Origin of the sequence: Pantoea sp. Pa-EAmG (genome assembly GCF_030024295.1) — a bacterium.
Lineage (GTDB): Bacteria > Pseudomonadota > Gammaproteobacteria > Enterobacterales > Enterobacteriaceae > Pantoea > Pantoea dispersa.
Genome location: NZ_JASEWO010000004.1, coordinates 1 through 55,772, shown reverse-complemented (window position 1 = coordinate 55,772; position 55,772 = coordinate 1). Strand labels below are relative to the sequence as shown.

The 55,772-nt window shown below is 59.7% G+C and carries 57 protein-coding genes (1 of these 57 running past the window's edge); 35 read left to right on the top strand and 22 right to left on the bottom strand.

The annotated features are described in order from the left end of the window. From QMM04_RS01385 to QMM04_RS01360, 6 genes are all read left to right on the top strand, one after another. Positions 1–368: the 3' portion of a thiazole synthase gene (locus QMM04_RS01385; protein WP_125310229.1), read on the top strand. It extends 391 nt beyond the left edge of the window; the window shows 368 of its 759 coding nt (coding positions 392–759); the start codon falls outside the window, past its left edge; the stop codon is at positions 366–368. Positions 369–378: 10 nt separating this feature from the next. After that, complete coding sequence (locus QMM04_RS01380; protein ID WP_125310231.1) at positions 379–1,347, top strand: HesA/MoeB/ThiF family protein; 969 nt, start codon at positions 379–381, stop codon at positions 1,345–1,347. After that, on the top strand, positions 1,344–2,060 hold the full coding sequence (locus QMM04_RS01375; protein ID WP_104187553.1) for an ABC transporter ATP-binding protein: 717 nt from the start codon (positions 1,344–1,346) through the stop codon (positions 2,058–2,060). The genes QMM04_RS01380 and QMM04_RS01375 overlap by 4 nt, the downstream gene beginning before the upstream one ends. Next, a complete protein-coding gene (locus QMM04_RS01370) occupies positions 2,044–2,778 on the top strand; it encodes an ABC transporter permease (protein WP_125310233.1) in 735 nt (244 codons plus the stop codon). Before QMM04_RS01375 ends, QMM04_RS01370 begins: the two co-directional genes overlap by 17 nt. A 15-nt stretch (positions 2,779–2,793) precedes the next feature. Continuing rightward, entirely contained in the window at positions 2,794–3,717 is a 924-nt protein-coding gene (locus QMM04_RS01365; RefSeq protein WP_104187788.1) for an ABC transporter substrate-binding protein, read from the top strand. Positions 3,718–3,902: 185 nt separating this feature from the next. After that, a complete protein-coding gene (locus tag QMM04_RS01360; RefSeq protein WP_058759022.1) occupies positions 3,903–4,370 on the top strand; it encodes a hypothetical protein in 468 nt (155 codons plus the stop codon). Between the two features lie 77 nt (positions 4,371–4,447). Here QMM04_RS01360 and QMM04_RS01355 read toward each other — a convergent pair whose 3' ends face one another. From QMM04_RS01355 to QMM04_RS01345, 3 genes are all read right to left on the bottom strand, one after another. Beyond that, positions 4,448–4,747: a helix-turn-helix domain-containing protein gene (locus QMM04_RS01355; protein ID WP_021508926.1), complete on the bottom strand. Its 300-nt coding sequence runs from the start codon at positions 4,745–4,747 to the stop codon at positions 4,448–4,450. Continuing rightward, positions 4,731–5,102: a type II toxin-antitoxin system RelE/ParE family toxin gene (locus QMM04_RS01350; RefSeq protein WP_058781070.1), complete on the bottom strand. Its 372-nt coding sequence runs from the start codon at positions 5,100–5,102 to the stop codon at positions 4,731–4,733. The genes QMM04_RS01355 and QMM04_RS01350 overlap by 17 nt, the downstream gene beginning before the upstream one ends. Before the next feature lie 499 nt (positions 5,103–5,601). Then, positions 5,602–6,519, bottom strand: coding sequence for a LysR family transcriptional regulator (locus tag QMM04_RS01345; RefSeq protein WP_088517387.1), 918 nt, complete (start codon positions 6,517–6,519; stop codon positions 5,602–5,604). Between the two features lie 136 nt (positions 6,520–6,655). Between QMM04_RS01345 and QMM04_RS01340 the strand changes: the two genes are divergently transcribed. After that, positions 6,656–7,657, top strand: coding sequence for a zinc-binding alcohol dehydrogenase family protein (locus tag QMM04_RS01340; protein WP_021508931.1), 1,002 nt, complete (start codon positions 6,656–6,658; stop codon positions 7,655–7,657). 104 nt (positions 7,658–7,761) lie between these two features. Next, entirely contained in the window at positions 7,762–8,415 is a 654-nt protein-coding gene (gene nfsB, locus QMM04_RS01335) for an oxygen-insensitive NAD(P)H nitroreductase (RefSeq protein WP_058770319.1), read from the top strand. A gap of 37 nt (positions 8,416–8,452) precedes the next feature. Here nfsB and QMM04_RS01330 read toward each other — a convergent pair whose 3' ends face one another. Continuing rightward, the gene (locus QMM04_RS01330) at positions 8,453–9,832 is read right to left on the bottom strand and encodes a heavy metal sensor histidine kinase (RefSeq protein ID WP_282995505.1); all 1,380 of its coding nucleotides are present in this window, start codon (positions 9,830–9,832) and stop codon (positions 8,453–8,455) included. Continuing rightward, the gene (locus QMM04_RS01325) at positions 9,829–10,503 is read right to left on the bottom strand and encodes a heavy metal response regulator transcription factor (protein ID WP_282995504.1); all 675 of its coding nucleotides are present in this window, start codon (positions 10,501–10,503) and stop codon (positions 9,829–9,831) included. The genes QMM04_RS01330 and QMM04_RS01325 overlap by 4 nt, the downstream gene beginning before the upstream one ends. Before the next feature lie 267 nt (positions 10,504–10,770). Here QMM04_RS01325 and QMM04_RS01320 point away from each other — a divergent pair, with 267 nt between their 5' ends. Next, a complete protein-coding gene (locus QMM04_RS01320) occupies positions 10,771–11,541 on the top strand; it encodes a transporter substrate-binding domain-containing protein (RefSeq protein ID WP_238562145.1) in 771 nt (256 codons plus the stop codon). A 38-nt stretch (positions 11,542–11,579) separates the two neighbouring features. Continuing rightward, positions 11,580–12,662 (top strand): DUF2817 domain-containing protein, encoded by a 1,083-nt coding sequence (locus QMM04_RS01315; protein ID WP_282995502.1) that lies wholly within the window; start codon positions 11,580–11,582, stop codon positions 12,660–12,662. On the opposite strand, the gene QMM04_RS01310 is transcribed toward QMM04_RS01315, so the two are convergent. Beyond that, positions 12,647–13,417, bottom strand: a complete 771-nt coding sequence (locus QMM04_RS01310; RefSeq protein WP_088517383.1) for a 2OG-Fe(II) oxygenase — start codon at positions 13,415–13,417, stop codon at positions 12,647–12,649. The genes QMM04_RS01315 and QMM04_RS01310 overlap by 16 nt on opposite strands. 97 nt (positions 13,418–13,514) lie before the next feature. Between QMM04_RS01310 and QMM04_RS01305 the strand changes: the two genes are divergently transcribed. The 4 genes from QMM04_RS01305 to QMM04_RS01290 all read left to right on the top strand — a co-directional run bounded on the left by QMM04_RS01305 (position 13,515) and on the right by QMM04_RS01290 (position 17,130). Beyond that, entirely contained in the window at positions 13,515–14,414 is a 900-nt protein-coding gene (locus QMM04_RS01305; protein WP_282995501.1) for a LysR substrate-binding domain-containing protein, read from the top strand. A 92-nt stretch (positions 14,415–14,506) separates the two neighbouring features. Next, positions 14,507–15,802, top strand: coding sequence for an SLC13 family permease (locus QMM04_RS01300; RefSeq protein WP_282995500.1), 1,296 nt, complete (start codon positions 14,507–14,509; stop codon positions 15,800–15,802). A gap of 27 nt (positions 15,803–15,829) precedes the next feature. Then, entirely contained in the window at positions 15,830–16,687 is an 858-nt protein-coding gene (locus QMM04_RS01295; protein ID WP_282954449.1) for an AraC family transcriptional regulator, read from the top strand. A 35-nt stretch (positions 16,688–16,722) separates the two neighbouring features. Further along, positions 16,723–17,130 (top strand): DUF2000 family protein, encoded by a 408-nt coding sequence (locus tag QMM04_RS01290; protein ID WP_282995499.1) that lies wholly within the window; start codon positions 16,723–16,725, stop codon positions 17,128–17,130. Here the strand turns inward: QMM04_RS01290 and QMM04_RS01285 are convergent. Further along, on the bottom strand, positions 17,105–18,466 hold the full coding sequence (locus tag QMM04_RS01285; protein ID WP_282995498.1) for an amidase: 1,362 nt from the start codon (positions 18,464–18,466) through the stop codon (positions 17,105–17,107). The genes QMM04_RS01290 and QMM04_RS01285 overlap by 26 nt on opposite strands. A 3-nt stretch (positions 18,467–18,469) precedes the next feature. Beyond that, positions 18,470–19,291, bottom strand: a complete 822-nt coding sequence (locus QMM04_RS01280) for an MBL fold metallo-hydrolase (protein WP_282995497.1) — start codon at positions 19,289–19,291, stop codon at positions 18,470–18,472. Between the two features lie 79 nt (positions 19,292–19,370). Between QMM04_RS01280 and QMM04_RS01275 the strand changes: the two genes are divergently transcribed. After that, positions 19,371–20,300, top strand: coding sequence for a LysR family transcriptional regulator (locus QMM04_RS01275; RefSeq protein WP_282995496.1), 930 nt, complete (start codon positions 19,371–19,373; stop codon positions 20,298–20,300). Positions 20,301–20,305: 5 nt separating this feature from the next. On the opposite strand, the gene QMM04_RS01270 is transcribed toward QMM04_RS01275, so the two are convergent. Next, a complete protein-coding gene (locus QMM04_RS01270; RefSeq protein ID WP_150058909.1) occupies positions 20,306–20,998 on the bottom strand; it encodes an SDR family NAD(P)-dependent oxidoreductase in 693 nt (230 codons plus the stop codon). Between the two features lie 131 nt (positions 20,999–21,129). On the opposite strand from QMM04_RS01270, the gene QMM04_RS01265 reads away from it, so the two are divergent. Beyond that, the gene (locus QMM04_RS01265; RefSeq protein ID WP_166719419.1) at positions 21,130–22,032 is read left to right on the top strand and encodes a LysR family transcriptional regulator; all 903 of its coding nucleotides are present in this window, start codon (positions 21,130–21,132) and stop codon (positions 22,030–22,032) included. Between the two features lies 1 nt (position 22,033). Here QMM04_RS01265 and QMM04_RS01260 read toward each other — a convergent pair whose 3' ends face one another. Then, a complete protein-coding gene (locus QMM04_RS01260) occupies positions 22,034–23,068 on the bottom strand; it encodes a LacI family DNA-binding transcriptional regulator (RefSeq protein WP_141495873.1) in 1,035 nt (344 codons plus the stop codon). Between the two features lie 217 nt (positions 23,069–23,285). Here QMM04_RS01260 and QMM04_RS01255 point away from each other — a divergent pair, with 217 nt between their 5' ends. The 4 genes from QMM04_RS01255 (at position 23,286) to QMM04_RS01240 (ending at position 28,499) form a co-directional block, all read left to right on the top strand. Beyond that, the gene (locus QMM04_RS01255) at positions 23,286–24,314 is read left to right on the top strand and encodes an ABC transporter substrate-binding protein (protein ID WP_141495874.1); all 1,029 of its coding nucleotides are present in this window, start codon (positions 23,286–23,288) and stop codon (positions 24,312–24,314) included. A gap of 89 nt (positions 24,315–24,403) precedes the next feature. After that, on the top strand, positions 24,404–26,626 hold the full coding sequence (locus tag QMM04_RS01250; RefSeq protein WP_058770306.1) for an iron ABC transporter permease: 2,223 nt from the start codon (positions 24,404–24,406) through the stop codon (positions 26,624–26,626). Continuing rightward, a complete protein-coding gene (locus QMM04_RS01245; RefSeq protein ID WP_104187524.1) occupies positions 26,623–27,684 on the top strand; it encodes an ABC transporter ATP-binding protein in 1,062 nt (353 codons plus the stop codon). The genes QMM04_RS01250 and QMM04_RS01245 overlap by 4 nt, the downstream gene beginning before the upstream one ends. 14 nt (positions 27,685–27,698) lie before the next feature. Continuing rightward, complete coding sequence (locus QMM04_RS01240) at positions 27,699–28,499, top strand: inositol monophosphatase (protein ID WP_021508951.1); 801 nt, start codon at positions 27,699–27,701, stop codon at positions 28,497–28,499. A 113-nt stretch (positions 28,500–28,612) separates the two neighbouring features. Here the strand turns inward: QMM04_RS01240 and QMM04_RS01235 are convergent, their stop codons facing one another. Beyond that, complete coding sequence (locus tag QMM04_RS01235) at positions 28,613–29,251, bottom strand: LysE family transporter (protein ID WP_275029472.1); 639 nt, start codon at positions 29,249–29,251, stop codon at positions 28,613–28,615. Positions 29,252–29,624: 373 nt separating this feature from the next. On the opposite strand from QMM04_RS01235, the gene QMM04_RS01230 reads away from it, so the two are divergent. Then, complete coding sequence (locus QMM04_RS01230) at positions 29,625–30,734, top strand: lactonase family protein (RefSeq protein ID WP_031279983.1); 1,110 nt, start codon at positions 29,625–29,627, stop codon at positions 30,732–30,734. Between the two features lie 8 nt (positions 30,735–30,742). Here QMM04_RS01230 and QMM04_RS01225 read toward each other — a convergent pair whose 3' ends face one another. Beyond that, positions 30,743–31,630, bottom strand: coding sequence for an alpha/beta hydrolase-fold protein (locus QMM04_RS01225; protein ID WP_282995495.1), 888 nt, complete (start codon positions 31,628–31,630; stop codon positions 30,743–30,745). A 184-nt stretch (positions 31,631–31,814) separates the two neighbouring features. Here QMM04_RS01225 and QMM04_RS01220 point away from each other — a divergent pair, with 184 nt between their 5' ends. From QMM04_RS01220 to QMM04_RS01190, 7 genes are all read left to right on the top strand, one after another. Beyond that, a complete protein-coding gene (locus QMM04_RS01220) occupies positions 31,815–33,239 on the top strand; it encodes a hypothetical protein (protein ID WP_104093393.1) in 1,425 nt (474 codons plus the stop codon). A 340-nt stretch (positions 33,240–33,579) separates the two neighbouring features. Beyond that, the gene (locus QMM04_RS01215) at positions 33,580–34,785 is read left to right on the top strand and encodes an SfnB family sulfur acquisition oxidoreductase (protein WP_282995494.1); all 1,206 of its coding nucleotides are present in this window, start codon (positions 33,580–33,582) and stop codon (positions 34,783–34,785) included. Positions 34,786–34,794: 9 nt separating this feature from the next. Then, entirely contained in the window at positions 34,795–35,997 is a 1,203-nt protein-coding gene (locus QMM04_RS01210) for an SfnB family sulfur acquisition oxidoreductase (RefSeq protein ID WP_125310869.1), read from the top strand. After that, complete coding sequence (locus tag QMM04_RS01205; RefSeq protein WP_152390922.1) at positions 35,994–37,355, top strand: LLM class flavin-dependent oxidoreductase; 1,362 nt, start codon at positions 35,994–35,996, stop codon at positions 37,353–37,355. The genes QMM04_RS01210 and QMM04_RS01205 overlap by 4 nt, the downstream gene beginning before the upstream one ends. 20 nt (positions 37,356–37,375) lie before the next feature. Continuing rightward, complete coding sequence (locus QMM04_RS01200) at positions 37,376–38,176, top strand: MetQ/NlpA family ABC transporter substrate-binding protein (protein WP_168714982.1); 801 nt, start codon at positions 37,376–37,378, stop codon at positions 38,174–38,176. Positions 38,177–38,178: 2 nt separating this feature from the next. Continuing rightward, the gene (locus QMM04_RS01195) at positions 38,179–39,276 is read left to right on the top strand and encodes an ATP-binding cassette domain-containing protein (RefSeq protein ID WP_282995493.1); all 1,098 of its coding nucleotides are present in this window, start codon (positions 38,179–38,181) and stop codon (positions 39,274–39,276) included. Next, on the top strand, positions 39,260–39,910 hold the full coding sequence (locus tag QMM04_RS01190) for a methionine ABC transporter permease (RefSeq protein ID WP_021508962.1): 651 nt from the start codon (positions 39,260–39,262) through the stop codon (positions 39,908–39,910). The genes QMM04_RS01195 and QMM04_RS01190 overlap by 17 nt, the downstream gene beginning before the upstream one ends. Positions 39,911–39,917: 7 nt before the next feature. On the opposite strand, the gene QMM04_RS01185 is transcribed toward QMM04_RS01190, so the two are convergent. Next, positions 39,918–40,820: a LysR family transcriptional regulator gene (locus QMM04_RS01185; RefSeq protein WP_282995492.1), complete on the bottom strand. Its 903-nt coding sequence runs from the start codon at positions 40,818–40,820 to the stop codon at positions 39,918–39,920. A gap of 100 nt (positions 40,821–40,920) precedes the next feature. On the opposite strand from QMM04_RS01185, the gene QMM04_RS01180 reads away from it, so the two are divergent. Next, positions 40,921–41,985: an SDR family oxidoreductase gene (locus QMM04_RS01180; RefSeq protein ID WP_058759046.1), complete on the top strand. Its 1,065-nt coding sequence runs from the start codon at positions 40,921–40,923 to the stop codon at positions 41,983–41,985. A 21-nt stretch (positions 41,986–42,006) separates the two neighbouring features. On the opposite strand, the gene QMM04_RS01175 is transcribed toward QMM04_RS01180, so the two are convergent. From QMM04_RS01175 to QMM04_RS01160, 4 genes are read right to left on the bottom strand one after another with little or no spacing between them, the layout of a single operon-like run. Then, positions 42,007–42,636: an NrsF family protein gene (locus tag QMM04_RS01175; protein WP_282995491.1), complete on the bottom strand. Its 630-nt coding sequence runs from the start codon at positions 42,634–42,636 to the stop codon at positions 42,007–42,009. Beyond that, entirely contained in the window at positions 42,629–43,180 is a 552-nt protein-coding gene (locus tag QMM04_RS01170) for a sigma-70 family RNA polymerase sigma factor (protein WP_282995490.1), read from the bottom strand. Before QMM04_RS01170 ends, QMM04_RS01175 begins: the two co-directional genes overlap by 8 nt. Positions 43,181–43,197: 17 nt before the next feature. After that, complete coding sequence (locus QMM04_RS01165; RefSeq protein ID WP_282995489.1) at positions 43,198–44,427, bottom strand: thioredoxin family protein; 1,230 nt, start codon at positions 44,425–44,427, stop codon at positions 43,198–43,200. A gap of 14 nt (positions 44,428–44,441) precedes the next feature. Beyond that, positions 44,442–45,008 (bottom strand): peroxiredoxin, encoded by a 567-nt coding sequence (locus tag QMM04_RS01160; RefSeq protein ID WP_125310836.1) that lies wholly within the window; start codon positions 45,006–45,008, stop codon positions 44,442–44,444. Between the two features lie 183 nt (positions 45,009–45,191). On the opposite strand from QMM04_RS01160, the gene QMM04_RS01155 reads away from it, so the two are divergent. Continuing rightward, complete coding sequence (locus tag QMM04_RS01155; RefSeq protein WP_168926280.1) at positions 45,192–45,347, top strand: hypothetical protein; 156 nt, start codon at positions 45,192–45,194, stop codon at positions 45,345–45,347. A 1-nt stretch (position 45,348) separates the two neighbouring features. Here QMM04_RS01155 and QMM04_RS01150 read toward each other — a convergent pair whose 3' ends face one another. Beyond that, the gene (locus QMM04_RS01150; protein WP_058770292.1) at positions 45,349–46,011 is read right to left on the bottom strand and encodes a TetR/AcrR family transcriptional regulator; all 663 of its coding nucleotides are present in this window, start codon (positions 46,009–46,011) and stop codon (positions 45,349–45,351) included. A 78-nt stretch (positions 46,012–46,089) separates the two neighbouring features. On the opposite strand from QMM04_RS01150, the gene QMM04_RS01145 reads away from it, so the two are divergent. From QMM04_RS01145 to QMM04_RS01125, 5 genes are all read left to right on the top strand, one after another. Then, entirely contained in the window at positions 46,090–47,607 is a 1,518-nt protein-coding gene (locus QMM04_RS01145) for an MDR family MFS transporter (RefSeq protein WP_282995488.1), read from the top strand. 259 nt (positions 47,608–47,866) lie between these two features. After that, the gene (locus tag QMM04_RS01140) at positions 47,867–48,418 is read left to right on the top strand and encodes an NlpC/P60 family protein (RefSeq protein ID WP_021508972.1); all 552 of its coding nucleotides are present in this window, start codon (positions 47,867–47,869) and stop codon (positions 48,416–48,418) included. A gap of 320 nt (positions 48,419–48,738) precedes the next feature. Continuing rightward, positions 48,739–48,954, top strand: coding sequence for a YdgH/BhsA/McbA-like domain containing protein (locus QMM04_RS01135; RefSeq protein ID WP_059009207.1), 216 nt, complete (start codon positions 48,739–48,741; stop codon positions 48,952–48,954). 141 nt (positions 48,955–49,095) lie between these two features. Continuing rightward, entirely contained in the window at positions 49,096–49,254 is a 159-nt protein-coding gene (locus QMM04_RS01130) for a hypothetical protein (RefSeq protein ID WP_164861079.1), read from the top strand. Between the two features lie 114 nt (positions 49,255–49,368). Then, a complete protein-coding gene (locus QMM04_RS01125) occupies positions 49,369–49,584 on the top strand; it encodes a YdgH/BhsA/McbA-like domain containing protein (protein WP_021508975.1) in 216 nt (71 codons plus the stop codon). Between the two features lie 352 nt (positions 49,585–49,936). Here the strand turns inward: QMM04_RS01125 and QMM04_RS01120 are convergent, their stop codons facing one another. The 4 genes from QMM04_RS01120 to QMM04_RS01105 form a co-directional block, all read right to left on the bottom strand. Beyond that, positions 49,937–50,215, bottom strand: a complete 279-nt coding sequence (locus QMM04_RS01120) for a hypothetical protein (protein WP_021508976.1) — start codon at positions 50,213–50,215, stop codon at positions 49,937–49,939. A 176-nt stretch (positions 50,216–50,391) separates the two neighbouring features. Beyond that, positions 50,392–52,329, bottom strand: a complete 1,938-nt coding sequence (locus QMM04_RS01115; protein WP_132463173.1) for a MacB family efflux pump subunit — start codon at positions 52,327–52,329, stop codon at positions 50,392–50,394. Beyond that, positions 52,326–53,501 carry an efflux RND transporter periplasmic adaptor subunit gene (locus tag QMM04_RS01110; protein WP_238562357.1) on the bottom strand — a complete coding sequence of 392 codons (1,176 nt, stop codon included), beginning with the start codon at positions 53,499–53,501 and terminating at the stop codon, positions 52,326–52,328. The genes QMM04_RS01115 and QMM04_RS01110 overlap by 4 nt, the downstream gene beginning before the upstream one ends. 143 nt (positions 53,502–53,644) lie before the next feature. Beyond that, positions 53,645–55,357, bottom strand: coding sequence for an ATP-binding cassette domain-containing protein (locus QMM04_RS01105; RefSeq protein WP_238562125.1), 1,713 nt, complete (start codon positions 55,355–55,357; stop codon positions 53,645–53,647). Positions 55,358–55,772 lie beyond the last annotated feature (415 nt).

The window sequence follows — 55,772 nt, the reverse complement described above, 5'->3', positions numbered from 1 at the left end:
TTGTCGGTGAAAAACTGCTGGCCGCCGGCTGTGAACTGCTGATGCCGTGGGGCGCGCCCATCGGCTCCGGCCAGGGATTGCGAAATATTGACGGGCTACGGGCGATGCGAGCCTGGTTCAGCGATATTCCACTGATCATTGATGCCGGCATCGGCGCGCCCTCACAGGCAGCGCAGGCTATGGAGATGGGCTTCGATGCCATCCTGCTCAATACCGCCGTGGCGAAAGCGGGCGATCCGGTGGCGATGGCGCGCGCGTTCAGCCAGGCGATCGCCGCCGGGCAGGGCGCGCGCGAGGCCGGGCTGATGGAAAAGCGTGATATGGCCGTGGCCTCAACGCCGATCTTCGGCCTCGCTAACCTGAACTAAGGAGCATGCAATGGAACGCTATCAACGCCAGATGATGCTGCCGGAAATTGGCGTGGTCGGGCAGCAGAAACTAGCTCGCGCTCGCGTGCTGGTCGCCGGTGCCGGTGGCCTGGCTGCCACGCTGCTGCCTCAGCTGACGGGCGCGGGTATCGGTCAGCTGTGTGTATATGATGACGATCGGGTCGCGCTGCATAACCTGCATCGCCAGACGCTATTCACCCTGCAGGATGTGGGTCGCAGCAAAGCTGTGGCGGCGCAGCAGGCTTTGCAGCAGCGCAATCCTGAGGTGCAAATCGAAGCTATGCCCGAGGCGCTGAGCGCCAGCAATATCGCGCAGGCGCTGGCGGGGTGCGATCTGGTGATTGATGCCGCCGATAACTTCGCGGTGACTTACCAACTGTCGGATGCCTGTTTCCAGGCAGGCATACCGCTGATCAGCGCCTCGGTGCTGGGTCGTCAGGGCTATGCTGGCGGTTTTTGCGGCGGCGCGCCGAGTTATCGTGCGCTGTTTCCGCAGCTGCCCGCCTCCGCGGCTAACTGCAACACCGCCGGCGTGATGGGGCCAGCCGTGGCGGCGCTGGGGGCGATGCAGGCGCAGATGGCGCTCAGCGTACTGCTCGGCCTGCAACCCTCACCGCTCGGTTGCATGGTCAACTGTGACTTCGTCAGATGGCACTTTCGTTCGTTCCGCTTTGATGCGGCGCAGGAACCGGCCCAGCCCGGCGTGCCGTTTATTGATGCTCACCTGTTACAACCCGGAGACTGCATTGTGGAGCTGCGCAGCTGCGCAGAGGCGCCCGCCAGCGTGGCTGAACGGGTTGAGCGCGTGCTGCCGCACGAACTGGACGCCTGGCAGCCACCGGCGGATCGCCGCATCGTACTGGTCTGCGCCAGCGGCATCCGCGCGGCGCAGGCGGCCAGCGCGCTGGCGCAGCGCGGCTTTAATCAGCTGGCGATTCTGGCGGCGCGCCGGCCATGACGCAGGACATCCGCTTTGACCAGGTGAGCTTTGCCTGGGGCGAAAAACAGCTGTGCGATCGGCTCAATCTGCAACTGCGCGGCGGCAAAACCACGGTGTTGCTGGGCTGCAGCGGCATTGGTAAAAGCACGCTGCTGCGTCTGGTGGCCGGCTTAGTGCAGCCGCAGCAGGGCAGCCTGAGCGGTATTGCGCAGCACGTGGCATGGATGGGGCAGCAGGATCTGCTCTATCCGTGGCTGACGGTGCTGGAGAACGTGATGCTGACGGCGCGTCTGAGCGGTGCGAAGCCGGACCGCGTGCGGGCGCACCATTTGCTGGCGCAGGTGGGACTGGAAGACGAGGCGCAAGCCGCGCCCTCACAGCTCTCGGGTGGCATGCGGCAGCGGGTCGCGCTGGCGCGCACGCTGTATGCGCAGCGCGAGCTGGTGCTGATGGATGAGCCGTTCGCCACGCTGGATGTGATGACCAAACACCAGCTGCAAACGCTGACCGCGACGCTGCTGCGCGGCAAAACGGTGCTGCTGGTGACCCACGATCCGCTGGAAGCCTGCCGTATGGCCGATGACATTCTGCTGTTGCACGGCCAGCCGCTGCAGGTGACGCACTGGCCTGTGCCAGCAGGTACGGTGCCGCGGGCGCTCAATGATGCCGGACTGCTGCAGGCGCAGGCCGAGCTCTTTTCCCGACTGAATTCCTATGAAAAAACTGAGTAGTGCTGTCTACCTGATCGCGGTAGTGCTGGGCGTGTGGCTGCTGGCGCGGCACAACGGCGTTCCGGCATTTCTGCTGCCCGCGCCGCAATCGGTGCTGGAGGCTCTGTGGCAAAAGCGCCAACTGCTCGCGCATCACGCAATGTTCACGCTGGCAGAAATCGTGCTGGCGCTGCTGCTGGGCGTCGGCAGCGGTGTGGTACTGGCGGTGCTGATGGCCTCCAGCCCGCTACTGCGGCGGGTGTTGTTTCCGCTGGTGACGGCCAGCCAGACCATCCCGGTCTTTGCGCTGGCGCCGCTACTGGTGCTGTGGCTGGGGTTTGGCATCGCGTCAAAAGTGGTGGTGGCGGCGCTGATTTTGTTTTTCCCGCTGTGCCTGTCGCTGTTCGATGGCTTGTGTCGTACGCCTGCCGGCTGGCTGGAGCTGGCGCAAACGCTGTATCCCTCGCGCTGGCGCATTTTCTGGTGCGTGCGCTGGCCGGCCGCGCTGCCGCAGTTTTTCGCCGGCCTGCAGATGGCGGTGGTGCTGGCACCGATTGGGGTGGTGATCGGCGAGTGGGTCGGTGCCAGCGAAGGGCTGGGCTACCTGATGATGCAATCCAACGCGCGGCTGGAAACGGCAACCAGTTTTGCCGCGCTGCTGCTGTTAATGAGCCTGGCGCTGCTGCTCTCAGCGGCGGTGGCGCTGGTGCGTAAAAAATTTCTCTGGCAATCATATTAAGGATCTTGAGTGAAAATGTTGCGTCGTACTATTACCGTGCTCTTGCTGCTGGTCACCGTTAACGCACAGGCGGCAGAAAAAGTGCGTTTGCTGCTCGACTGGTTCATAAATCCTAACCACGCGGCGATCTTTGCCGCTCAGTACAGCGGGGCGTTTAAACAGCAGGGGCTGGATGTCGACATGATCGCACCGGCGGATTCCGCGTCGGTACCGCTGTTGCTGGCGGCAGGCAAAGCGGATCTGGCGATTAGCTATCAGCCTCAGCTCTATACGCTGGTGGACAAGCAGGTGCCGGTGATCCGGGTTGGTACGCTGATTAACCAGCCGCTGAACACCCTGACAGCGGTATCGGGCGATATTCACAGTATTAAAGACTTCGCCGGTAAATCGATTGGCTATGCGATTCCCGGCGCGGAAGATGTGGCTATCCGCAACATGCTGAAATCGCAGGGCGTCGACGTTAACAGCGTGAAACTGGTCAATCTGAATATGGACGCCGTCTCCGCGCTGCTGACGCATAAAATTGACGGCGCGCTGACCATTTTCCGTAACTACGAGCTGCTGGATTTGCAGGACAAAGGCGCAAAGCCGGTGTCGTTTAAACCGGAAGATTACGGCGTGCCGGCCTACGATGAGTTGATCATTCTGGCCAACAGCAACACAGCGGCAAACGATCCTCGCATCCCGGCATTTCTGCGTGGGCTGGATGCGGGCATCGCCTGGCTGCGCGCTCACCCGCAACAGGCGTGGCAGGCGTTCATTAAGCGTTACCCTGAACTGGATACGCCGCTCAATCATCAGGCCTGGCAGGCGACGCTGCCTTATTTTGCAACGCACAGTGCGGAATTCAATCAGGCGCGTTATCAGGCATTTGGTGAATATATGAAAGCCAACGGGCTGATCACCACCGTGGCGCCGCTGGCGCGCTATTCACTGTAATCCATCCGCTTGCGCCGTTTTCCCGGGCCGGGAGAACGGCGCGCGTTGACATTGTGTGCGGCCGGGGGACAAACGAAGACCCGCATCCCCGGTTTTCGGAAAATACTGGATTTCTGTGACTGTTATCACTGCGCGGGTAACGCTAAAATAAATACTTCTCATTTAGCAGAAGGTTTTTCGTCACGATGTTTTCGCGTTTCACACTGGCCACGTTAACGGCCACACTCCTGCTCACCGGCTGCGCGCGTCATGCTGCCAGCGACAGCAGCGCTGATGCTGCCGCCGCAGAAGCCCCGGCTACTGCTTCCGCTCCGGTCGAAAACAACGACAGCGCTTCGCCGTTTGCCAGCGGACCGACCGTTATCAATGTCTCCCATCTGGTGACGCGCACCGACGATGGCTCATCCGTGTACGTGACGGTGGATGGGCAGGAAGCCGGACTGCTGCAAAAGGGCGAGAGTAAAGAGCTCCGCGTTCCGGCCGGTAAACACCAGATTGGCGGCTACGTGCAAACACTGTTTGGTTTTGGCAAAGTGACCATTCCTGCGGTCGATGTCACCACAGACACCAATGGCCCGAAAAACGTGGTCTACTCCGTTACGCGGCAAAAACCGCAGTTCAGCGAAAGCGCTGCCACGCCAAACAACTCCTGATTGACTGCGGTGCGGGCCAGGTGTCGGCACCGTTGATCGAAGTCTGGGGCAGGGCGTAATACGCTCTGCCTGAACGGTCAGATAATTAAGTCAACATGCTGGCCACCCGGCATCTTTACACCCAGCGTCAGCTCTCCACCCAGCGCCTCAATGTAGCGCTTCAGCGTGGAAATTTTTAACTCTGCACCACGCGCTTCCATCGCCGCCACAGATGACTGGGCAATGTGCATGGCCTGCGCTTGCTGACGCTGAGTCCGCTGCATCTGCTCACGTAATTGATAAAGCTGGTATTCCAGACGCATCTGGCTGACGCGTTCATCGACCTGATGTTGCTGTTCGGGCGTCAGCGCCGCCAGCATCTCATCCAAGGTTTTCATTATGAGTTTCCCCGATTGCGTTCAGATGATGATGGTATTCGGTTTCGGCAATGTGAAGCATCTGCTGATAGAAACGCTTCTGATTTTTACCCTGTTTGTTGCCGGCACACAGCACAATTGCATGGCGGCGCGGATCGAAAACAAAAAAGCTGCGGATAGGACGACCTTTACTTTGCACGCGAAGCTCTTTCATATTGGGCACCCGCGATAACATCAGGGTATCAACGAAAGGGCGGCCGAGGTGCGGACCGTCCTGCGCCAGAAGCTTCAGGGCGGCAAGTACGTCGAGACGCAACGCTTCATCCTGAGCCTGCAACCATTTCCAAAACCGATCTGTTGCTTCAACCTGCCACACGATGCCATCCTTGATAGTCTGTAGTCTATTTTATCGTCTGCAGTCTATCAAGGCTCACGGATTAAAAAATCCGTGACGGGGAATTTATCTCATCTTTCGAATCTGGCTCGCAAAAACAGCGGTAAAGCGCAGCGCAATAAGCCATCAGTGCATCAACGCATAGACGACATCAATGGCGTTGATGACCAGGAAGAACAGGATAATGTGGGTGAGAGCATTAACGGACATCGCTTTGGGTTGAGACATCATCAGTCCTGAATAATTAACGTGAATACAGTGAAGTAACGTTAAATATTACCTGTTAAGAATAAGATTACTATGCTGTGCCACGGTTATCAGAGGTGCCGGACGGCTGCGTTTTCATGCGCGGGTTCAGAAGGCGCAGCATTTCATCCGCTTGCGGCCGCGCGTCCTTAATTTTAAAGATAAATCGCAGAGGCATTCGCCTGATGGCTGGCCCGGATTGCGTGGCTGATGGCGTCGAGGCGCAGCGGTGAGATTAAATTGCCGGTAAGATTTGCGCTGTCAGAGTGCGTAAATGTTCACGCAGTAATTGATGTAAAGCGCGAATCGCCGGCGAAAATTGTTTGCGATGCGGGCAGATTAAATGCAGCGGCGTGCTTTCGCCTGGCAGCTGCGGCAGCACCCGTTCCAGCCGGCCGTGTCTGATATCGTTGCAGACATCAAGCCAGGATTTATAAGCAATCCCCATTCCGGCAATCGCCCAGCGGCGCGCCACTTCAGCGTCGTCGCACAGCAGCCGGCTTTTCACCGTAATCTGTCGCCGCATCCCTTCCTGCGGAAAAGTCCATTTATCATACACGTGACCGCCCATGACAAACGGCAGACAGTGATGCTGTGCCAGATCCTCGAGTTTTTCCGGACGGCCATGTCGATCGAGATAATCGGGTGCGGCGACCATCACACGGCGGTTTTCTTCCGCCAGCGGTAGCGCGACATAGCTGCTGTCCTCCAGCTTACCGTAGCGAATAGCGATATCCACCGGATCGCGGAACACGTCACTCACCTGATCGGAAAACGAGAGACGCAGCCCGAGCGCCGGATGCGCCCGGCAAAATTCTGTCAGCAGCGGCAGAATAATATGGCGGCCGATGTCAGACGGCAGAGCGATTTTCAGCTCGCCGCTCAGGGCATCGTCGTGGCTTTGCAGGCTTTCCGCTCCGGCGTGCATCAGCGCCAGCATCTCCTGCGCGAAAGGCAGATACTTTTCGCCTTCCGCCGTCAAACGCAGGCTGCGCGTCGATCGCGCAAACAGGCGGCGATCGAGATCGCGCTCCAGCCGCTGAATGGCGGCGCTGACCTGACCGGGCAGCAGGTTGGCTTCGCGCGCTGCGCGGGAAAAGCTGCCCAGCGCGGCAGAGCGCACAAACAGGGTGACATCTTCTAAACGAATCATCGACGTTCTCACCATTATCGGGATTTTCACTCTACGAGTGAAAGTGTTGTCCTGCAACAGGCATTTTTCCCGGCGCGATGTCTGGCTATGCTGCTGTCAACACCCTGAAAATATTCACTCACCTGGAGCCTGTTGCATGAAAGCGATTGTTTATAGCCAAAACGGTTTACCGATTTCAGATGAAAATGCGTTATATGAACTGGACGTGGCGAAACCGCAGCCAGGCGCACGCGATCTGCTGGTAAAAATCAGTGCGATTGCGGTTAACCCGGTTGATACCAAAGTGCGCGCTGGCGCTCCGACAGACACGCCGCGCATTCTCGGCTGGGATGCGGTGGGCGTGGTCGAGGCGGTGGGCAGCGATGTCACACTGTTTCAGCCCGGCGATGAAGTTTACTACGCCGGCGACATCACACGCGCTGGCAGCTATGCCGAGTACGGACTGGTGGATGAACGCATCGCCGGACTCAAGCCGCGCACGCTGAGCGACGCCGATGCCGCCGCGCTGCCGCTGACATCACTCACCGCGTGGGAACTGCTGTTTGATCGCCTGGAAATTGATGCTGCCGACGAAGGCACATTGCTGATCATCGGCGCGGGCGGCGGCGTGGGTTCGATGCTGACGCAGCTGGCGCGCAAACTGACCCGACTGACGGTAATTGGTACCGCCTCTCGCCCGGAAACCGCCGACTGGGTGCGCTCGCTGGGTGCCCATCATGTTATCGATCATCAGCGTCCGCTGGGTGAGCAGCTGGCAGCGATTGGCCATAAAGAGGTGCGCTACGTGGCCTCACTGACCCATACCGACAGCTACTATCCGCAGTTGATCGATGTGCTGGCTCCGCAGGGCAAACTGGCGCTGATTGACGATCCGGAAACCCTGGATGCGGTGCCGCTGAAGCGCAAAGCCATCTCGCTGCACTGGGAACTGATGTTTACCCGCTCGCTGTTCCATACCGCCGATATGCAGCGCCAGCATCAGATTCTGCAGCAGGTGAGTCAGCTGATTGACGATCAAACCCTGCAGACCACCGCTGGCGAGCATCACGGCAGCATCAGCGCGGCCAACCTGCGTAAAGCGCATGCGCTGATTGAAAGCGGTCGCGCACGCGGCAAGATTGTCCTCAGCGGCTTTTAAGTCATTAAAACACGTAAGGTTAACCGTCCGTCAGCCCGGGCGGTTATGGTAGCGACTTTGCTATTTATCTGCGCTCTGGCGCAATCTTCAATCAGGAGACTCTCATGACCCTTAATGATGCGGTTGCCCGCCGTCACACCGTAAAAGCTTTCTCTGCGGGCAAAACGCTGCCGCAGCAGGAGATCGACACGCTGCTTAACCTGCTGCGCAACAGCCCGTCATCGGTTAACTCGCAGCCGTGGCACTTTGTTGTCGCGTCGACTGCGGAAGGGCGGGAAAAGATGGCGCAATCCACCAGTGGCGCGTTCATTTACAACAATCCTAAAGTGCTGAACGCCTCACACGTGATTGCGCTGTGCATGCGCACCGATCTGGATGAAGCGCACCTGCAAAACGTGCTGGCGCAGGAAGAGAAAGACGGGCGTTTTGCCAAACCCGAAGCCAAAGCCGGGCAGGATAAGAGCCGCCGCAGCTATGTGGATATGCACCGTTATGAGCTGCGCGACGTGCCGCAGTGGATGGAGAAACAGGTCTATCTGGCGCTGGGCGGACTGTTACTGGGCGCAGCGATGCTCGGCATTGATGCCACCCCGATGGAAGGCTTTGATGCGCGCGCACTTGACCAGGCGCTGGGCCTGCGAGAACAGGGCTTTACCAGCGTGGTGCTGGTTTCGCTTGGCTATCGCAGTGAGGAAGATTTCAACGCCACGCTGCCGAAATCGCGTCTGCCGCAGGACGAAATCTTTACCTTTATCTAAGGGACTTAACCAGGTGCGCACCTGCGCACCTGCGCGCTCAACGTGGGAACCGCAGGCAGAAACGGGTGATGCCGTGTTCGCTGCTCACCGTGCAACTGCCCTGATGCAGTTGCATGATCCCGCGCACGATCGACAGACCCAGTCCGCTACCGCCCTGCTGGCGTGACGCATCGGCGCGCCAGAAGCGGTCAAACAGGCGTGCCTGCTGCGCCTGACTTAGCGTCGGCCCCTGATTTTCCACCACCAAAAGCATGGCGTCTGGCTGCATCATGCTGGAGACGTGAATGGTGCCGTCGCGCGTGCCGTAATGCAGCGCGTTAGCGATCAGATTAGCCAGCGCACGCTGTAACAACTGCGGATCGGCGTGCAACTCGCCGTGAAGCGAGATGACAAGCTGCATGCCATGCTCTTCCGCCATGCCCTCAAAATAGTCACTCAACCGCTCACCCAGCGGTGTCAGATCGATACGTTGTCTGTCCAGCGCCTGGCTGGCGTCTGCGGCTTTGGCGAGAAACAGCATGTTATCAATCATCTTCGCCAGCCGCTCCAGCTCGGCATAATTGGAACCCAGCAGCGTTTGATACTCATTGACGCTGCGCGGCTGGTTCAGCGCCACTTCCGTCTGGCCAAGCAGCGTGCCAATCGGCGTGCGCAGATCGTGTGCCATGTCCGCTGAGACCTGGCTAAGTTGCTGATAACCTTGCTCCAGCCGGCTCAGCATCTGGTTGAGCGCCGCCAGCAGCGGTTGCAGCTCGCCTGGCGCGCTGGTCAGTTCAATGCGATGCGACAGCCGCCGCACGTCGATCACCCCAGCTTCCGCCGCCAGCCGGCGCAGCGGCGTCAGACCGCGGCGCACCAGCAGCACACTGATCGCGGCGACCAGCAGCGCCGCCAGCGCGGTGCACAGGATAATCTGGTGGCGATAGCCGGTGAGGGTTTGCGTGCGGTCGCTCATCAGGCGACCGGTGATGATTTCGATCTGGCCGCTGCCATCGCGCGTTGGCGTTAACGCGGCGGCGGCAATAAACGGTGTGCCGTCCGCCGCCTTCTGGTGATGGACCGATTGCAGGGTTAACGGCTGATCGGCGGCGACCGGCGTAATGGCTGGCACCGGACGCCCGCCGGGGTTGATCACGATCAGCGGCGGCTGGCCGGGAAAGCGCAGCACCAGCAACGATTCGGTATTGCCCAGCATGTTGGCGAACAGCCGCGGCTTTTGCTGAATCAGCGTCAGCGCATCTTCATCGCGCAGCAGCGTGCGCATTTGATCGATGCGCGTCAGCAGGGCTGCGTCATCGCGCACGCCGATCTGCTTTGCCAGTGCGTGATACAGCGCCATGCCGCTGAGTGTAAAAATGACCACCACCGTAGCACTGAGCAGTAGCGAAAGGCGGACGGCGAGCGAGCGGGGTTTCATGTTTCAGCTTCGCAGCGATAACCGACACCGTGCACGGTATGAATTAATGGTCGGGTAAAAGGGCCGTCAATTTTCTGCCGCAGCCGTTTTACCGCCACATCCACTACGTTGGTGTCGCTGTCAAAATTCATATCCCAGACGCGCGACGCAATCACCGTGCGTGTCAGTACTTCGCCGGGATGCAGCAGAAACAGACGCAGCAGATTGAACTCTTTGTTGGTCAGGTCGATGCGCTGTCCGGCGCGCTCGACCCGGCGACGGGCAATATCCAGCTGCAGATCGGCCAGCGTCAGGATGTCGGGCAGCTTTTGCTGGCTACCGCGCCGCAATTGGGTGCGCACGCGCGCCAGCAGTTCGGCGAAGGAGAAGGGTTTGACCAGATAGTCATCGGCACCCAGTTCCAGCCCTTTGATGCGATCTTCCACCGTGCCTTTGGCAGTCAGGAAAATCACCGGCGTTTGCAATTGCTTATCCAGCTGCGCCATCACCTCCCAGCCATTGATGCCGGGCATCATCACATCCAGCAGAATCAGATCGTAATGGTGCTCCTGCGCATAAAACAGGCCATCCTGACCGTTTTCCGCCACGTCGACGATAAAACCGGCCTCGGTCAATCCTTTGCGCATGTAATCACGCGCCCCGGCTTCATCTTCTATCACCAAAATTTTCATGCGATCTCCCGGTAGTGGCGGCCGCTTGCTGATGGCGGGTAGTATAACGCGGGTTAGCATAGAAAACCGAGGCTGACAGCGGCATGAGCCCCTGATGACAAAATCATGACAGAGCGTTAAGTAAAACTTAATGGCGCGACAAATTTCGCTAAATCATTAACATATATAAGAATTTGCTCTGCATTTTTGCGCGCTTTTAATGGTGGCGTCAGCGGCATCGTGTTATTACAAGGTTAAAACCTGTGAGATAGCCTGCCGGAGAGCATCATGAAAAAGCCTTGGTCTTTTGCCTTACTGTTGTCACTCAGCGCCCTCAGCCAACTGGCTGCGGCGCAGCAGACGCTGCGTTTCGGCGTCGATCCCACTTTTCCACCGTTCGAATCCAAAGCCAGCGATGGCTCGCTGCAGGGTTTTGATATTGATCTGGGCAATGCCATCTGTGCGCAGGCCAAAGTGAAATGTCAGTGGGTGCAGATTGGCTTTGACGGCAGCATTCCGGCGCTGCAGGCGAAGAAATTTGACGCCATTCTGTCGGCGATGTCGATGACGGAGAAGCGCCGCGAGCAGGTGGCGTTCAGCGATATGCTGTATATCACGCCCAGCGCGCTGCTGACGCCTGCCAACAGCACGCTGACGGCGGACATCAGCACGCTGCGCGGGAAGAATATCGGCGTCGCGCAGGGCACCATTCAGGAAACCTACGCCAAAACGAAATGGGCTCCGCAGGGCGTCAACGTGGTCTCGTATCCGAATCAGATGGAGATCTATCCGGATCTGGTAGCGGGTCGACTCGATGCCAGCCTGGCGAATGCGGTTTCGGCCGAGCAGGGCTTTCTCAACACGCCGGAAGGCAAGGGTTATGTCAATAAAGCCACGCTGGTGGATAAAGCATTATTGGGGAACGGCGTGGGTATCGGGCTGCGTAAAGGCGATACGGCCAATCTTACTTTAATTAACAATGCGCTGGCTGCGCTGCACAGCAACGGCACCTATGACCGGCTGGCGCAGAAGTACTTTAAGGTTAAGGTTTATCCCTAATCGCAGGGCGATTTGCCTTCATCACGCACAGGAAAATCATGTCTTTACTCCCTGATTATACCCAGCAGCGGGCGCGATTCCTGGACGCCGTCACGCGCCAGCACGGTGCGCTGACTGCCTATCGCCATCCGCTGACCGCGCCCGACGGGGCTGTGCTGTACACCGACGTCGCGGTGATCGGCGATCCGGCGGCCCGCAAACGCATGCTGATTCTCTCCGGCACACACGGTGTGGAGGGCTATTACGGTTCAGACAGCCAGATCGCCTGGCTTGATAGCCTTGATGTCGCCGCGTTACCGCCCGACTGCGCCCTTGTGCTGGTCCATCTGCTGAATCCGTGGGGCGCTGCGCATCTGCGGCGCGTCAATGAAGACAATATCGATCTCAACCGGAATTTCATCGATTTCAGCCAGCCCGCACCCGCTAATCCGCACTATGCGCTATGGCACGATCTGTACCACGGCGACCGCGCACATGCCGATCGGCTGCTGGCGGAGACACTGCAGCAGTCAGGCTGGCCGGCGCTAAAACGGGTGGTGGAAGCGGGCCAATATCAGGCAGCAGACGGCCTGTTTTATGGCGGGCAGCAGCCGGCCTGGTCGCACCGCACGCTGCACGCCATTGTCGAACAGCATCTGCGTCAGGCGCAGGTCATCCTGAGTTTCGACCTGCACACCGGTGCCGGCGCGTGGGGCCACCCGATGCTGCTGGCGATTGCTGAACAGCGCTATCCGGCGCATGACTGGGGCAAGTCGTTATACGATGAGTGGCTGACGCTGCTGTTTACCGGCGCCGGGCGCGACAGCGACACCGGCGTGACCGCCACGGCAACGGGCTATGTCTCGCAGTTTCTGCTGACGTCGCTGCCTGACACGCAGCTGCTGCCATTGGTGGTGGAGTGCGGCACTTATCCGGGCGAAGAGATGCACCGCCGGGTGCGCGACGACCACTGGCTGCATCTGCAGGGCGATCCGGCAAGCCACGCCGGACGCGCGCTGAAGCAGCAGCTGGTGGAGGGGTTCTGGCCCGCCGATGAGGACTGGCGCGCCTTAACTGCGTTTCGTACCCGGCAGATTTTTCTGCGCGGCTGGCGCGCGCTGGTGGCTTACAACCGGCCGTAAAAGGTCATGCGCGCGGTTTCGGACAGCGCAATGCCGGGCTGGGTGTTGTAGGCCAGTACCGCCAGCATACGCGTGACATCGCCTTCGGTGGGCGTCACGCGGTGCAGCGAATTACGCCCGCGAAACAGCACCAGGTCACCGGCATCAATCTCCAGCGCCTCGACCGGCTGGCGCTGATCGAGCACGGCGGCGACGCCGTCGTAGTTCATCTCGCCGGCATCCGCATCGCGCAAATCTTTCACATACTCAAATACACCGCCGCCGCGCGGTTTTTGCACCAGCAGCGTGATGGCGAAAGAGGAGTTGTCAAAATGCCAGCCGAGTTCCTGGCCGTCAGGCGCGTAATGCAGATTGATGGACGACAGCGGGTCGGCATACGGATACAGCGCGTCTTCGTCCAGCACATCACACAGAAAGCGTTTAAACAGTTCGTCATTGTACAGCTGACGCAGCGGCGATTCCGCCGCAATCACATCGTCGGTAATGCAGCCTTTGGTGCTGATCACGTCACGATTGCGCGGATGATCGGCACGGTACGCCTCGTCCGGCTTCAGCAGATAGACGTTGTGCTTGCTGACGGTGTGGTAAGCCAGATGGCGCTGGGCCAGCCCGTCAGCCACGATCGCCTGCAGCGCAGCCGGTTGCAAAAACTGACGCAGCACCAGCGCACCGTGTTGCTCCAGCTGCTGGCGACAGTGCCGACGCCAGTCGGCGTCGGCCAGGGGGTGCAAATCAAATCGAATCAAAGCAGACATCGCGGTGGTTCTCTGAGTTGGCAGGTGTAGAGACTGTAACGGCCTGATATGTTGATGCCTAACGATAAATATTTAACGCCTTGCTAAGGAAACCTTAATGCCTGCACCCGCGTCGCGTTTGCCGAAAATCAGCGTGATTCAGTCGTTCAAAGTGGCGGCGGAACTTGGTAGCCTGGCGAAAGCCGCCGCGCAGCTGGCGCTGACGCCGGCTGCCGTCAGCCAGCAAATTCGTCAGCTGGAAGCGCAGCTGGGCAGCGCACTGTTTGTGCGTACCCAGAGCGGCGTGATGCTGACGGAAACCGGCAAAGAGTATCTGCGCTACGTCAGTGAAGCGTTCGACATTCTGCATCTGGGGCAGCAAAATTTGCGCCATGCGGCCAGCATGCCAAAGCTGACGCTCTATTCACTGCCGGCGCTGGCGTCGAAATGGCTGCTGCCGAATATCACCGCCTGGCGGGCTCACTGCCCGGACTGCGATCTCAGCCTGCACGGCACTCATGCGCCGGTGGATTTCAGCGCCACACCGGCAGATTTTGTCATCTGCTTTGGTGAGGATCGCTACCCGCAACTCGACAAGCAACGGCTGTTCTGTGACGAGGTGCTGCCGGTCGCCAGTCCGGCGCTGATACAGCTTTACCCGGGCGAATCGTTGCTCAGCCAGGCGCCGTTGATCCATCTGGACTGGGGCAATGAAGGCCGCTTTCTGCCCGACTGGCGCAGCTGGTTTCAGGCCAAAGGCAGCATGGAGCCGGCGGTCCAGCCGGCATTCAGTTTTAATCTCACCTCCCTGGCCATAGACGCGGCGGTAGCCGGGGCCGGTGTGCTGCTGGGGCAGCGTCGCCTGATTGCCGGCGAACTGGCGCGCGGCGCGCTCCAGGTGGTGGATCCGCTCAGCCTGCCGCTGAGCAAACCCTATTTCCTCGCCTGGCCACAGCGCTCCCGCAGTCAGCCCGGCAGCGAGGCGCTGATTCAGTGGCTGACGCAGCTGGCGAGTTAACAAACTGTTAACTGCCGCAGCGTTCTGCGACAGGGATTGCCCTATGCTAATGCGCTTTGTGCGCAGTTGCGAAGAAAGGGAGTTCAGGCACGATGATCGAGTCCTCATTCTGGCTGACCACGCTGGTGGTCAGCATCACAATTTTGCTGTGGGCGCTGGCGCGGTTGCCGGAATATCTTACCGCGCTGCTGTTTTTTGCGGCGGCGATGCTGCTGTCGATAGCGCCAGCCAGCAGCGTGTTCAGCGGTTTTGCCTCCTCAGCCTTCTGGCTGGTGCTGAGCGGTTTTGTGCTGGGCGCGGCGATCCGCAAAGTGGGCCTTGCCCAACGCTGGGCCAACTGGCTGGTGGTGCCGTTCAGCCAGAGCTGGCCGCGGATGGTGGCGGGCACGGTGCTGCTGAGTTATCTGCTGGCGCTGGTGATGCCGTCGAACATGGGACGTATCGCGCTGCTGATGCCGGTGGTGCTGGCGCTGGGCGAGCGGGCCGGTATCCGGCCGGGCAGTCGCGGCAGCATTGGGCTGGCGCTGGCGGTGGGCTTCGGCACCTTTCAACTCTCTGCCAGTATTCTGCCCGCCAACGTACCAAACCTGGTGCTGAGCGGCGCGGCGGAAAGCGCGTACCAGCTGCATTTGCAATGGCTGCCGTGGTGGCTGCTGCACATGCCGGTGGTGGGGCTGGGCAAAGGTATTCTGCTGGTTGCCTGCATTACGCTGCTGTTCCGCGCTCAGCCGCAGCCGGTGGCAACGCGGGAAGCATTGCCGGCGCTAAGCGGGCGCGAATGGCGGCTGATTGGCCTACTTGCCATCACGTTACTGTTGTGGATGACCGACAGCCTGCACGGCTTATCTGCTGCGTGGGTCGGGCTGGCCGCGGCTTGTCTGTGTTTGTTACCGCGCGTGGGCTTTCTTTCGGGTGACGATTTTGCCAGCGGCGTCAATTTCCGCACCTGCATCTACATCGCCGGCATTCTCGGCGTCGCCACGGTGGTGGTGGACTCTGGCCTGGGGCGGCTCATCGCCAATGCACTGCTTCACCTGCTGCCGCTGCATGACTCGCCGTCATTCAGTAATTTTGCCGTGCTCAATGCGCTGGTGACGCTGCTGAATTTTGTGCTCACCGCCAACGGCGTGCCGGCGATGGTTACGCCGATGGCGCAGGAGCTGGCTGCCGCTTCGGGCTTTCCGCTACTGAGCGTGGTGATGTTGCAGGTTTTTGCGTACGCCACACCGCTGCTGCCATATCAGGCGTCGCCCATCGTGGTGGCAATGGGGCTGGGGAATGTGCCTGCCAGAGCCGGTCTGCAGCTGTGCCTGCTGATGTTTGTACTGAGCGCGCTGCTGCTGTTACCGCTGGATTATCTGTGGTTCCGGCTGCTAGGCTATGCCTGATACGCCGTCAGAGGTCACGAATTCGCTATGTCAGCTACTAACGATTGGGTAGATTTCCGTCGCGATGAGGAGACGGGCATCGAAAGTGTTAACGCGCACTTCTGCGGCCACGCTTACGATCCGCATGACCACGACGAATTGCTGGTCGGCGTGACGCAGCAGGGGCTGCAGCGCTTTAACTGTCACCGCGCGCTACACACCAGCACGCCGGGCCGCGCTATTCTGATTGAGCCGGGCGCGGTACACGATGGTCACGCGCCCGATGCCGCCGGTTTTACCTATGTGATGCTTTATCTGCCGCAACCCTGGGTGGCGGAGATGATGCAGCGCCGCGGGCTGGGCGATGTGGCGAATATTCAGGGGGCATTTCGCTCCACGCTCACCGATGATGCGCAGCTGGCCTCTGCGATTCAGCAGGCATGGTTTGCGGTGCATCAGCGGGAAGGGCGGCTGGCGCGCGATCAGAGCCTGGATCATCTGCTCACGCTGCTGTCCCGGCATCTGGAAAATAAACCCGGCGTGCAGCTCAGTGACGCCCAGCGGCAGATGCATCTGCTGCGTGATTATCTGCACGATTTTATGGCGCAGGATATCGGGCTGGACGATCTGTCGCGCCTGTCCGGCATCGATCGTTTCCGCCTGACGCGCCAGTTTAAGCAGGCGTTTGGCCAGTCGCCGCATGCCTATCTGGTGCGGCTGCGGCTGCGTAGCGCGCGTGCGCTGCTGGCACAGGGCGTTGAGCCAGTGCAGGTCGCAGCGCAGGTGGGCTTTGCCGACCAAAGCCATCTTGGCCGCTGGTTTCAGCGTGCTTATCGTCTCACGCCCGCCGCCTATCAGCGCCAGTGCACAAACGTTCTATACCGCTCTATGCCGGCTATCCGATGATGGGATTTTTAATCCTCACCGGAGAGTTCTGACAGATGTTTGATACCAAAATTGCCCTGATCGTACGTGATGATTTAGCCACCTGGCAGCGCCTGAATGTGGTGGCTTTTCTGGCGACCGGCATTGCGGCAGCCGCGCCGGAGATGATGGGTGAACCCTATGTCGACGCGCACGGTCGTCAGTACGGCAACATGGCCGGCCAGCCGATGCTGGTGTTTGCCGCCGATTTAGCCGGCCTGCAACGGGCGCATCGCCAGGGCGTGGAGCGCGAGTTAACGATGATTCCCTACGTCGAAGCGATGTTTTCCACCGGCCACGATGCCGCCAACCGCGCGGTGTTTCTGGCCGAAGACGCCGATAATCTCAACCTGGTGGGCATCGCGCTGCGCGGCCCGAAAAAGGCGGTGGATAAAGCCATCAAAGGGCTGGCGCTGCACAGTTGAACGGCGGATGCGCCTGTTCAATCTGTTCTGCCGCCATTAACAGCACATCTTCCCGGTCACGCAGCGCCAGAAGCTCCAGGCCGATGGGTAACCCTTCCGTACTCAGGCCGACCGGAATGCTGATTGCCGGTGCGCCGGTGACGGCTGAGATCAGCGCGTTGCTGCCAGGCTGTAACTCGCCATGCTTCACTGGCGGATGGCGGACTACCGGATAAGCGAGCAGGTCGATCTGCTGCTGCTGAAAAAACTGCGCCAGCTGCTGATACAGCCTCTGCTGGCGCAGCTGCACCTCGCGATAGCCGTCACTCTGCATGCCGGGATGCTGCGCCCGGGTTTTGAAAGTGGCCTCCAGCTGGGGATGATAGCGCCCTGAGGCGGCAATCGCCGCCAGCGTGCGCAGCGGTGCCTGCGGTTTATCCGCCAGCCAGGCGGCCAGCGCGTCGGCAAATTCATAGGCAATAATATTGGCTTCCGTCGCCAGCGTCTCCAGTTCAGGCCAGCTCAGCATGCGCGGCTGGAACGGTGCCACAGCGTCCTGCACCGCCTGGTTAATCTCCGTTTCCTCTGCGGCGAATCCTTCCTGCCAGATGCCGATGCGCAACGGCCGGTCGGGACGGGAAAAACGCTGGCCCGTGAGTATTTCACTGATCAGCCGCAAATCAGCCGCGTAGCGCACCAGCGGTCCGGGGATATCCTGGGTAGGCGACAGCGGCACGATGCCAGCGCTGCTCAGTGCACCGCGCGTCATACGTAAGCCGAACAGGCCATTAAACGCGGCCGGAATGCGCACCGAACCGGCGGTATCACTGCCTATCGCCAGCGGCACGAAGCCTGCGGCCACCGCCACGGCTGAACCGCTGCTTGAACCTCCCGGAGAACGGCCTTGCTGCCAGGCATTATGGGTGAAGCCACTCAGCGACGACGCGCCGGTGATGCCTGCTGCCAGTTCATGCATGGTGGTTTTGCCGATGAGGATTGCGCCAGCCTGACGCAGAGCCGTAACCAGCGGTGCATCCTCGCTGGCAATCACATCGCGCAGCAGCGCCGAACCGGCACTGGTCGGCCAGCCTTTGACTTCAATGTTGTCTTTAATCAGCAGCGGAATACCGGCCAGTGGGCCAACTGGCGCATTCTGCTGCCGTGCGGCATCGATGGCAGCGGCCGCAGCCAGCGCGTCATCGGCAAACAGCCAGCTGATGGCGTTGTAGCGCGGCTGATCCACGTCAGCAATGCGCTGCAGCGCAAATGTGGTGAGCTGGCGTGCGCTCACCCGGCGCTGGGCCAGCGCCTGTTGCATATCCCCCAGCGACGCGGTGAGGTAATCAGCGTATTGCATGGTTCAGGCCTCCACAGGAATCCATTGCCGCTCTGGCGAAACCCGGCCGCACGAACTGCCGGCAAAGTGTGAGCTGCACCAGAGTGCCTGATGGCTAATGCACCAGTCTATCAGTAACTGACGTGACGTTACGGCGCGTGGTAAATCCTCACAAAAAACTGAGTTCCATTGCGGATGTGCAAACTGAACTGGATGATGCATCACATCACCGCTAAATACCGCATGGGCACCGGCGCTTTGCAGCACAATTGAAGCGTGATCGACGCTGTGGCCCGGCGTCGGCATATAGCGCAGCACACCGGCAAACAGCGGGGAGTGCTGCACATCAATGGTTTCCAGCTGGCCGCTCGCCAGCAGCGGCGCAAGGCTGTCGTGATACAGCGCCTGCATCGACGGCGTGCTGCGGCACTGTGCCAGTTCACGCGCTGAACAGATGTAACGCGCATGATGAAACATCGGTTGCCAGCGGCCAGCGCGCCAGCAGGTATTCCAGCCGACGTGATCGGTGTGGATATGCGTCATCAGCACCAGCGTCACTTCATCAGGGTCGACGCCCGCTTCGGCCAGACGTTGCGGCCACGCGGTTTGCAGCTGGTGAAACAGCGGCTTGTTATCGCGGTTTCGGCCATTGCCCGTTGCGGTATCAATCACGATGGTGTCGCGAGCGGTGCGCACCACCCAGCTATGGATGGATAGCTCTGCCGGCTGCTGTGCCAGCGTGTCGCTCATCGTCTCGCGGTGTGCCGGAAACAGCGCAGCGAAGGGGAGTGAGCTGGTCTGCTCGATCACTTTATCAATGCTGCATTCACCTATGTGCAGGGTCATATTGCCTCCTAAAGCGTGGTGCCTGTTACTGCAGGTCACTATACTGAGGGCTGTTCCATTATTTAAATCGATTAAAATCATGAAAAGCATCAATGAAAATGATTTCAGCAAAATCGACCTTAACTTATTGATTGTGCTGCTGGTCATGTATGACGTGCGCAGCGTAACTCAGGCGGCAAACCGGCTTTATCTGGGGCAGCCGGCGGTCAGCGCGGCATTAAAAAGACTGCGGGCAATGTTTGACGATGCGCTGTTCGTGCGTTCCTCGCAAGGCATGACGCCCACGCCGCGCGCAGAGCAGCTGGTGCGCCAGATCGCACCGCTGCTGCAGAGCGTCCATCGCGTTATTTTCACTGCCGATCGCTTTGATGCCGCGCACGATAGCCGCAGTTTTACGCTCGGCATGAGCGACTGGCTTGAGCACTGGCTGATGCCCGATTTACTGCTGCAGCTGGCCGACTCGGCTCCGAATATTGATATCCGGGTGGTGGCTGCCGATCCGTGGCAGGCCATTCCGCTGATGGAGCAGCAGCAGGCTGACGCGGTGGTGACCGTCGGAGAGGAAACCAGCCGCGATCTTACGCGGGAGCACATTGCGCGCGCCGGCTTCCGCACGGTATGGCATCGCGGACAAATTGACCTTGCACCACCGCTGACGCTGGCGCAGTTCGTGCAGTATCAGCATGCGCTGGTCTCCTATCGCGGCGTGAGTGAAAGTGCGCTGGACGCCGCGTTAGCCCGCGATGGGCTGACGCGCCGCGTGCGTTATGTCACGCCGCACTTCTCGGTGTTACCGCTAATGTTGCAGCGTCTGCCGCTGTTCGCGACCGTTCCGCAGGGACTGGTGCAGGCATGGCAACAGCGCTATGCGCTGAGTACGGCGGCGGTGCCGATCGGCATGCCGGATTATGCACTTTCGCTGCTGTGGCATAACGCCCGGGCCGAAGACCCGGCGCACCGCTGGCTGCGCGCCACGCTGCGTCAGCTGATCGAACGCAAGCTGGCGTGAAACGCTTACCACGGCACTACGCGGCCGAGGTAATCGAGATAGTGCAGGCCGCCGCGTCCGGTCTGGCTTTCCACCGTATTGAGCAGATTCGGGATGCTCTCCTCAATGCTCAGTCGCGCCCCGGCACCACCCATGTCGGTGCGCACCCAGCCGGGGGCCAGCAGCAGTAGCGTGCGTGCATCGTCGTGACGCGCGGCAAAGCTGCGCATAAACATATTCAGCGCCGCTTTACTGCCGCGATACACCTCGTAGTTGCCATGGGTGTTGTTGGTGAGACTGCCCTGGCCGGAGGACATCACCGCCAGCGTGCCGCGCGCGCTGACGTTATTTCTGAAGGTTTCCAGCACGCGCAGCGGGCTCAGCGCGTTGGTGACCATTACGCGAATAAACTCTTCCGTCGACACATCGGCAAGGGTTTCGCGATCGTCATTTTTCACGCCCGCGTTGACCAGCAGCAGATCAAACTGCTGGCCGCTTAGCCGCAGATGCAGAGCGTTGACCTCTGCTGGCACGGTGATGTCCACGCTCTCCACCGTCAGCTGCTGCGGGTAACGCTGCGCCAGCTGTTGCAGCGCGTGAAGGGAGTGCTGGCGGCCGGTCGCCACCACCTGATAGCCACGCTGCAGCATATTCTCCGCCAGCGCGAAGCCGATGCCGCGTGAAGCACCAATCAATAAAGCACGGGAAGCCTTGTTCATGACCCTCTCCTGGTTTTGGGGTGAGTGAAAAGTCTACCCTTGCATGACAACAGGCGGAACGCGCAGCATCTGCATAGATAACCTGCAGCAAACGCCTTGCCAGATGGCGCTCAATCAATAAGGATAATGCGATGAATAGCGTCGATTTGAATTTACTCCCTGCGCTGGACGCGCTGCTCAGTGAAGGCAGCGTAGTGGGCGCTGCGCGTCGCCTGGGGCTGAGCGAGTCAGCAATGAGCCGCACGCTGGGGCGACTGCGTGCCGCCACCGGCGATGCGCTACTGGTGCGCGCCGGGCGCGTGATGGTGCTGACGCCACACGCCGAAGCGCTGCGCAACCAGGTGCATGCCACTTTGCGGGACACGCAGGCGCTGCTGAGTCCACCCGCGCAACGCTTTGCTGCCGCCGAGCTGCAGCGCCACTTCACGCTGCGTACCAACGAAGGTTTTGTCGAAGCGTTTGGCAGCGCGCTGATCGCCGCAGTCCGCGCACAGGCGCCCGGCGTGCAGCTGCGCTTCATGCCGAAAGCAGAGAAAAATGATCGACCGCTGCGCAGCGGCGACGTTGATCTGGAGATTGGCGTACTGGGCAATATGGGACCGGAGATTCGGCTGCAGGCGCTGTTTCGCGATCGCTTCGTCGGCGTGGTGCGCGCCGGGCATCCGTTACTCGCGGACGTGACGTTGGCGCAGCTGGCCGCATATGGTCACATCGTGGCGTCAAGGCGCGGTGAGCTGGGCGGGCCGGTGCATGAGGCGCTGCTCGCCGCCGGTTTTACCCGCCAGGTGGCGGCCGTGGTACCCGCTTTTTCTACTGCCGTCGCGCTCACGCTGCACAGCGACTGGCTGGCGCTGGTGCCGCATACGCTGTGCCTGCACCATCCGCTAATCAAAGATAATCCGGCGTTTGCGATGTTTGAATTACCGTTTGCCACGCCAGAGGTGACAGTGTCACAGCTATGGCATCCGCGGCTGGAGCAGGATGCCGCACACCGCTGGTTGCGTGACACGGTACGGCAGGTATGCCGCGCTTAGATCAGCCGCCGCGCACCGATCCGCGCCATATCACATCAGCCTGATACAGTAGCGTGTCGTGCTGCTGCTCACTCTGCGGCGTAAAACCACTCTCCGCCTGCTCGGTCTGCGTCAGCCAGGCGATGGCGTCGCGGGCAAAGCGCTCCACCGGCTGGGCGAAGGTGGTGAGATTGTAAGAGGACCAGCCAGCCTGCGCGATATTGTCGTAGCCAATCAGGCACAAATCCTCCGGCACGCGCAGCTGGAAACGGTGGCGCGCTTCATCCATGAAACCGCAGGCCATCAGATCGGTGACGCAGAACACCGCGTCCGGGCGCTGATGGCGCGTCAGCAGGCGATGCGCCAGAATCTGACCGCTCTCATACGAGGTGGTACCGAACCGCTCCACGCTGACCGTCAGTCCGGCGCGCTCCGCCACGGCGATAAACGCCGCTTCGCGTTTGATCAGGCTCGGCGTACCGGCCAGCGAATTGGCGAACGCCAGCTGACGACAGCCGGCGCGCTGAAACGCCATCACCGCCGTTTCAGCCGCCGCCTGCGCGTCGAGGTTGATGCTGAGCGAGCCCGGCAGCGCTTCGTCGCGGTTGATCAGGATGATGCGCTGACCGTGCTGATAGCACTGGCGGGTGATGGTGCGATCCGGCATGCCGGAGAGGATGATGGAGGCATCGGCGCGAAAATTGATCGCCTGCAGCAGCGCGGCGGAGACGCTGTTGTCGGAACGATCGGTATTAATCAGCATCGCCACTTTGCCCGCTTCCTGTAAAAACTGTGTCAGCCAGCGCACCAGTGTGGCGCGGTAAGGCGTGGCGATTTCAGAGACGATCAGGCAGACGATGCCGCTGCGGTTGCGCACCAGCCCGCGCGCCAGGTGGTTAACGTGATAGCCCAGCTCCTGCGCCGCTTTCATCACCCGGGCACGGGTGGCTGCAGAAACGCTGGCACCGGGCGTAAAGGCGCGCGACACCGCCGAACGCGACACGCCCGCGCGATCCGCCACATCCTGCGCGCTCACCCCGGCTTTGTCATTCTGCATCTTCAACTCCTCACAATTACGGCTGAAAAGCAGTCTGCCGTAAATTGCAAAGCTGTGCAATTTGTCTGCGATCACATTTGTTGCATTTTTGTGACACAGCCTGTCAATTGCAGATTGCGCTATTTGACAGGCTATTTTCTGTTCATTACTAATTTGCACACACGTGCAAATAAAAACCTCTGTTAAGCACGGAACCCTGCCAACCAAGGAGAACATCATGCGCTACACCTCACTGGCCATCGCGCTGTCCCTCAGTTGCACCACGCTGCCGTTTGCTGCGACGGCCGCTGGCAATCTCAATATGGTCTGCTCGGCGGACGTGGTGGTGTGCGAACACATGACGCGCATTTTCAGCCAGGCACATCCGGATATTAAAGTCAGCATGGTGCGGCTGTCGGCGGGTGAAGCCTATGCCCGCCTGCGCAGCGAAGCGCGTAACCCGCGCACCGACATCTGGTGGGCCGGTACCGGCGATCCGCATATGCAGGCGGCGGAAGAGGGGCTGACGCAGCCGTATAAATCGCCGCTGCTCGACCAGCAGCAGGACTGGGCGCAGAAGCAGGCGGAAAACTCAGGTTACCGTACGGTCGGGATTTATGCCGGTGCGCTCGGCTGGGGCTACAACACCAAATTGTTGGCGGATAAAAAGCTTAAAGCGCCAGCCTGCTGGGCTGATTTGCTCGATCCGGCCTTCAAAGGCGAAATTCAGATTGCCAATCCGAACTCGTCCGGCACCGCCTATAACACCCTGGCGACGCTGGTGCAGATCATGGGCGAGGACAAAGCGTTTGATTACCTGAAAAAGCTCAACGCCAACATTTCCCAGTACACCAAATCCGGCTCGGCGCCGGTGAAGGCAGCGGCGCGCGGCGAAACCACCGTGGGCATCGTGTTTATGCACGACGCGGTGGCGATGGAAGTCGACGGCTTCCCGATCAAAACCGTCGCGCCCTGTGAAGGCACTGGCTATGAGATTGGCTCAATGTCGATCGTCAAAGGGGCACGCAATCTGGCCAATGCCAAAGTGTGGTACGACTGGGCGCTTAGCGCCGAAGCGCAGTCGCACATGAAAGAGGCCAAATCCTTCCAGCTGCCGTCAAACCGCAGTGCAGAGATCTCCGAATACGCGCCGCGCTTCGAGAACATCAAACTGATCGATTATGACTTCAAAACCTACGGCGATTCCGCCAAACGTAAAGCGCTGCTGAGCCGCTGGGATAAAGAGATCGGCGCCAGCGCGCAGTAATGCCGCATCGCCGGACGCTGCCGCTGACGGCGGCTTGCCGGTTCCGACAGCGCTAAGGATGGCGCGATGATCCCGCATTGAGGTAACACATGAACGCAAATAATCGCCGTCTGACAGGCGCGCTGTTGCTGGGCGCCGTCGCGCTGTTGCTGCTGCCGTGGTACAGCCTGGAAGCAGGCTTTTTCGATAGCGGCTGGCTGCTTAACCTGTGGCGTGATGAAGCCAGCGCGCCGGCATTGTGGCAGATCGGCAGCCATCCATGGCTGGCGCTCGCCGTGGCGCTGCTGGCGCTGTGCGCCGCCTGCGGTTTACTGCCCGGCAGCGCACGCAGCCGGTTGCTGCTGCTGTTCAGCGCGCTGGGCGTGATCTTCCTGATTGTGGAAGGGCACGCGATTGGTTACAGCGGCTGGAGCTGGCTGTGGCTGGAAAATCGCTACGGCGCGCTGCCGCAAGGACAGCCAGCGATGGGCGCTGGCGCGCTCCTGCTGCTGACCGTGTTTTTACTGCTGTTCTCGTTTGCGCTGGCCGAACGCGGCGTGCTGAAAGGCGATGCCTTTGTGGTGGCGTCGCTGGTGCTGCTGACTGCGCTGGTCAGCATCTTCGTACTCTATCCGGTGCTCAGCATGTTTGTGGTGTCGGTGCAGGACGTTGACGGCAGTTTCAAACCGGACGGTTTGATCAGCAATCTGCAGGATCCGTCAATCTGGAGCCTTGCCTGTCTGAAAGGCGGCACCTGCGGCACCGCGTGGCGCACGCTGTGGCTGGCGCTGATGACCGCCAGTGGTTCGACGCTGCTGGGTCTGGCCTTTGCCCTGGCGGCCACGCGCACGCCGCTGCCCTGCAAGAAAGCGCTGCGCATGCTGACCATTCTGCCAATCATCACGCCACCGTTCGTGATTGGTCTGGCGCTGATTTTGCTGTTCGGTCGCTCGGGCGTAGTGACGGAGCATCTGGCGGCGCTGTTTGGCATCGAGCCCGGCCGCTGGCTATATGGCCTGACCGGTATCTGGATTGCCCAGGTGCTGTCGTTCACGCCGATTGCCTTTCTGGTGCTGATTGGCGTGGTGGAGGGCGTCAGTCCGTCGCTGGAAGAGGCGTCGCAAACGCTGCGCGCTAACCGCTGGCGCACCTTCAGCCGCGTTTCGCTGCCACTGATGGCGCCGGGTCTGGCTAATGCCTTTTTAATCAGCTTCATCGAAAGCATGGCCGATTTTGGTAATCCGATGGTGCTGGGCGGCAGTCACGGCGTGCTCTCTACCGAAATTTTCTTCTCGGTGGTAGGCGCGCAAAACGATCCGAGTCGCGCCGCGGTGCTGGCGATGATTCTGCTGTGCTTCACGCTGGCCGCCTTTGTGCTGCAGCGGCTGTGGCTGGGTGGCAAAAACTTCGCCACGGTGACCGGCAAGGGCGACGGCGGCAAACATGGTCAGCTGCCGCGTTTGCTGCGCTACGGTGTGTACGGCATGGTGATTCCGTGGGGTCTGTTTACCCTGGTGATCTACGGCATGATTGTGGTGGGCGGCTTTGTGCAGTCGTGGGGCCTGAACGATGCGCTGACCATCGAACACTACGTGCGCGCTTTCCGCGTCAGCGTCAGTGACGGTCATCTGCTGTGGAGCGGCGTGGCGTGGAACTCGTTCTGGACCACGCTGGAAATTGCCCTGATTGCCGCACCGCTCACCGCCGTGGTGGGCCTGCTGACCGCCTGGCTCATCGTGCGGCAGAAATTTGCCGGTCGTCAGACGTTTGAGTTCCTGCTGATGCTGAGCTTTGCCATTCCCGGCACGGTGATTGGCGTCAGTTACGTGATGGCCTATAACCTGCCGCCGCTGGAGATTACCGGCACGGCGATGATCCTGATTGCCTGCTTTGTGTTCCGCAATATGCCAGTCGGCGTGCGCGGCGGTATCGCGGCGATGAGCCAGCTGGATAAAAGCCTTGATGAAGCGTCACTGACGCTGGGTGCCAGCAGTTTCCGCACGCTGCGCAAAGTGGTGCTGCCACTGCTGAAACCGGCAATCAGCGCGGCGCTGGTGTACGCCTTTGTCCGCGCCATCACCTCGATCAGCGCGGTAATCTTCCTTGTCAGCGCTCAGTACAACATGGCGACGTCCTACATCGTCGGGCTGGTAGAGAATGGCGAATACGGCGTCGCCATCGCTTACTCCACGGTGCTGATTGTGGTGATGCTGCTGATCATTGGCGTGTTCCAGTGGCTGGTGGGCGAACGTCGCCTGCGCCGCGTGGCGCGCCCGGTGGACGTCGCCGCGCCACCTGCTTCCCCTTCGTTAACTCAGGAGAGTGCCGTATGACCGCGATTACTGCTGGTTCCGTGGTGTTTGAACACGTCGAAAAACGCTTTGCCGGTTTTACCGCGCTGCCGGATTTATCGCTGACGGTGGAGCCAGGTACGCTGGTGACGCTACTGGGGCCTTCCGGCTGCGGTAAAACCACCACGCTGCGCCTGCTGGCCGGCCTGGAACATCCGACTTCGGGGCGTATTTTAATTGGTGGCAAAGACGTAACGCATCTGCCAGCCAACGAGCGCGACGTGGCGATGGTGTTTCAATCCTACGCGCTGTTTCCGCATATGAGTGCGCTCGACAACATCATGTACGGCCTGCAATCGTCCGGCATGAGCAAAAAGGAAGCGCAGGATCGTGCGCGCGAAGGGCTGAAACTGGTCGGGCTGGAGAGTCAGGGGCAGCGGCTGCCGTCCGAACTTTCCGGCGGGCAGCAGCAGCGCATTGCGGTGGCGCGCGCGCTGGTGCTGGAGCCGCAGGTGCTGCTGCTGGATGAGCCGCTCTCCAATCTCGACGAGCGCCTGCGCCGCCGGGTGCGCACGGATATTCGTGATTTGCAGCAGCGGCTGGGCTTCACGGCGGTGTATGTCACGCACGACCAGGAAGAGGCGCTGGCGGTGTCGGATAAAATTATTGTCATGAAAGAGGGCGATATTGCTCAGCAGGGCGCGCCGGAAAGCCTGTATCACGCGCCCAATTCGGTGTTCATCGCTGACTTTATGGGCGAAGCCAATATTCTGCCGTGCGAAGTCGAACAGGTAGAAGGCAGTGAAGCGCTGGTGCGACTCGGCAGGCAGCGCTATCGCGTGCGTGGTAACGGCGTCGCGACCGGCTCCGCGCAGCTGTCGGTCAGACCACAGTTCATTACCCTGCACAGCGGTGCTGAAGGCGCACTGCGCGGTGAGGTGACGCACGCCACCTGGCTGGGCGATCACATCGAATACGAGGTCAACACGGAACTGGGCTCGCTGTTCATCGTCGATGCGCAGATGGAGCAGCAGCTGCCGCTGGACGCCCGGGTGGCGATTGATTTTAAACCTCAGGGTCTGGCCCTGATTGCCGGTTAATTTAAGGATAACGCATGAGTGATACGAAAAATGACGCGCTGCAATCGCGTCTGCTGCTGGCCGAACGCGTCGCGCGGGCGGGCGGGGAGAAGGCGCTGGCCTACTTCAATCAGCGTGACACGCTGGTGGTCGAAACCAAGCACGACCTGCAGGATGTGGTATCACGCGCTGACCGCGAGGTGGAACAGATGATCGACCAGCAGATTCGCGCCAGCTTCCCGGACGACGGTTTTCTTGGCGAGGAGTACGGCCTGCAGCCGGGCACGTCAGGCTACACCTGGGTGGTCGATCCGATTGACGGCACCAGCCCGTTCCTCAACGGTATGCCAAACTGGTGTGTTTCCGTTGCGGTGCTGCATGACGGCGTACCGGTGATTGGCGTGATCTTTGCGCCGACCTATCAGGAGTGCTACGTCGCCGCGCTCGGCCAGGGCGCAACGCTGAATGGCCGCCGTTTGCAGGTGGATCCGTCACGTACGCTGCAAAATCACGTGACCGGCTTTGGCGCTAATAGCTATGTCAGCCCGGAAGAGGTGGGCCGCCTGCTGGCGTCACTGCTGGCAGCGGGGGGCAATTTTATCCGTATCGGATCTGGTGCGCTGATGCTGGCGTGGGTGGCAGCCGGACGCGTGGTGGGCTATTTCGAACCCTACATGCACGCGTGGGATTGCCTGGCCGGTTACTGTCTGGTGAAAGAGGCCGGCGGCTGGTATCACCCGTTTAACACCGAGGGCGACCGGCTGTTAAAAGGCGCGCAGGTGCTGGCGGTGGCGCCGGGCGCGCAGGCGGAGCTGAGGCGGATTGCCGGCGTTTAAGTGGTGCATTTCGCTGCCGCGCGACGTTTTCCGGGTCGCCATCCATGGCGACCTTACAACGCTTGCGCTGTCGTAACTGGATAATCGCTGATTTTTAACGATTACGTGGTGACTTAAACCGCCACGAACTCGCGGTATCCCGACCAAATCACATACACCGCGAAATAACAGAAAATCAGCGCTGAGGCGAGATACGAATACTTCAGCAGGCGCTCGCCCAGCAGCTTTCCGCCCATGCTGCCGATCAGGCAGATCACACAGGTCCACAGCACCCCGGCGAGGAAAAAACCGCTGAGAAACCACGAAGTTGCACCGGCATCACTGTGGCCGATGCGGGCTATCAGCGCGCCGCCCACGCTGGCGAACCACAGAATCGCCGTCGGTGACGACATCGCCAGCACGATGCCGCGCCAAAATTCGCGCAGCAGTGAACGATAAGGCTGGGTTTCAGCTGCGGGGATGTCGATTTTTTTGGCCAGCGCGGCGTAAAGCATTTTAGCGGCAAACCACAGCAGCAAGATGCCGCCGCCAATCCATAGCAACCAGCGCACCGGCGTAAACTGCAGTATCACCGCCATGCCAGCCATCGCCAGCAAGGCGTAAATTAAATCGCCCACGCAGGTGCCCATGCCCAGCCAGAAACCGTGCAGATAACCGCGCTGCATCGCCAGCGTCAGCATGGCGATGTTGGCGAGTCCGATATCCAGACACAGCGATAAACTCAATAAAAAACCATTAGAAAACGGCAGCATAACGTCGTGACCATCCCTGAGTTCAGTAAAGGAAAGATTAAAGCATGCGTGCCGGGGCTTTTTACACTGCTTCCTGCCAGCCATAACCAAACGCTATGACCCATTAGCAAAGGCACAATTAAATAAACCGATTTGTGAAGCCGATCGGCCTGCGCAGCTTTGCGGGCAGGGAATGCCACTATAGTCGTTAACGAGACGTTAACAACGTCCGTTTCAATACAAAAAAATCAACCTGGTTTGGGCGCAGGCCCGTGAAAATTCCGATTATGGTGGAAAGACAATGAGTGGATACCCAAAACCGGCAACTGGCGGTTTAGCAACAAACTTAACCGTGGCAATATCACTGGCTCTATTGACGCTGGCGGGGAGTGCTATGGCGCAGAACACGGAACATCATCAAACAGCATTAGTCGGCACCTGGACCAGTATTCCGGATGCCCCTGCGGTACAAAAGCCGGATCGACCCAGTGAAGGTTTGTATCGCATGCAGGTCAACAGCGACGGGACGCTCAAGCCGCTGGAGGTGATCAGGATGAAAAGCCCGTCGTGGATCGTTAAATCACGCGACGGGCGGTTTGCTTATACCACCAATGAAGAGAATGCCGGTGCCGTTACCGCGCTGGCGATCGATAAACAGGGCGCAGTGCGGGTGCTGAATCAGGTCGACAGCCACGGCGAGCAGCCGACGCACGCCACTCTCAGCCCGGACGGCAAATTCCTGTTTGTCGCCAACTATTCGGTGGCGAAAGGCGGAGCAGGGGTGACGGTGTTCCCGATTGCGTCGGACGGCAAGCTGGGCGAACAGGTCCAGCATTTCGCGTTCAGCGAAGGCAGCGGCGTGGTAAAAGATCGGCAGGATGGCGGCCATGCGCACTCCACCACCTTTACCCATGATGGCCGCTATCTGTATGCGGCCGATCTCGGTGACGACAAACTGCACGCCTATCGCTACCACGCGGATCGGCGAGAGCCGCTGCAGGCGGATACCAGCCGTGATGTGAGCTTTGCGCCAGGTGCGGGTCCGCGCCACATGGTGTTCTCCGCCGACGGTAAACACGCTTATGTGATTACTGAAATGGCGGGCGAAATCGTGGTGTTCCGCGTCACTGATGACCGGCTGGAACGGCAGGCACAGGTGGCGCTGAATACGCAAAACAGCAGCGCCGCCTATAAAAGCGGTGGCGGCATCATTCTCAGCCCGCAGGGTAAATTCCTGATTGCCGCTAACCGCGGATCTGACAATCATCTGCTGGTGTTTAAGATTGCCGCCGATGGCAGCCTGACAGATCCACAGCGCTATGCCGCCGACGGTATTGAGCCGCGCGCGCTGGCGTTTGATAACAGCGGTAAACACCTCTATGTCACCAACGTGTTTACCAACACCATTACGCTGTTTGATTTTGATGCGCACAGCGGCAAGCTGAGCGCGCGCGGTGTGGCGGCGAAGCTGGCAACGCCAACCGACATCAAATTCTTTAACTAGCTGCCCTTTCACTCATCCGGTGCGCGTGACGGCGCACCGTCTTCCGCCATAGCCGACAGCGCGCTTTCCAGCGAAGCCGGAAACATCTGGCCGTGACTGAGCCCGGGAAACAGCTGGAAGCGAGCCGCCAGGCCTTTTTCATGCATGCCGTCGAGAGTGGTGCTAATCCGGCTCAGCACATCGATGACGCCGGGACGTGATTCGCCGTTGCCTTCCATCAGCACCAGCTGCTTCTGCTTAAACGATGCGGGCGTCACCGCTGCCATTTGCTGCAACAGCGTTGCGTCGCCGCGCAGGGAAGGACTGGCGGCAAAATAGCGCTGGAAAAATCCGGAGGTCAAGTAGCTGTCCAGCACAAACAGCCCGCCGTAAGAGTGGCCCCACAGCGCACGCTGCTGCGCATTGATCGGCAGATGCTGTTCGGCACGCGGCGCGATAGTCTGTTCCAGCAGCTGGCGGAATGCGGCACTGCCGCCGGCTGGCCGGCCGCGACGATCCTGCACCTGCTGCGGCGGGGTGTAATCCAGCGTGCGCGCAGCGAGATCGAACGGCAGCGGGGTCTGATAGCCTACCGCCACCAGCACCGGCGGGTTGCCTGCTGCCAGCTTCTGCAACAGTGCTTCGCTGAGATGGTTCATCACCGCGTTGCCATCCAGCATATACAGCGCCGCGTAACCTGTGGCCGGTGCCGGTTTACGTGGCACCGCCGTCCACACCTTGTAGTGGCGCTGGCCGTCAGCGGAATCAAACGTGTTAACAGTGAAGCGATACCAGGCAGAGCCTTTGTCGGCAATATTGGGTCCGAGCGGCGTCATATCAGGCCGGGCGAAACCGACAGCGGGGCTGAGCAGCAGGTTCAGCAGGGTGAACAGCGGAATGATAAAGCGATAAATCATGGCGCTTCCTTACTAGCTGGCGAGTCAATTACTTCCGTGTCACAGCGAAAGCGCCAGACAGATTAGTGATAATGATTATTAATTTCAACAACCATTTTGCACCGTCATGCGCCGTGCGGAAGTGTAAAGATTTCGTCAGGATCGCCGATAACGTAGCGGTATAATACCAGCGAGGATAGTCAGGATGATTAACGGTATCGGACCGGGTAGTTTCTCACCGCTCCATCTCAGCAGCGCCAGCGCACGCGTGACCAGCAGCACGGCAAGCAATGCGACCCGGCAAAATAGTCTGACGGCAGACGCCTCAGCGAAAGTCACCTTTAGCGAAGCCACCGACGCCATCTCTGCGGTGTACCAAATGACGCCGGCGCGCGTCACCGCCAGCACGCCTCTTTCGCCTGATATGCAGACGCAGGCGATGGGTGCGCTGCGCAGCTCGGGCGTCAGCATGAACGGTATTGGCAGCGCGCTGCTGAGCGCACTGACGCAGCAGCGTGACGATGTCACCATCAGCGTACCGGCCAGCGGCGGCGCGCAAACTGACACGCAGAGCGCGGTGGCACTGGAGATTACCACTCAGTCCGGCGTGAGCCTGACTCTGCAGATGACGCGGCAGCAGGATGGCGTAGCGGTGGCACTGAAAACCACTCACGGTAAGCTGAGCGATGACGAAGCTGCGGCAATTGCCAAACTTTCTGGCGCGCTGGAGAAAACCCTGAGCGGGCTGGATAACGGCAACGGTAAACTGGATGTCGGTGACCTGCTCAGTTTTGACAGTAACCAGCTGGCCAGCGTTGATCTGAAAACCGACCTGCGTCGCAGCGGCGAAGTGATGCAGTCGCTGAATCTGCATGCCGACCCGGGTTCACGCTGGCTGGGTTTCCATAATGCCGACGCCAGTTTCAAACTGACGACGGACATGCGCAGCCTGGCGCAGGCCAGCAACGCCGGTCAGCAGCAGAGCGCCCTGGCGCAGTGGAGCGCGAAATTTGATCAGGCCGCTTCGCGCGGTCACGGCGATCGCGCGGCGCTGGCACTGTTTAAGCAGGGTTTCGAGACCTTAAACAGCACCAGCGCGGCGGCCGGCGTGGCGATGCGCACCCCGCAGGCGATCACCGTAGGCGCGCATGCGGCGCAGGCCGGTGCCATCAGCGGCCTGGCGGATTTCTCGGCCAGCTATCACCAGACGGCGCGCTCCAGCAATCCGCTGAAGCCGGAAGAGGAAGATACTTTCGCTCTGGATGTGGCGCAGCGCAGCAGCCAGCAGAAGAACGGCGATACGCAGCGCATGACGCAGGAAACCCTGTTTAAGCTAAACGCCAGTTTTCATACCGCGCTAAGCGCCAGTTCGCCGCTGGCGCTCAATGAAACCAAAGAGTCACAAAACTATCACTACCACCAGATTCACGATGAAACGCGCAGCACCACTGAGGTGACGCAGGATGCGCAGGGTAACCTCACCGCCCGTTTCGCCCAGCAGCTGACGCAGCAGGAAACGGTGAAGACTTATCAGCTGGCGAAGCTGATCGACAGTACCAGCACACCGCACAGTGAGAAGAGTGAATCGACGCGCCACTATTCCCCGGCGATGTATCTGGCGCAGGCGTAATACCGGGATAACGTAATGCCCACTCTATTGCGCCAGCCCATGGCGCAATAAAACAATAATGTCATTTATCACTATCGATAGCGGAATTAATACTTAAGATAATTCGCCCGTGTCACTCAGCGTAATAACCCTGCATCTCCGCGCCCGCTAACGCCTTCTTATCCCTGATAAATTCTTTATTCTCTTTCTGCATGCCGTTTGCCGGATATAGCATAACCGTGCTCTTTACCGCTGTTATTCCCGCTGATTATCATCGCGCTCAATCTGTTATTAAATTACGGCTCTCTGCCCTGGCAGAATGAGCCTGTGAATCACAGCAAAATAAAAAGTGAATCCAGCGATGACGCAAATCAGGGCTCAACAACTTCAGCGCGCGGCGGTGATTACGTCTGACGCGGCGGCAATCGACGCCGCCCGCCACCTGGCGGAACAGGCGAAAGCCGGGGCAGCCGAACGCGACCAACAGCGTATCTATCCGCGTGAACTGCTCGATCAGTTCACCCAGCTGGGGCTGGGCAGTATCAGCGTGCCGCGCCAGTTTGGCGGCGGCGGTTTGTCTTTTGCTACCGTGGCGGAGGTGTTCCGCCTGATCTCCGCCAGCGATCCGTCGCTTGGCCAGATTCCGCAAAACCACTTCGGGCTGATCCAGTTCATCCTGGGGGAAGGCAGCGCGCAACAGCAGCAGCGCCTGCTCAGCGCGGTGGTACAGGGCCAGCGGCTGGGCAACGGCGGTCCGGAAAAGAACAGCAAACACACGCGTGATATGCAGGCGCAGCTGGTGTCAGGCCCGGAGGGGTTACGGCTCAGCGGTGAAAAGTTCTATTCCACCGGTGCACTGTTTGCCGACATTCTGGTGACCACCGCGCAGCAGGAGGGCCAGCCGGTAATGGCGTTCATTCCGCTGCCGGCAGCGGGCGTTGAGATTATCGATGACTGGTCGGGTATCGGTCAGCGCACCACCGCCAGCGGCACGGTGAAGCTCCAGCAGGTGGCGGTCGATGCCGGTTTGACCATCGCGCTACCGTCGCCCGATAAGCCAACGCTGCGCGGTGCCGTATCGCAGCTGATCCAGGCCGCGATTGACGCCGGGATCGCCCAGGGCGCGCTGGATGAGGCGCTGGCGTTTATTCACAGCAGCTCGCGTCCGTGGGTGGACGCGGGCGTGAGCCGCAACGCAGAAGATCCTTACATTCTCGCCGATGTCGGGCGTATCAGCACCGAACTGAGCGCCGCCAACGCGCTGCTGGTGCGTGCGGCGCGCGTACTGGACAGCATTGACCCGCACGCGCTTACCGCTGCGCACTGCGCGCGCGCCTCCATCGCGGTTGCAGAAGCCAAAGTGCTGACCACCGAAATTGCACTGAAAGCCAGCGAAAAGCTGCTGGAGTGGAGCGGCAGCCGCGGCACATTGCTGAAGCATGGGTTGGATCGCCACTGGCGCAACGCGCGCACCCATACGCTGCATGATCCGGTGCGCTGGAAAACGCACGCCATCGGCAACTATTACCTCAATGATGTTCTGCCCGCGCGTCATGCGTGGATTTAAGGAGCGATGATGACGCAGGTTTTCGCTAAACAGCCGGCAGCACGTATCCGCAGCGCGCAGCAGGCCCTGCAGGTGGCAGAAGAGCTGGCTGAACGCTTTCGCAGCGGCGCAGCGCAGCGCGACCGGCAGCGCGAGCTGCCACATGCTGAACTTCAGCACTATTTCCAGTCCGGCTTAGGCGCCATTACCGTGCCGCGTGCGTGGGGCGGCATTGAGATTTCCAGCGCAGAACTGGCGCAGATTTTTGTCATTCTCAGCGCTGCCGATGCCTCGATCGGTCAGGTGCCACAAAACCACTTCTACGCGCTGGAAGTGCTGCGCGTTAACGGCAGCGATGCCCAGCAGCAGCGGCTGTACAACGAAGTGCTGGCGGGCGTTCACTATGGCAACGCGCTGGCGGAGTTCGGCTCTGCGGCGGCGCATCAGCGCACCACCGCCTTCAGCCAGACCGCCAGCGGGCTGCACCTCAACGGCGACAAATTTTACTGCACCGGGGCGCTGTTTGCCGACCGCATCCCGACGCTGGCCATCGCCGATGACGGCAAAGAACAGCTGGTGTTTGTGCCGCGCCATCAGCCGGGCGTGACGGTGATCGATGACTGGAGCGGTTTCGGCCAGCGCACCACCGGCAGCGGCAGCGTGCAGTTTCGTGATGTGGCGATCGCGCCGGACGATGTGGTGCCGTTTCACAGCGCGTTTGAGCGGCCGACCACCGTCGGACCGTTTGCGCAGATTATGCATGCGGCTATCGACCAGGGCATTGCCCGCGCGGCCTTCAACGACATGCTGGCTTTTGTGCAGCAGCGCGCGCGGCCGTGGCCGGACAGCGGCGTCGAGCGAGCCTGTGACGATCCGCTGACGCTGGATCGCACCGGGCGGCTCGCCGCACGACTCAGCGCCGGTGATGCGTTACTGGATGTCGCCGGGGAGGCGGTCGATGTCGCCCAACGCAACCCGAGCGCTGAACACGTCGCGCTGGCATCGGTTGAAGTGGCGAAAGCGCGTGCCTGGACCACTGAGGTGGCGCTGGAAGCCGGCAACCTGCTGTTTGAGCTGGGCGGATCGCGCGCCAGCCTGCGCGAGCACAACCTCGATCGCCACTGGCGCAACGCGCGTACCCACACGCTGCATGACCCGGTACGCTGGAAATATCCGGTCATCGGCAACTATCTGCTTAACGGCGTGCTGCCGCCGCGACGGGGAACGCTATGAGCCGCAAACAGATTCTGCTCAATGCTTTTAACATGAACTGCGTGGGGCATATTCACCATGGCATGTGGACCCATCCGCAGGACCGCTCAGTGGAGTTCAATTCGCTGGCGTACTGGCTGGATTTAGCGCGTCTGCTGGAGCGCGGCCTGTTCGACGGACTGTTCATTGCCGATATTCTCGGCGTTTACGATGTGTATCAGCAGGGTATCGGCCTGACGGCGCGCGAGTCCATTCAGTTGCCGGTGAACGATCCGCTGATGCTGATTTCCGGCATGGCCAGTGTGACGCAGCATCTGGGCTTTGGCGTGACCGCCAATCTCAGCTACGAAGCCCCTTATCCTTTTGCCCGCCGCCTGTCGACGCTCGACCATCTGACCAATGGCCGCATCGGCTGGAATATCGTGACCGGCTATCTCGACAGCGCGGCGCGCGCCATGGGTCAGCAGCAACTGCTGGCGCACGATCGGCGCTACGACCAGGCCGATGAGTTTCTTGATGTCACTTATCAGCTGTGGGAAGGCAGCTGGCAGGACGATGCGTTGCTGGCCGACAAACAGCGCCGGCTGTATGCCGACGCGCAGAAGATTCACGCGATCAATCATCAGGGTGAATTTTATCAGGTGCAGGGCTATCACCTGAGCAGCCCTTCGCCGCAGCGCACGCCGTTGCTATTCCAGGCAGGATCATCCGCGCGCGGCGTGGCGTTTGCTGCGCGGCACGCCGAGTGCAGTTTCGTGAATGCCAGCTCGCCGGCGGCGCTGCGCGAGCAGGCGCAGCGTCTGCGCCACGCGGCGGTGGCGGCGGGTCGTCAGGCGGACGACTTACGCATCTTTATGGGCGTCAGCGTGATCGTCGCCGCCAGCGAACGCGAAGCGCAGGAGAAGCACCGCAGCTATCTGGAATACGCCAGTGCTGAAGCCGGCATTGCGCACTTCTCCAGCTCAATTGGCGTCGATCTCGCTGCGTTTGGCCTCGATGAACCGATTCACAGCGGCGACACGCGCGCCATTGAATCGGTGAGCAAAGCCTATAACGGCTGGACGCGTCGCCAGCTGCTGGAGCAGCATGCGCTCGGTAGCCGCTATCCGGTGATTGTCGGCAACCCGTCTCAGGTCGCCGACCAGTTGATCCGCTGGATTGATGAAGGCGACATCGACGGCTTCAATCTGACGCGCATCCTGAATCCGCAAAGCTACCGCGATTTTATTGAGCTGGTGGTGCCGGAACTTCAGCAGCGCGGCCGCTTCAAAACCGCCTATCAGCCGGGATCGCTGCGGCAAAAAATTTTTCAGCAGCAGGATCGTCTGCCCGCGCGCCACCCGGCCGCGCGCTGGCGGCCTGTGGCTGACGTTCGTTAATTTAACCTCAGGAAATCAGGATGAAATTTGCCTCATTAGTGGCGCTGAGCGCCGCAATATTTACCGCCAGCGCGTTTGCCGCCGGTGACTACAGCGGCGCCCTCAAAGTCGGTACCACGGCGGCCTTCGCGCCGCCGCTGGAAACCGCCGTGGCTGAAGCGAAAAAGCAGGGACTGCAGGTGGAGCTGGTGGAGTTCACCGACTGGACTGCGCCGAACGTGAGTGTGGAAAATGGCGACATTGACGTCAACCTGTTCCAGCACAAGCCGTTTCTTGACAATGCCAACCGCGAGGGCGGTTTCCATCTGGTGCCGTATGCGCCCGCCATCATCAATAACATCGGGCTCTATTCGAAGAAGCACACGGCAATCGATCAGATTCCGGACGGCGGCACGGTGGCGATTGCCAATGACCCGATTAACGGTGCGCGCGGATTGCTGCTGTTGCAAAAAGCGCAGCTGATAACGTTAAAACCGGGCAGCGGGCTGAAATCCACCGTGGATGATATCGCCAGCAATCCCAAACACCTGAAAATCATCGAAGTGGAGGCGGTGCAGCTGTCGCGCTCGCTGGATGAGGTCGACCTGGCGCAGGGGTATCCGCACTATCTGCGTTTGTCGAAGACCATCGACCCCAACAAGGCCCTGTTATTTGATGGCCTTGAGCATCCGGAATATGTGATTCAGTTCGTGATTCGTGACGGACATCAGGACGATCCGCGACTCAAAAAGTTTGTTGATATCTATCAGCACTCGCCGGTGGTGCGCGCGAAGCTGGATGAGTTCTACGGCAAGCTGTATCAGCCGGGCTGGAGCCAGTAATCATGGTCAGCCTGACTCTTCCTGGCGAGCAGGCGGAGCTGCACACGACGCCGCCGGTCGCGGGCCGTGCGCATGTGCAGATCCGCGGACTGAGCAAACGCTATGACGGCCAGTCGCAGGATGCGCTGAAGCACATCGACCTGCAGGTTAAACGCGGCGAGATTTTTGGAATCATTGGCCGCAGCGGCGCGGGCAAATCGACGCTGATCCGCTGTCTGAACCGGCTGGAAAATCCGACGCAGGGTGCGGTGGTGATTGATGGTATCGATCTCAGTTCACTGAGCGCCAGCCAGCTGGTGCAGTGGCGGCGCCGCACCGGCATGATTTTCCAGCACTTCAATTTACTGTCCGCTAAAACGGTGCGGCAAAACATTGAGCTGCCGATGAAGGTGTCCGGCATACCGGCGGCGCAACGGCGGCAAAAAGTGGATGAGCTGCTGGCGCTGGTTGGGCTGGAAGCGCGCCAGCATGCCTGGCCGGCGCAACTCTCTGGCGGGCAGAAGCAGCGCGTCGGCATTGCGCGCGCGCTGGTGCACGATCCGGAACTGCTGCTGTGCGACGAGGCAACCTCGGCGCTGGATCCGGAAACCACGCGCGCCATCCTCGCGCTGCTGAAAAAAATCAATCAGCAGCGTCATATCACTATTGTGCTGATCACCCATGAGATGGACGTGGTGCACGACCTGTGTCACCAGGTGGCGGTGATCGATCAGGGTGAAATCATTGAGCGCGGTCCGGTGTGGCAGGTGTACAGCGATCCGCAGCATGAGACGACGCGGCAGTTGCTTAATCCGCAATTCGGCGCGCTGCCGGAGGCCATCCAGCCGTTGCTGACGCCGCAACGTCAGGACGTGGACTCGCGTTTGCTGGTGCGGCTGCGCTACAGCGGGCAGGGCGCGCAACCGGATCTGGCGGCGATCAGCGCACAGGTCAGCGGCGAGCTGACACTACTGTATAGTGCGGTTGAATGGGTCGATCGCAAACCCACCGGCCAGCTGTTGCTGCTGCTGGATGTCCGGCACGACGCGCCGGCAGCCCTTACCGCGCTTCATCCGCTGGCGGACCAACTGGAGGTTGCAGGTTATGTCACTGGCTATTGATCGTTTATGGCAGGGGTTGCTGGATACGCTGCTGATGGTCGGCGTGTCGTCGCTGCTGGCACTGCTGATCGGTTTACCGATGGCGGTGATTCTGGTGGTGACCGGGCGCGGCGATCTGTTCCCCAATCCGCTGCTCAACCGGCTGCTGGGCTGGCTGGTGAACCTGTTTCGCTCGATTCCGTTTTTGATTCTGATGGTGGCGCTGATCCCGTTTACCCGCTGGATTGTCGGCACCACCTACGGCGTCTGGGCGGCCGTGGTGCCGCTGACGCTGGCAGCGACGCCGTTTTTTGCCCGCATCGCGGAGGTGAGTCTGCGCGAAGTGGACAAAGGGCTGACGGAAGCGGCGCAGGCGATGGGCTTTCAGCGCTGGCATATTGTCTGGCACGTGCTGCTGCCGGAAGCGCGGCCTGGCATCGTCAGCGGTTTTACCATTACGCTGGTAACGATGATTAATGCCTCGGCGATGGCCGGTGCGATTGGCGCCGGCGGGCTGGGCGATCTGGCTTATCGTTACGGCTACCAGCGTTTCGATATGCAGGTCATGCTCACGGTGATCGTGGTGCTGGTGGCACTGGTCACGCTGCTGCAGCTGTGTGGCGACCGGCTGTCGCGCCGGCTGAACCATCGCTAAAGGCGTTTCAGCTGATCTGCAGGCCGTCAAGCGCCGCCAGCAGCGCGTCGACCTTCGGCAGCAGCTGTTTGCGGCGCGGCCAAATCACCGACAGCGGCAGACCGTCCGGCTGCTGCTGCGGCACAATCACTTCCAGCGCGCCGCTCGCCAGCGCGTCACGCACCAGCCATGACGGCATCTGCGCCACCCCGAGTCCAGCGCACAGCGCCTGCATTTGTGCATCCACGTCACCCAGCGCCATGCGAGAAGGCACCTGACGCCAGTGCGGATGTCCATCCTCCGTGGTAAACAGCCACGGCTTGGTACTGCCGTCAACGCGCTCATACAGAATCGCCCGATGCCGCAGCAACTCACTCTCGCTGGTCGGTCTGCCTGCGCGCGCCAGATAGTCCGGCGCGGCGCAAAACACCATACGCTCGCGGCCCATCGCCCGGCAGCCGAGCGAGGCGGGCAGATCCGGCGAACCGCCGATGCGCACCGCGACATCAATGCCCTCATCAAACAGATCAATAAAGCGATCCGAGAAAGTCAGGCTAAGTTCCACATCCGGATGCTGCTGACAGAACGGAATCAGCAGCGGCATCACGCCGAGCCGGCCATAGGTATTCGGCACCGCCAGCCGCAATCGCCCGGAAGGAATGGTGCGCTGCGCCGCCAGTACCGCTTCGGCTTCCGCCAGCTCCTCCATAATGCGCAGGCAGGTCTGATAATAGGCGCTGCCGGCGTCGGTGAGCGTCAGGCTGCGGGTGGTGCGCTCCAGCAGGCGAGAGCCGAGCCGCGCTTCCAGCCGCGTCACGCTTTTGCTGATGGCGGAACCGGTCAGGTGCAGACGCTCAGCGGCAGCGGCAAAACTGCCGCTTTCAACACTGGCGACAAAAGGAACGATGTCTTTCAGACGCTGATCGTGCATGTATTAGTGAATCCAGTTCAGGAATGATGTGAATTAATGCCACGGCTAAGAATTTAATTCTCTATTACGCTAAGGATAACTGCAACAGAGGAGATTCGACATGCAAAAACAGGCGTTAATCGTGGGGATCAGCGGGGTTATCGGTCGTGCGCTGGCGGAAAGGCTGCAAAGCGAGGGCTGGCAGGTAACCGGTTTGTCGCGTGGACGCGGTGCCATTCCCGAGGGCTGCCGCAGTCTGACGGCCGATCTGACCGATGCAGAAGCGGTGCGCAATGCGCTGGCACAGGAAAAACCGGATGCGCTGTTCTTTAGCGTCTGGTCACGCCAGGCGAATGAAAAAGAGAACATTCGCGTCAACGGCGGCATGGTGCATAACGTCATTGCCGCGCTTGGCGAGCGGCTGAACGGCGCGCATGTGGCACTGGTGACCGGGCTGAAGCATTATCTTGGTCCGTTCGAAGCGTATGGCAAAGGTGCGGTGCCGGTGACGCCGTTCCGCGAAGAACAGGGACGTCAGCCGGTCGATAACTTTTACTATGCGCAGGAAGATGAAGTGTTTGCCGGCGCAGAGCAATATGGCTACAGCTGGAGCGTGCACCGTCCGCACACCATCATCGGTTATGCATTGGGTAACGCCATGAACATGGGGCAGACGCTGGCTGTTTACGCCACGCTGTGCCGTGAAAAAGGCTGGCCGTTCATCTTTCCCGGCTCGCCGCAGCAGTGGAACGGTCTGGCCGATGTCACCGAAGCCGGTTTACTGGCGGAACAGCTGCTGTGGGCGACCCGTGCTGAAGGGGCTGCCAATCAGGATTTCAACGCGGTTAACGGCGATGTGTTCCGCTGGAACTGGCTATGGCCGCGTCTGGCAGACTATTTCGGTATTGAAGCTGCAGACTATCCGGCGCAGATGATGCCGCTGGAAGGACGCATGCAGGAAGCCGCAGCGGCCTGGCGTGAGATCGCTGCGCGCTATCAGCTGCGTGAAGCGGACATCGATAAACTGGCGTCGTGGTGGCACACCGATGCGGATTTGGGACGGCCGATGGAGGCGTTTACCGATATGAGCAAGAGCCGTAAAGCCGGCTTTACCGGCTATCGCGCCACGCTGGATTCCTTCACCCAGCTGTTCGACCGGCTGCGTGCGGAGCGCATCATTCCCTGATAGCGTCACTGGCCGGCCTCGTCAGGCGATCTGCACCCAGCGCCGGCCAAGCAATACGGTCAGCACGATGATGCTCACAATGGCCGCCAGGTGCTGCAGCAAATCCAGCGCATGCAGGTGCACCGGATGACAGAACGCCAGCAGGCTTACCGCCATGCAGGCGACGCCCAGGCCCGCCATGGCCAGACTGCGGGCCGGATAGAGTGTTCGCGTCCGGCGCAGACTGATGATGGTCAGCAGCAGCATCGGCAGACTCACCACCAGCAGGAAAACAAAGCACGGCAGCGTGTCGTGCTGCTGCAGCGGCGTGGCCGTTTGCAGCAGACTGCTGGCGCTCAATCCCAGCCACAGCAGGCCCGGCGGCAACAGCAGCTTTGCGCTGATGCCGCGCCGCCCTGCAATGCTGAGTTCAAAGGCGCTGCGCATCGCCAGCAGCCCGAGGATAAAGGCCAGCATCAGTTGCAGCGCGGCCTGCATCGCGCCGGTCTGCGACCAGTCGGTCAGGGTGCGCGGCACCAGCAAACTGGCCGCGATGCCCGCCGGTAGCGCCAGCGCCAGCCAGCCCAGCACGCGTTTTCCGGTCGCCGGCGGGCGTTTCACCGGGCGCAGATCGCGCCCCAGTTTTTCAATCAGCAAATGATGGTCAGTCATGGTTTGCTCCAAAGCGGCGCAGATTGATGAGCGCGCGGTGCAACAGCGATTTCACGGCCGAAACGCTCAGATTATGGTGTGCCGCCGCCTCGTTCAGGCTCATTTCATGCAAATGAACATGTTCAACGATTTCACGCTGACGCAGCGGCAGCTGGCTGAGATAGCCCGCCAGCTCCTGCCGGGTGTCCAGCTGCTGCTGTTCTGCCGTGCTGGCGGGATCGGCGGCCTGAGCGTCGTCAAGCGCGCAGTGCAGCTGGCGGCTGCGGCGGCGCAGGGCATCAATGGCGCGCGCCGAGACTATCGCCGTCAGCCAGGGCAGAAAAGGGTAAGCGGGATCGTAGGTATGGCGCACGCGATGCAGCGTGAGCAGCACATCCTGAATCACATCTTCCGTTAAGGCTTCATCGCTCAGCCTGCGCCGCACCTGCGCGCGTATCACCGGCACCAGCGCCCGCAGCAGCCGGGTGTAGGCACACTGATCCCCGGCCTGCGCGCGTTCCATCAGTCCGGGCCAGTTTTCACGTGCGCTATCGCCTGTGTGCATACGCTGCCTTGTTGCCGTTACGTCTTCTTCGCTGCCGCCTGGTTTAACGCATCCACTACGATGCCGGGTGTCAGCACCTGCGGCAGTACTTTCGGTGGTCCGCCATCAGCCGGATACACCAGGTACATTGGTAAACCGCCCTGACCAAACTCACTCATCACGTCATCAACGTCCGGGTTAAATTTAGTCGAGTCTGCCACCATGTACAGCGTACCGGTTTTCGCCAGTGCGGTTTTCACCGCCTGGGTCGACAGCGAGGTCTTCTCGTTCACCTGACAGGTGATGCACCATGATGCGGTAAAATCGACAAAAATCGCTTTGCCATGCCCGCGCTGAGCGGCCACCGCCTGCGGCGTCCACGTCTGTTTGCTGACCTGCGCCTGTATATCGCCTTGCAGCGCCGCGCCTGGCTTGATCAGCCCCGGCAGCGGCGCGATCACCGCAATCAGCAATATCGCCGTGACGCTGAACAGCGCTTTGTGCCCTTTTCCGGCAAAGCGGCGCTGCTGCGCCATGCCATACAGCCAGCCGGCAAACGCCAGCACCACCGAGGCGGCCAGCACAACAGCCAGCGCGCTACTGCCCGCCTGCTGGTCCAGAATCCATACCAGCCAGGCCCAGGCACCGAGCATGGGAAAGGCCAGCCCGCGCTTAAGGATATCCATCCAGACGCCAGGACGCGGTAAAAATCGCGCCAGCGGTGGGAACAGCGACAGCAGGGTAAACGGCGCGGCAAAGCCGAGCGCCAGCGCAAAGAAAATGACCAGCGCAACCGCAGGGGGCTGCACCAGCGCGTAGCCGATGGCGCTGGCCATAAAGGGCGCGGCACAGGGCGTGGCTACGATGATCGCCAGTGCCCCGGTCAGCGCGGAACGCAAAAAAGCGCCGCGCTGGATGTCGATGGCCCCGACGCGCTGCACCGTCAGCCCCACCTCAAAGACGCCAAGCAGGTTAAGCGCGGCAGCGAGAATCACCAGGGACAGCAGGGCGATCACCAGCGGTGACTGCAGCTGAAAGCCCCAGCCGACCGCGGCGCCACCCGCGCGTGCGGCCAGCAGAATGCCAGCCAGCGCCATCATGGTCACCAGCACGCCGAGCAGGAATCCCAGGCCTTCACGGCGCGCGCTGGCAGCCTGGCTTTGATGGCGCAACAGGCCAAGCGCTTTCAGCGAAATCACCGGAAAGACGCACGGCATGAGGTTGAGGATGATGCCGCCCAAAAAGGCGGCCAGCATCGCGGTTAACATGGCTGGCCTCTCACTTACTGCGCTTGCGGATGCGCAGCGTCATACTCTTTCACCGCCGCCAGCGCTTTTTCGATGTGGGTATCCGGGTTTCTGTCGGTATAGCTCAGCAGAATATTGCCGTTGGGGGCAATCACATAAGAGGTGCGGTCAGACAGCGTTTTGCCTTTTATCTGCATCAGCGTTTTATATTCGGCGGCCACTTTGGCGCCCGGATCGGCAGCCACGGCGAATTTGTCACGGCACTCCAGCTTAGAAAAATCGCTGATCTGCTCGGTGTTACCGGCAGTGACGCCAATCACCGTGGCGCCCATTTTTTTGAAATCATCCGTGGCTTCGGCGAAGTCGTGCGCCTCGATGGTACAACCCGCGCTGAAGGCCGCCGGGAAGAAGTAGAGCACCACCGGCCCTTTTTGCAGCGCCTGCTGCAGCGAGAAAGTGAGCGGCTTACCGGCCAGCGCGCCCTGAAGTTCAAAGTCAGGTGCTTTGGCCCCGACGGGCAGCGCCGCGCCAGCAGCGAAGGCGGCGAGGCTCAGCGTGGTGCCGAGGGTGAGGGTAGCGATGAGATGCCTGATAGTTGTCATGATCTGCTCCTGCGGTGAAAGAGGTCCGGTTAGGGGTGTTCAGCCAGACAGTTCGCCGCAGTCGGTAAAAAGTTGCGCGGAGGGCAAAAAAAAGCAGGGCAGATCCCTTTTTCCCGTCTCGTTTATTTATTCTTTGCGTGAAATCCTTACAATAATCGCCTGATGTTTTTTTAGGTTTTAGATATGTCTTCAACGTCTTGCGATAAACAGCACAGTGAAACCCAGCAGCTGCTGGCCTCCCTTGAACAGCACATTGCCGAGCCGCCACCCCGGGTGCAGCCGGTGCCGGAAGATTTCTGGCAGCAGCTGGAGACGCTGACCCACGGCGACGACGCCTGACTCAGTTGCGCGGCTGTATACCGTGGCACACCATGCTCAGGGTGTGCTGCAGAATCATTTCGGTATCAAAGCCCGGCTCGTGGGCAAAGCGGGTAAAGGGCACCAGTACCATGCTGAGAATTGAGGTCATCAGCACATCGACATTCAGCTGGTTGTTCAGTAATCCCTGCTGCTGCCATTGAATCAGCAACGCGCGAATCCGTTCGCGTCCGGCATGACCGTGACGCTGTTTCAGCGTGCCGCCCAGCCCCTGACCACTGGCGACTTCCTGCAGCCACAGCGGTGCGAACCAGTCATGACTCAGCACGATATCCGCGAACTCTTTAATAAACCCGCTGATCGCAGCGACAGGGTCACTACTCTCTTCGACAAAATGCGCTTCCAGCCGTTGCCGTAACGGCACAAAGCGTTCCGCGACCACGGTATCCAGCAGTGACTCGCGCGACTGAAAATAGTAATTCAGCATGGCCGGGCTGACGCCAGCTTTACGGGCTATGGCGTTGAGCGAGGTTTCCGCGATGCCGTTTTGCGCATACAGCGCGAGCGTGATGTCCAGCAGATGTTCGCGCTGCTGGGCATTGATTGCGCCGCCGCGTGGACGGCCCGGCCGGCGGGGTTTATCAGAAGGCGCTGTCTCGCTCTCCATCACTTTTTGTGCGGTCATCTTTACGTACTCACGGGTTTCGTGTCAGACTTCGGTTAATATTAATTGTGCATTTAATTAATTTCAAACGGTGTCGTTATGAAACCTCAATCTATCACATCGCAGCGCGACAGCGGGGCAACCAGCCCGCCTTCCATTCGCCTGCTGATGGGCGCGCTGATGCTGGTGATGCTGCTGTCCGCGCTTGATCAGACCATTGTCTCGACCGCGCTGCCGACTATCGTCGGCGAACTGGGCGGGCTGGATCGCCTGTCGTGGATCGTCACTGCTTACATGCTGGCCTCAACCCTGGTTGTGCCGCTGTACGGCAAATTTGGCGATCTGTTTGGCCGCCGAACGGTGCTGCAAATCTCGGTGGTGCTGTTTTTGCTGGGCTCGGCGCTGTGCGGGCTGGCGCAAAACATGCCGCAGCTGATCTTTACCCGTGCGCTGCAGGGACTGGGCGGCGGCGGATTAATGGTGGTGAGCATGGCGGCGGTCGCGGATGTCATTCCGCCCGCCGATCGCGGCCGGTACCAGGGCCTGTTTGGCGGCGTGTTTGGTCTGGCGACGGTGATTGGGCCGCTGCTGGGCGGTTTTATCGTGCAGCACATGTCCTGGCGCTGGATTTTCTACATTAACCTGCCGCTCGGCCTGCTGGCGCTGCTGATCATTAATGCAGTGTTTAAAGCGGATAGCCGACGCAAACCCCATGAAATCGATTATCCGGGTGCGGTGTTTCTCAGCCTGGCGCTGGTGGGCGTGACGCTGTTTACCAGTGAAGGCGGCACGCTGCGCGAATGGTCAGATCCCCAGCTATGGTGCATTCTGGCCATGGGGCTGGTTGGCGTGTTGGGATTTATCTATGAGGAGCGACGCGCGTGGGAACCGATCATTCCACTCGATCTGTTCCGCAATCGCAGTTTTTCCCTCGCCAGTCTGATGGCGTTTATTATCGGCATGGCGCTGTTTGGCAGCGTGACGTTTTTGCCGCTTTATCTGCAGGTGGTAAAAAACGCCACGCCCACCGAGGCCGGACTACAGCTGTTACCGCTGATGGGCGGGCTGCTGGTCACCTCGATCATTAGTGGTCGCATGATTAGCCGCAGCGGGAAATACCGTTTGTTCCCCATCGCCGGGACGCTACTGGCCACAACCGGGATGGCGCTGATGACCACGCTGACGCTGGATGCGCCGCTCTGGCACATTTATGTGTTCTCCAGCGTGCTCGGCATGGGAATGGGCATGACTATGCAGGTGCTGGTGCTGGCGGTGCAAAATGCGGTGACGCCCGATCGCATCGGCGTAGCGACCTCATCGGTTACGCTGTTTCGCTCGGTGGGCGGTTCGATCGGCGTTGCGCTGTTTGGCGCTGTGTTCAGTCACGTGCTGAAATCCGGAGCGACCCGACTGATAGAGCAGGGTAATGTGCTGCCGCCTTCGCTGGATCCGGTCGCCGTGAACCATTTGCCTGCAGCGCTGCGTCAGGCTTATTTGCTGGTGTTCAGTGATGCGGTGCATGCCGCATTTCAGATGGCCGCCGGCGTTATGCTGCTGGCGTTTATACTTTCGCTGCTGCTGCCGGAGTCGCCGCTGCGCGATAACGTGCGCAAATAAGCTTTCCGGTTATTTCGCAGCAGGTCCGTCGGTCAGGCTGCGGAATAAAATTTAAACGCAATTTGCCGGATAAATATGCGCTGTCGGCGCAAAGCAGCAAAAGATATAGATTTTTATCCTAAATACATAGCGTTACCTTTCTGTAAACTTAGGTAAAAATAGTGAAGACAGCGAGAATTCGGGCGGAGACGCTTTATTTCTGCAACTTCTTTACGGTATAAATCTGCTATCCCTGTTATCCACTGTGAAACGTCACCCTATGATTGCTACTGCGGCCCGCAACCTGATTGCCTGCCTGATGTTATTAACCCTGGCTGGCTGCTCGTCTCACTCCTCGCCAGCACCGGAGCAGGAAAGTGTTGATACCTCGCAGGACGGTGGTAAACAGCCCGATTTAATTCCGGTAATAGCCGCTTTGCACGATCAAATGCATTCGTGGGAAGGCACCAAATATCAGTGGGGCGGGACGCAATTATCCGGTGTTGACTGTTCCGGATTTGTCTGGCGCACCTTAAAAGATCGTTTCAATATTCCCATGGATCGCGTCACAACGCGTGAACTGATTGCCATGGGCAAGCCGGTCGATCAGGCGCATTTACAGCCAGGCGACTTAGTGTTCTTCCGCATTAAGCATGAACTGCACGTCGGCTTTTACGACACCGATCGCCAGTTCCTGCATGCCTCAGTGAGCCAGGGCGTGATGCGCTCGTCACTGAATAATCCGTACTGGAAATCGGTATATTTAGAAGCCAGAAGACTCCCGCGCGAGCAAAATTCGCAGATCAGTTTCAATTATAAAAATAAAGTCTGAAGTCAGACATCTCTCCACAAAGCCGCGGCGCGAGGTTTTCGCGCCCGCACTCAGACCCATCCTGCCGTCAACCATCCGTCTCCTGTTTCAGTGGCAATTCGCCTTCAACATGATGGCTGCTTTAACGCTCTGTGCCGCTATATGGGCATTGAAATCTAATCAAACTATTGATTATAAATGAATAGATTAAATATCATGCATTAACAATTAGTGCGATCATAGTATTCGCACTAATTATCAATTTTGTAATAGTAAACATGGTTATTATTATCCTCATCGAAGGCGCAGCGCCTTCTCATCAAACGCTAAGGAATATGACCATGAAAGCTATCAAAACACTGACCATTGCCGCCGCCGCCGCGCTTTCCCTAATGTCTGCTGCCAGCTTCGCGCAAACCGTTTCAGCCACCTCCACCACACTGGATGGTGCCGAAGCGAAAATTGCCGCTCAGGCTCAGCAGCAGGGTGCGCAATATAAAATTCTGGAAGCCAGCACCAACAACCTGGTGCATATGACCGCTGAACTCTACAAATAACGGATGGTTGCACAGGGATGTGCCAGAACGGGTCGCCTGACGGGCGGCCTTTTTTGTCGTGCAGTCAGGCTCGCAGCGTATCAAGCATTCTGGCGATATTGCTGAATTTGCAGCGCAGACTGTCTGGCAGGAGAACGCAATATGCTGAACAACGTGGATATCAACCGGCAGGCGCTGGCTTTTGCAGATGCATTACGCACGCAACGCCATGCTCACGTTCCGGTGATTCGTTTTGCCCACTGGCCGCAATTTATCGCGACGGTGCGCGCTGAGCTGGCGCAACCAGGCAATCAGAAATAATTAGCACGATCACTATAACCGCACTAATTATCAATTGCAGTATAGTAACCTGAGTTATTATTAGTTCCATCGAAGGCACACAGCCTTCAGCCACAACCATTAAGGAATAAGACCATGAAAACCATTAAAGCTATGTCAATCGCCGCTGTTGCCGCTCTTTCACTGATGTCAGCTGCCAGCTTTGCCCAGAGCGTAACCGTGACTTCCTCTACGCTGGACGGTGCAGAAGCTAAAATCGCCGCGCAGGCGCAACAGCAGGGCGCTCAGTATAAAATTACTGAAGCCAACACCAACAACCGCGTGCACATGACGGCTGAACTGTATAACTAAGTTCAGACTGGTTCACTGCGTTAAGGCCGCCTTCGGGCGGCTTTGCTGTTTCCGGCCCGGCTGAAAGCTATCAAAAGCATCAGGCTGGCGTTCGAAATTTGACCAATCCTGCTCAGCGGGCGCAACAGGCGGAGCCCAGGCGTTTATCCACAGGATAAGCCAGCCTCTTTGCACGTCAGTTGTGGATAACTGCTTTAATATCAAACCGTCAGGCGATAAACGCTGAGTGGATTTCCCGACTTACCCGTCGGTTATTTTGTCAGAAATGAATCCGGTTGCGGCTAAATAAACGCGAAGCGGGTGAGTTTATTTCACCATTTCAAAACACATTACGTTTGCGTAATCTGCACCGTTATTTTTTCTGGTCGTCGTCAAAATGGCGAGAGGGAATCAGATTTTTCTCTTTATTAACCGGCGTTCTTTTCGACCGGCCTTTGTCCAGCAGGCAGTCGCGGCAACAGGCTATTTGCGGATGGTGGATACGCGCTACCGTCAGCGCCTGATGCACGGTATACAAAGAGCCGATAAAGCGCTTTTCTTCTTCAAATTCCAGTACGTAACAGCCTTTTTTATGCAATACCCAGCCGGCGTCCGGATCGTGACATAAATAAAAATAGTGCGGTTCTAACATAACTTACTCTCGGGCGAGTGATAGCCATCGAATAGATAATCGGTGATGTGTCTAAATTAGAGACGCGTTCAGTCTACGCCGATGATGACCTGCGGGGCTAATTGATTTAATGACTTTCGGATTAGACCTGAAATGACCGGACCAGCATGAATAACGTGCCGGTCCGGTTGCTGATTTTATTCGCTGGCGAGCGCGGCGACCGGATCCATTCGTGCGGCTTTGCGCGCGGGCAGATAACCAAATATCATGCCGATAATGGTTGAGCAGGCAAACGCTGCGCCAGCCGATTGCCACGAGTAAATGGCGGTCAGCACGCCGCCAGCCAGTAGTGAAATGACCGGACCTATCACCAGAGACAGCGCCACGCCGAGCGATCCGCCCACCAGGCACACCAGCACGGCTTCAATCATAAATTGCTGCATAATGTCGCCGCGTCGCGCACCCACCGCCATGCGCACACCAATCTCGTGGGTGCGTTCGGTCACCGACACCAGCATGATGTTCATTACGCCAATACTGCCGATCATTAGCGCAATCGAAGCCACCAGTAAAATCAGCAGCGTCAGCGTGGCCGCCGCACCTTCTATCGCTTTACGATACTTGTCCCGGTTGAACATCAGGAAATCTTTGGTGCCGTGGCGCGCCGTCAGCAACTGGGTGAGCGATTCCACCGCCGCGCCGCTCACCACATCGTCTTTGAGTTTAATACTGATGCTGGTCAGCGCGGTCTGGCCGCTGATGCGATACATCACCGTGCTCCACGGCAGCCAGACGCTGAGGCGGTTGGGCGACAGACCATCTTCATTATTGGCCACGCCAATAACCCGCACCGGCACCGATCCCAGCACAATCATTTTGCCAATCGGGCTCGGGCCCTGTTCGCCAAATAATTTATTGCGCGTGTTGATATCAATAATGATTTCCTGGCGCGCGTGCCGCTCATCGCTGAAGTTGCTGCCTTCCACCAGCTTAATGCCCTGGATGCGAAAATAGTCGACGCCTACGCCGGAAACTGAAGTTTTGGAGGCGTTGGCCAGGTAGCGAATGGGCTGCGTGGCGATGATTTCCGGACTGACGGCGGCGACAAACTGCTGGCGCGCAATCACATCGGCATCGGCCATCACCAGGGTTTGTACCGGGTGCGCATCATCCTCGACATAATCGCCCCCGGCATAGATAGAAACCACATTGGTACCCAGTCCGGAAATGCTCTCCAGCGTTTTTTCCCGCGCGCCCTGGCCCAGCGCCACCACGGTGACGACGGCGGCAATGCCAAAGATAATGCCGGTCATAGTCAGTGCGGTGCGCAGGCGGTGGGCGTTCATGGCATTCAGCGCCATGCGCAATGATTCGCGCAGCCGGTCAAGCAGACCGCGGAATCTGCTTTGCCGCTTGCGTGGCGCGGGCGTAAAGCGTGTTTTTGCGGCCGTGGCAGCGCTGCCGCTGTCGGCAAAAATCTCGCCGTCCTGAATTTCAATGATGCGTTCTGCGTGCTGCGCCACTTTCATATCGTGGGTAACGATAATCACCGTGTGACCTTCGCGGTTCAGTTCGCTGAGGATGCGCAGCACTTCTTCACCGGAGTGCGAATCGAGCGCGCCGGTGGGCTCATCGGCGAGGATAATTTCGGCACCGTTGATCAGTGCACGCGCAATACTGACACGCTGCTGCTGGCCGCCCGATAGCTCGCCCGGCTTATGCTGTTCGCGCCCCTGTAATCCGAGCCGTGCCAGCAGCTGTGCGGCGCGCTGACGGCGTGCGGTGCCGGATAAGTTGGCATAAATCGCCGGTATTTCAACATTGCTCAGCGCGCTGAGATCCGGCATCAGGTGATAGCGCTGAAAGATGAAGCCGATGTGCTCGCGCCGCACTTGCGCCAGCGCATCGGGCGAGAGCGTGGCGGTATTTTTGCCGCCAATCAGGTAATCACCGCTGTCCGGCGCATCAAGGCAGCCAAGAATGTTCAGCAGCGTGGATTTGCCTGAGCCCGAGGGCCCGATGATCGCCACCATTTCGCCGCTGGCAATCTGCAGATTAATGTTTTTCAGCACCTGCAGGGATTGCGAACCATTGACGTAGCTGCGCTGAATGTTGTGCAGTTCGATGATATTCACATCACCACCTTGTCCGCGCCCGGCTGCTGCGTGGCAAGGATCACTTTTTCCCCTAAGCGCAGCCCGCTCAGCACCTGAATGTCAACGCTGTCGCTGATGCCGGTGGTGATGTAGCGCTTCTCTGGCTGATTATTTTGATTCGCGACGTCGACGTAAGTGCGACCATCGCTGGCCTTTTTCGTGGCCTGCACCGGCACCAGCAGCGCGTTTTTCGCCTGGTCACGCAGCAGATTAACCTGCGCCGTCATGGAGATGCGCAGCGCATTATCCGGGTTCGGCACATCAAGCAGGGCGTTGTAATAGACCGCCGCGTTCGTGCTGCTCACGGTATTGCTTTCGCTGTTACCCATCAGTGCATCATCTTTCATCACCGACTCAGGGGCCAGTTCGATGCTGCGCAGCGTGGCGTTGTAGCGTTTATCCGGATTGGCGAAAGTGGTAAACCACGCCTGCTGGCCGGGCTGAATATTGGTAATGTCCGCCTCGGAGATTTGCACTTTGATGGTCATGGTGCCGAGCTGCGCCAGTTTGGCGATGGTCGGGGCGCTCTGTACGGCGTTTACGGTCTGGCCCTGCTTCGTGACGATCGCCACCACCGTGCCGTCAATCGGTGCCATGATGCGCGTGTAGCCGAGATCGAGTTGCTTTTTATCCACTTCGATCTGCGCCTGAATCACCCGCGCCTGCTGCGCCGTCAGCTCTGCCTGGGCGATGCGCCACGCTTCGGCGGCGGTATCAAAATCCTGGCGGGAAACGGCATTGGTTTTAACCATCTGTTGCAGGCGCTGAAACTGTGCCTGCTGGCGTACCAGCGTAGCCTGACGGGTCTGTAAATCCGCCTGCGCCACGCTCAGCGCCGCCTGCGCATTACGCAGATCGCTGCGCTGCGGCTGATCATCGATCTCCGCGATCAGTTGTCCCTTGCGCACGTTGTCGCCGGCTTTGATATACAGCTTTTTCACCTGACCGGAGACCTGCGCACCGACGTTAACGCGCTCAATCGCGTCCATTTTGCCGGTAGCGGCAATCACGTTTTCGATGTCGCCCTGGCGCACCGCGGCGGTCATCAGCGGATTGGGTTTACTGCGTGACGCCGAATATGCCCAGAGAACCAGAATCATCACCAGCGCGGTCAGCGCGGCAAACAGCCATTTTTTCGTCATTGTGTGCATCATCGTCCCTTAAATTTAGCGAGAATAATAATCACTAAGCGGGACAAACTGGAGAAAAATTCTGCGGAATTTTGTCAGCCGCAGGGGAGTGCGCCATCCCTGGCGCAGGTTGTGGGTTAGCGATACCCCGTCAGTCAATCCGTTCAGAGCAGATTCAGCTGTTGCTTCAGCTGCGCAATCTCCCTGCGCCACTGCTGCTGCTGCGCCGGTTTCTGATGCTTTGCCTTACGCGCTTCGTCCTGCTGCAGCTTTTCTTCCAGCACCAGCAGCGCCTGCAACAGCGCATCTTCATCGCCCGGGCGGTCATCGACGGCAGCAGCGGCAAGCGGGTGATCGACTGGCACATGAGCGGTGGCCAGCCTGGCGGTCACCTGCGGCCAGTCGTGCCACTCGCTCAGCTGCTGCTGTTCAATCAGCCAGAAGCGATTGCAGCTGCTGGCGATCAGGCTGCGGTCGTGAGACACCAGCAGCACCGCGCCGGCGAACTGCTGCAGCGCCTGCGCCAGCTCCTCTTTGCCTGCCATATCCAGATGGTTGGTCGGTTCATCCAGCAGCAGCAGCGAGTAGCGCGCCAGCGTCAGGCCGACAAACAGCAGGCGCGAGCGCTCACCACCGCTGAGGGAGGCAACCTTCTGCTGGTGGCGCAGCCAGGGAAAGCCTGCGCTAATCAGCGCCATTTTGCACTGCTCATCGCTCAGCGCAGCGAAACCGTGCAATGCCGCGCTTAATGTCTGGTCGTCACGCAACTGTTGCAGGCTCTGGTCGTAATAGCCGACGCGGGCGCGCGGATGAAACAGCGGGCTGTCGCCTTGCTGCCAGCTATGCCACAGCTGGCGCAGCAGTGAGGATTTGCCGCAGCCGTTGTGGCCGACAATCGCGATGCGATCGCCACTTTTCACCTGCAGCGCGGGCAGGGAAAAAAGGGTCGGCGCCCCGGCAGCAGGCTGAATCGACATCGGCGGCAGCGCCAGCACGCGATCCGCCTGCAGCGCTTCGCCCTGTAACTGCAGCTGCCACGGACTGCCGGCGCTGAGCGTGGTCTGCGCGGCTTTCAGCCAGTCGATGCGCTTCTCCATCTGTTTTGCTTTACGCGCCAGACCTTCGTTGTCATAGGTCCGGCCCCAGATCGCCAGCCGTTTTGCACTGCTCTCAACCCGGGCGATCTCCTGCTGCTGTGCCTGGTGGCGCTGCGCATCCGCCTCATCCTGCTGTGCCAGCGCCTCGCGGGCGGCCGTGCAGGGCAGACGGAAGACGTGCAGCGTGCGATCGCGCAGGATTGCGCTGCAGTTGGTGACGCGATCCAGCAGCGCGCTGTCGTGGGACACCAGCACAAAGCTGCCCTGCCAGCCGATCAGGAAATTCTCAAGCCACAGCAGGGTCGGCAGGTCGAGATGGTTACCCGGTTCGTCCAGCAACAGTAAATCGGGCTGCAGAATCAGCGCGCGCGCCAGCAACAGCCGCATATGCTGCCCGCCGCTCAGCGTCGCCGCGGTTTGTGACTGCTGCGCTGTGCTGAAACCCAGCGTATGCAGCAGCGCCTCGGCACGCCAGCGCTCGCTACTGCGCTGTGCTGCGGGCAGCCGGGCGATCACGCCATCCAGCAATGAGGCCTCGAGTAATGTTTCCGGCAGAAGTTGTTCAATGCGCGCCAGCAGACAGTGGCTGGCGGGTGTGACGCTGCCGTGACTGGCGGCCAGTTCACCGCTGAGAATTTTCAGCAGGGTACTTTTACCGCTGCCGTTGTCGCCAATCAGGCCGATGCGGTCGCCTTTTTTCAGGCTGAAATCCAGGGAATGAAAAAGCGGGCCAAAGGCATTGTCGAAGCCGACGGCATGTGCGGAAAGGAGTGTGCTCATCTACTTACTCTCAAGTTGCAGGCGCAAAAAAGCCTGACGTCAGAATTTCGCTGACGACAACCCGGTAAGCCGGAGAGAAGGGATTAAATTGTCAGAACTTCGCTCAGGCGGATTATCGCAGCACGAGTGCGGTAAAACCTGAGCGGGTCCAGTCACCATAGAAGTGTGAGTAAACAAACAGTTCACACGACGGCATAGAGTTCCTCCTTAGTTATCAGCAGGTGAATAAGTCAGCCGATAATAGTGGCGGAGTGCGGCTTTTTCCAGCGATTTGTATCGGCGTTGGTATAGTATGGCGTCAGAGTCTGATTGATGTCACAGGAGATTGAATATGTTGATTTATGACGTTTTTGGCCGCCACATTGGTGTTCTGCGCAAGGATGATGGCTGGCAGGTATTTCGCGTCGACGTGACA

Coding starts and splice junctions, on each gene's coding strand:
- QMM04_RS01380 (WP_125310231.1), top strand. CDS start 379: ATGGAACGCTATCAACGCCAGATGATGCTGCCGGAAATTGGCGTGGTC.
- QMM04_RS01375 (WP_104187553.1), top strand. CDS start 1,344: ATGACGCAGGACATCCGCTTTGACCAGGTGAGCTTTGCCTGGGGCGAA.
- QMM04_RS01370 (WP_125310233.1), top strand. CDS start 2,044: ATGAAAAAACTGAGTAGTGCTGTCTACCTGATCGCGGTAGTGCTGGGC.
- QMM04_RS01365 (WP_104187788.1), top strand. CDS start 2,794: ATGTTGCGTCGTACTATTACCGTGCTCTTGCTGCTGGTCACCGTTAAC.
- QMM04_RS01360 (WP_058759022.1), top strand. CDS start 3,903: ATGTTTTCGCGTTTCACACTGGCCACGTTAACGGCCACACTCCTGCTC.
- QMM04_RS01355 (WP_021508926.1), bottom strand. CDS start 4,747: ATGAAAACCTTGGATGAGATGCTGGCGGCGCTGACGCCCGAACAGCAA.
- QMM04_RS01345 (WP_088517387.1), bottom strand. CDS start 6,519: ATGATTCGTTTAGAAGATGTCACCCTGTTTGTGCGCTCTGCCGCGCTG.
- QMM04_RS01340 (WP_021508931.1), top strand. CDS start 6,656: ATGAAAGCGATTGTTTATAGCCAAAACGGTTTACCGATTTCAGATGAA.
- nfsB (WP_058770319.1), top strand. CDS start 7,762: ATGACCCTTAATGATGCGGTTGCCCGCCGTCACACCGTAAAAGCTTTC.
- QMM04_RS01330 (WP_282995505.1), bottom strand. CDS start 9,832: ATGAAACCCCGCTCGCTCGCCGTCCGCCTTTCGCTACTGCTCAGTGCT.
- QMM04_RS01325 (WP_282995504.1), bottom strand. CDS start 10,503: ATGAAAATTTTGGTGATAGAAGATGAAGCCGGGGCGCGTGATTACATG.
- QMM04_RS01320 (WP_238562145.1), top strand. CDS start 10,771: ATGAAAAAGCCTTGGTCTTTTGCCTTACTGTTGTCACTCAGCGCCCTC.
- QMM04_RS01315 (WP_282995502.1), top strand. CDS start 11,580: ATGTCTTTACTCCCTGATTATACCCAGCAGCGGGCGCGATTCCTGGAC.
- QMM04_RS01310 (WP_088517383.1), bottom strand. CDS start 13,417: ATGTCTGCTTTGATTCGATTTGATTTGCACCCCCTGGCCGACGCCGAC.
- QMM04_RS01305 (WP_282995501.1), top strand. CDS start 13,515: ATGCCTGCACCCGCGTCGCGTTTGCCGAAAATCAGCGTGATTCAGTCG.
- QMM04_RS01300 (WP_282995500.1), top strand. CDS start 14,507: ATGATCGAGTCCTCATTCTGGCTGACCACGCTGGTGGTCAGCATCACA.
- QMM04_RS01295 (WP_282954449.1), top strand. CDS start 15,830: ATGTCAGCTACTAACGATTGGGTAGATTTCCGTCGCGATGAGGAGACG.
- QMM04_RS01290 (WP_282995499.1), top strand. CDS start 16,723: ATGTTTGATACCAAAATTGCCCTGATCGTACGTGATGATTTAGCCACC.
- QMM04_RS01285 (WP_282995498.1), bottom strand. CDS start 18,466: ATGCAATACGCTGATTACCTCACCGCGTCGCTGGGGGATATGCAACAG.
- QMM04_RS01280 (WP_282995497.1), bottom strand. CDS start 19,291: ATGACCCTGCACATAGGTGAATGCAGCATTGATAAAGTGATCGAGCAG.
- QMM04_RS01275 (WP_282995496.1), top strand. CDS start 19,371: ATGAAAAGCATCAATGAAAATGATTTCAGCAAAATCGACCTTAACTTA.
- QMM04_RS01270 (WP_150058909.1), bottom strand. CDS start 20,998: ATGAACAAGGCTTCCCGTGCTTTATTGATTGGTGCTTCACGCGGCATC.
- QMM04_RS01265 (WP_166719419.1), top strand. CDS start 21,130: ATGAATAGCGTCGATTTGAATTTACTCCCTGCGCTGGACGCGCTGCTC.
- QMM04_RS01260 (WP_141495873.1), bottom strand. CDS start 23,068: ATGCAGAATGACAAAGCCGGGGTGAGCGCGCAGGATGTGGCGGATCGC.
- QMM04_RS01255 (WP_141495874.1), top strand. CDS start 23,286: ATGCGCTACACCTCACTGGCCATCGCGCTGTCCCTCAGTTGCACCACG.
- QMM04_RS01250 (WP_058770306.1), top strand. CDS start 24,404: ATGAACGCAAATAATCGCCGTCTGACAGGCGCGCTGTTGCTGGGCGCC.
- QMM04_RS01245 (WP_104187524.1), top strand. CDS start 26,623: ATGACCGCGATTACTGCTGGTTCCGTGGTGTTTGAACACGTCGAAAAA.
- QMM04_RS01240 (WP_021508951.1), top strand. CDS start 27,699: ATGAGTGATACGAAAAATGACGCGCTGCAATCGCGTCTGCTGCTGGCC.
- QMM04_RS01235 (WP_275029472.1), bottom strand. CDS start 29,251: ATGCTGCCGTTTTCTAATGGTTTTTTATTGAGTTTATCGCTGTGTCTG.
- QMM04_RS01230 (WP_031279983.1), top strand. CDS start 29,625: ATGGCGCAGAACACGGAACATCATCAAACAGCATTAGTCGGCACCTGG.
- QMM04_RS01225 (WP_282995495.1), bottom strand. CDS start 31,630: ATGATTTATCGCTTTATCATTCCGCTGTTCACCCTGCTGAACCTGCTG.
- QMM04_RS01220 (WP_104093393.1), top strand. CDS start 31,815: ATGATTAACGGTATCGGACCGGGTAGTTTCTCACCGCTCCATCTCAGC.
- QMM04_RS01215 (WP_282995494.1), top strand. CDS start 33,580: ATGACGCAAATCAGGGCTCAACAACTTCAGCGCGCGGCGGTGATTACG.
- QMM04_RS01210 (WP_125310869.1), top strand. CDS start 34,795: ATGACGCAGGTTTTCGCTAAACAGCCGGCAGCACGTATCCGCAGCGCG.
- QMM04_RS01205 (WP_152390922.1), top strand. CDS start 35,994: ATGAGCCGCAAACAGATTCTGCTCAATGCTTTTAACATGAACTGCGTG.
- QMM04_RS01200 (WP_168714982.1), top strand. CDS start 37,376: ATGAAATTTGCCTCATTAGTGGCGCTGAGCGCCGCAATATTTACCGCC.
- QMM04_RS01195 (WP_282995493.1), top strand. CDS start 38,179: ATGGTCAGCCTGACTCTTCCTGGCGAGCAGGCGGAGCTGCACACGACG.
- QMM04_RS01190 (WP_021508962.1), top strand. CDS start 39,260: ATGTCACTGGCTATTGATCGTTTATGGCAGGGGTTGCTGGATACGCTG.
- QMM04_RS01185 (WP_282995492.1), bottom strand. CDS start 40,820: ATGCACGATCAGCGTCTGAAAGACATCGTTCCTTTTGTCGCCAGTGTT.
- QMM04_RS01180 (WP_058759046.1), top strand. CDS start 40,921: ATGCAAAAACAGGCGTTAATCGTGGGGATCAGCGGGGTTATCGGTCGT.
- QMM04_RS01175 (WP_282995491.1), bottom strand. CDS start 42,636: ATGACTGACCATCATTTGCTGATTGAAAAACTGGGGCGCGATCTGCGC.
- QMM04_RS01170 (WP_282995490.1), bottom strand. CDS start 43,180: ATGCACACAGGCGATAGCGCACGTGAAAACTGGCCCGGACTGATGGAA.
- QMM04_RS01165 (WP_282995489.1), bottom strand. CDS start 44,427: ATGTTAACCGCGATGCTGGCCGCCTTTTTGGGCGGCATCATCCTCAAC.
- QMM04_RS01160 (WP_125310836.1), bottom strand. CDS start 45,008: ATGACAACTATCAGGCATCTCATCGCTACCCTCACCCTCGGCACCACG.
- QMM04_RS01155 (WP_168926280.1), top strand. CDS start 45,192: ATGTCTTCAACGTCTTGCGATAAACAGCACAGTGAAACCCAGCAGCTG.
- QMM04_RS01150 (WP_058770292.1), bottom strand. CDS start 46,011: ATGACCGCACAAAAAGTGATGGAGAGCGAGACAGCGCCTTCTGATAAA.
- QMM04_RS01145 (WP_282995488.1), top strand. CDS start 46,090: ATGAAACCTCAATCTATCACATCGCAGCGCGACAGCGGGGCAACCAGC.
- QMM04_RS01140 (WP_021508972.1), top strand. CDS start 47,867: ATGATTGCTACTGCGGCCCGCAACCTGATTGCCTGCCTGATGTTATTA.
- QMM04_RS01135 (WP_059009207.1), top strand. CDS start 48,739: ATGAAAGCTATCAAAACACTGACCATTGCCGCCGCCGCCGCGCTTTCC.
- QMM04_RS01130 (WP_164861079.1), top strand. CDS start 49,096: ATGCTGAACAACGTGGATATCAACCGGCAGGCGCTGGCTTTTGCAGAT.
- QMM04_RS01125 (WP_021508975.1), top strand. CDS start 49,369: ATGAAAACCATTAAAGCTATGTCAATCGCCGCTGTTGCCGCTCTTTCA.
- QMM04_RS01120 (WP_021508976.1), bottom strand. CDS start 50,215: ATGTTAGAACCGCACTATTTTTATTTATGTCACGATCCGGACGCCGGC.
- QMM04_RS01110 (WP_238562357.1), bottom strand. CDS start 53,501: ATGCACACAATGACGAAAAAATGGCTGTTTGCCGCGCTGACCGCGCTG.
- QMM04_RS01105 (WP_238562125.1), bottom strand. CDS start 55,357: ATGAGCACACTCCTTTCCGCACATGCCGTCGGCTTCGACAATGCCTTT.